This window comes from Brucella sp. HL-2 (assembly GCF_025846885.2).
GTDB lineage: Bacteria > Pseudomonadota > Alphaproteobacteria > Rhizobiales > Rhizobiaceae > Brucella > Brucella quorumnocens.
This window is the reverse complement of record NZ_JAOYTK010000015.1, coordinates 1-55,567: the sequence shown is the minus strand read 5'-3', so window position 1 is coordinate 55,567 and position 55,567 is coordinate 1. Positions and strand designations below refer to the sequence as shown.

The following is a 55,567-nucleotide window of genomic DNA, read 5'->3' as shown; positions in this document are numbered from 1 at the left end:
TCCGATGATGGAGGTGCCAGTTCACCAGACGCCGAAAGGAGTTGGAACGGTGGCAGCGAAATGGATTGCTGATTATCTTGTGAGCCCATGCGCTGCGACAGCGTTACGATGCGGCGCAACATATCGACAAACGACCCGGAAATCGGCAGGCTCGACCATGTTGCATCAGGTGAAATGTGGAAGAGCACGACATTGCCGCGACCGCGACTCTCGCCGGTAACAAGTGGTGTTCCGTCTGCCAGCGTCGCATAGGCCTTGTCGTTGAGATCGAAAGACGGTTCAGCGAGAACCTGCCGGTTGACCGTCACATCATCAGGAACAGAAAGGCCAGAAAAGGGGCCTTTCTCGGAAAATGAACGTAGTTTCTGAGGCTCTGACCATGACAAGGTACCACCGAGTGCGCGTTCTCCCTTGCGAAGACGGACAGGCAGTAACGGATCATTTTCGCTGGCACCTGCCAAGCGAGGTCCGGCAAAGCGGACCAGCGTACCACCATCCTCGATCCAGCTTGCAAGCTGTTCTTCAACGGGCTTAGGCAAAGTGCCGATGTCGGCCATGATCAGAATGGACGGCTTGGCATCCAGCAATTCCGGTATCGTCTTCATCAGATCCGCGGAACGCGGTTCGATCAGATTGGCAAAGGGTGACAGCGCACGCGAAATATAATGAAGCGGAGACAGTAGCGGTTGCGCGAGATCCCCATCACCGCTGGCCAGAAGGCCAATGGTTCGGCGTTCTGAACCGGCATCAATAAGGCGCACGGCAGCTGCCTGTTGAACTCCATCGACACGGATCAAGCGGAAATCGTTGCGCAGTTCCACCGGCAGGCTAAAGCGGGCGGTGCCCGCCTTGCTACCCACCGCGAAGGATAACGGGGCTTCCGCGATACGTCGGCCTTTGTCGTCGTACGCTGAAGCCGTGAGCGTGCGAGGTATGGCTATGCCGTCGGGACGAATGGCTATGGCTTCAAGACTGTCGGCCTTATTCTCAATGCCGGTCAATGCAAAAACGTGATTCAGATCAGCGGCATACCAAAGGACAGAAGCGAGGCGATCATTCTCATCGAGCTTTGTGAAAGCGTCTTTATCGGTGGCCTGCGCCAAGCCATCATTCATGAAAGCCAGGCGGATTTTCTCTCCCTGTGGCACAGTCAACGCAAGGCGGTCCAGTGTGGCTTTACGATCAACGGGGATGGGGCGCGGCTGCAAGGCTTGCAGGCGCTCGGTTGCGCGATTGCCGTCATAAGGGCCGATCTCAGCATTTGCAGGTTCTGCGGTTCCAAGCACATAAATTTGCGTATTGGTGGTCCCGGCATCTGCAATCAGCTTTTCCGCAGCTGTTACACGCTGTGTCCATTCTTCGGCTGATGCCCAACCATTATCAATAACGATTGCCAGCGGTTCTTTGCCGGAAAGCGCGATAGGGCGCGGGTTCCAGACCGGCGAAGCAAGGGCGAGAATAACTGTTGCTGCGATCAGAAGACGCAGAAGCGTCATCCACCATGGGCTTTTGGACGGCACTTCTTCACGTTTGAAGACCTGTGCAAGAATTCGCAGCGGCGGGAATGTTTCTTCCTGTGGGCGTGGTGGCGTCATGCGCAGCAACCACCAGATAACCGGCAGTGCGATAAGGCCAGCCAGAATTAACGGCGATCCGAATGCGAGCGGAAGAAAATTCATGTGCGCGAGCCTCCCCAAGAGGGGCCTTGTGAGGACGCGCTTAGAGCATCATGCAGTCTCGACAGTGCCTGTGTGGCGGGTGTGTCGGTACGATGCACTGTAAAGCTCCAACCAAGACGTCTGCAAAAATCTGCCAGCGTATCCCGGCGGGCTGTATAAAGGCGACGATAGTCTTCAGCATAGGTTTCGGCGCGGCCTGCGACCAGAGTGGTACCCGTTTCAGGATCGCGAAACTCGGTGCGACCGGAATAAGGGAAAGTTTCCTCTGCGGGGTCTGCAACTTCCATCAAATGCGCGCGCACGCCACGGCGCGCCAAATTATCGAGCAGTTCCGTCAACTCATCCAATGGGTGCAGGAAATCGGAAATGAGAACCACTTCGGAAAAGCGGCGTATCTGATCAATGTCGGGTAAAGGTCGAATGGAACTATCATGCATCAGGGCGCCCGCCAGACGTTCCGCACCATTGCGCGCCGAAAAGGGTTGCAACAAGGATGGAAACGCGATGCGTTCGCCGGAGCGGGAGAGTAGTTCTGCCAGAGCCAAGGTGAGTACAAGCGAACGCGCTTCTTTTGAAACAGGCGAGAGCTGCGAGCGATAAAGCATGGAGGGTGAGAAATCGCACCACAGCCAGACGGTATGTGCCGACTCCCATTCGCGGTCACGCACATAGGTATGATCGTCTCGCGCTGAACGTCGCCAGTCGATGTGCGCGAGCGATTCGCCCTGTACATAGGGTCGGAACTGCCAGAAGTTTTCGCCGGGACCGCGCTTGCGGCGGCCATGCCAGCCGTTCATCACAGTGTTGACGACACGCTGCGCTTCAACCAGCAGATCAGGAATACTGGATGCCCGCGCACGTGCACGAGCCAGCGTATCCTTGCGATCTGACGATGAAACTTCCGCGCCGATCACCATTAGGCAGCAGCCTTCACCAGATTGGCAATGACATCGCGAACATGCATACCATCGGCGCGCGCCGCAAAATTCAGCGCCATACGATGCTGCAGAACGGGCTCGGCCAATGCTTTCACATCATCGATGGATGGCGCGAGACGACCCTCGTAAAGTGCACGTGCACGGGCGCAGAGCATCAGTGCCTGGCTGGCGCGTGGTCCCGGTCCCCATGCGATGTGCTTTTGAGCATGATCATTGTCTGCATCGGGCCGTGCTGAGCGTACGAGTTTCAGGATAGCATCGACGACGCTTTCGGAAACCGGCATGCGACGCACAAGCGCCTGCATCTGACGTAGACGGTCCGCATCGAGAATTGAATAAGCCTTCGCCTCAGTTACGCCTGTGGTTTCAAGCAGGATACGACGTTCAGCGTCCAGTTCAGGATAGAGAATATCGATCTGCATCAGAAAGCGATCAAGCTGAGCTTCGGGCAGAGGATAGGTACCTTCCTGCTCCAGAGGGTTCTGCGTGGCAAGCACGTGGAACGGGGCTGGCAGGTCATAACGCTGACCGGCAACGGTCACGTGATATTCCTGCATGGCCTGCAAAAGGGCGGACTGGGTGCGCGGCGAGGCACGGTTGATTTCGTCAGCCATCAGAAGCTGGGTGAAGATCGGCCCCTTGAGATAACGGAAGGAACGGCGACCGTCTGGGTCCTGCTCCATCACTTCGGAACCGATAATGTCGGAGGGCATCAGGTCGGGCGTGAACTGGATGCGCTGGCCCGACAGGCCAAGAACAGTTCCCAGAGTTTCGACAAGTTTCGTCTTCGCAAGGCCGGGCACGCCAACGAGCAGCGCATGACCACCCGCGAGAATGGCTACGAGTGCGCGTTCGATGACGCTTTCCTGCCCGAAGATAACCGTGCCGATATTTTCCTTGATGCGAGCGATGTCAGCGAGGGCGCGTTCGGCTTCGGCAATAATTTCATTGGAAGCGGTTGGTGGGGTAGCGGCTTCGGGCGTAACAACAACGCTCATAGGGACCTCGCAATATTTCCGCTTATGATTTGGCGGAGAACCGGACTTAAGGCGACTGCCTCTGAAATTTAAATCGCACTATAATGCTGACAAGCCGTGAAACGGTGACTATTTCATGACTCTAAGCATTTTAATCACATTCGAGCAGGAATAACCGAGTCGGATGACAAAAAGCACCCCTAACGGCAAACAAGAGCCGCAAAGTTCAATGAAGGCGGCTGCAAGTACCAGCGGACTGGAAGCTCTGATTGCGCGCGCCCACGCTGATGCGCATAGCGGCCCAGCGACGAATGAACGGGGAATTCCGCCTGTGGAACGCTGGAACCCTGAGTTTTGCGGCGATCTGGATATGGAAATTCGCGCAGATGGCACCTGGTTCTATATGGGAACACCCATTGGACGCCCTCAGCTTGTGCGACTGTTTTCGACCGTCTTACGCAAGGACGAAGACGGAAAAACTTATCTTGTAACGCCGGTGGAAAAAGTCGGAATCCGGGTGGAAGATGCGCATTTCCTCGCTGTTGAAATGCAGGTTTCGGGCGAGGGAGAGGGGCAGAAGCTGATTTTGCGGACCAATGTCGGAGATGTGATCGAAGTGGGTGATGAGCATCCACTACGCTTTATCCTCGAAAAGGAAAGCGGTGGTCTCAAACCTTATGTGCTTGTTCGCGGTCGATTGGAAGCATTGCTGACTCGGGCTGTGATGTATGATCTCGTAGCGCTTGGCGAAGAGATCGAAGTCGATGGCGTGACGATGTTTGCGGTGCGTTCAAACGGCGTGGTTTTTCCAATCATGCCTGTCGATGCACTGGAGGCCGCACTGCAATGAATAACCGTGCATCTCATCTGTTTCCGGCGTTTTCAGCGGGTGATTTTGCCGAGCGCGTGCGCAACTGGCAGCCGGATCATGATGATCTGACTGGCGATCATTTGCTGAATCCAGAATTCACGCAGGCCATGGTCACGTCGAAAATGCGTGATGCCGCCGTGCTCGTGCCGGTGGTGGATCGTGGACCAGAAGCGACATTGTTGCTGACGCGACGCACTGAAAAATTGCGCAAGCATTCTGGTCAGATTGCTTTTCCGGGTGGTGCGATCGACCCTGAAGACGGTACGGCTGAAAATGCAGCGCTACGAGAGGCCAATGAGGAAATCGGTCTTATCTCCGAACGGGCAGAAATCATCGGACATATGCCGCGCTATCTGACCGGCAGCGGGTTTTCGATCACCCCTGTTCTGGCGGTCGTTAACACGCCATTCGATGTTTATCCCAATCCAGACGAGGTCGCGGACATCTTTGAAGTACCGCTTTCATTTCTCATGAACCCTGCCAACCATCGGCGCGAAAGCCGACTGTTCAACGGTGAGGAACGTTTTTATTACGCAATGCCATATCACGAACGATTCATCTGGGGCGCGACCGCAGGGATCATTCGCGGACTTTATGAAAGGCTCTACGCTTGAGCGAGACACTCATTCATTCCATCAATATTTCTAGCCGTGCCGACTGGCTGAAGGCGAAGCCACTTCAGGCGCTTTTTGCAGCATTGAACCGTGATGGTGGCGAGGCGCGCGTGGTCGGCGGAGCTGTGCGCAACACGCTGCTGGGTACAAAAGTCAGTGATATCGATTTGGCCACCACGCATCTGCCGCAGGATACTGTACGACTTGCTAAGGAAGCAGGCTTCAAGCCCGTACCGACTGGTATTGAGCATGGCACGGTGACGGTTGTCGTTCAGGGACAGCCGTTTGAAGTGACAACATTGCGTAAGGATATCGAAACCGATGGTCGCCATGCAAAAGTGGCTTTCGGTACCGACTGGAAGACGGACGCCGAACGACGTGATTTTACGATCAACGCGCTTTATGCAACGGTTGATGGCGAGGTCATCGATTTTGTCGGTGGGCTGGCTGATATCGAAACGCGGACGCTGCGTTTCATTGGTGATGCTGAAGCGCGCATCCGGGAAGATTATTTACGTATCCTGCGCTTTTTCCGTTTCTTTGCATGGTATGGTTCGGGTCGTCCCGAAACCGATGGTCTGCGCGCCAGTGCGCGTCTCAAGGATGGCCTTAATCAACTTTCTGCCGAGCGGGTCTGGTCGGAGCTTAAAAAGCTTCTTGCTGCTCCCGATCCTTCGCGTGCGCTTTTGTGGATGCGGCAGGCTGGTGTCCTCACCGCCATTCTGCCTGAAAGTGAAAAATGGGGCATCGATTCAATCCATGGCCTGGTGCGCACGGAAGGCGATCTTGGCTGGCCTATAGATGCCTTGTTACGGCTTGAAAGTATGATCCCGCCCGATACGGCACGCGTCAATGCTATGGGCAAACGACTGAAAATGTCGAACGCAGAACGGGCGCGGCTCGAAGCATGGGCACGCACTGAAATTATCAAGCCGGAAATGTCTGAACAGGCGCTGAAAAAGCTCGTTTATCGTGGCAGCAAGCAGGCGGTCCTGGATCGCATTCAGCTCAGCTATGCTCAAGCACGCAATGAAGCGATCGGCAGTGATGAGGCCATGATCCGTGCGGGCGGTTTTGCCCGCCTGCTTGACGCTGTTCAAAGCTATGAAGCGCCGGTGTTCCCGGTTACGGGTGTCGATCTTCTTCGCCTTGGCTTCGAGAAAGGCCCCGTTTTGGGCGAAAAGCTGCGCGAGTTGGAAACTCTCTGGATTGACTCAGGTTTTAGTCTTGACCATGAAGCGCTTCTGGACAAACTTGATCGCAATAAAATGAACGATTGACGGTTGATTATACAAAATCATGCCGCGATTTTCTGAGTTTATATCGTACGTTCGGTTTTAAGCGCCTGATTTGAAAGAGCAATGAATGTCCACTTCCGATACATCGACTTCGCAGAATACGGCCACTGACCCCAAGCAGAATTTTGGCACGGACGGTATCGCACCTATGGAGCGTCCGGGTGCGGTTACACGTTTCTTCATGGGAATTGTTGCATGGGCGGAGCGGCTTAATCTCAAATACGCAAAGCTTGGCAATCCGCCAGTATATGACAATGCTATTTTCCCATGGGTGGCAGAAGTCGAGAAGGCATATCCGGCTATCCGTGCGGAGCTGGAAAAGGTTCTGCTGCGCCAGAGTGAATTGCCGTCCTTTCAGGATATTTCCTCAGACGTGAAGACAATCTCGACGGATAATCATTGGAAGACGTTCTTCCTGCTTGGTTTTGGCGTGAAGTCGGAACAGAACGTTCGCGCGTGTCCCAACACATGGAATGCCGTGCAGAAAATTCCGGGCCTGACCACTGCTATGTTCTCGATCTTTGAACCGGGCAAGCATCTGCCGCCGCACCGAGGCCCTTACAATGGCGTGTTGCGTTTGCATATGGGCATGATTGTACCGGAGCCTGCCGACAAGCTCGCGATCCGGGTCGATAAACAGGTCTGCCATTGGCAGGAAGGCAAGGTTCTTATTTTCGATGATGCCTATGAACATGAGGCATGGAACCATGCCGACCATACGCGTGTGGTGTTGTTTGTCGATTTCGTAAAGCCGCTGAAGTTTCCAGCCCGTTTCGTAAATTGGGCTTTGATGAATCTTGCAATCTTTACGCCCTTCATCAAGGAGGGGTTGGACAACCACAATGAGTGGGAAAAGAAGTTTTATGCGGAGGCTGAAAAGCTCCGCAACCAGCCAAAAGCCTGAACGATTTGACTTCAAGCTACAGCACTCTTAAATAATCTTCGGGAGGGCTCTTGAGCCCTCCCGTCATATGTACCCACGGTCAAATCTGGGTCTGCGTTAAGAGGAATTGTTGATGCTGGAGATTGTCGGAAGCCTCTGATCGTTCCGAATAACTGCGCGGTTTAATCCACGCAGATGTTCAGGGACGGAAAATGGCATTGGCCGTGGGCAAATCTTTGTTTGTCCGCGCAGGCCGGTGCTTGTCATGGTTTCCATCCAGGCATTAACGACAATGAATATCTCACGCATTGAACAGCGCGTGCTACACGTGCTGGCGCAGGGCGGTTACATCCGCCATTTGCGCGAAGACCGACGTATCTGCGAAATCGAATGTTATACCCGCGAAGGTTATCTACTTTCCGATTGTACAATGGTTGTTTTCCAGCAATTGCGACGGAAGCGGCTGATCGAATCTCGGGCTGGCGACGCGTATCGCATTTCGCTCAAAGGACGCATCAACGTCCGCGCACAAGCCAATAATCGATGAAGGAGAGCATGATGCTTATCCGCAAGGAGCAACCAGAGGACACCGCTGCAATCCGTCGCCTGACTGAAGAGGCGTTCCGTTCGGTGCCGTATAGTAACCAGAAAGAGGCGGCCATTATTGATGGGCTTCGTTCGGCATCGGCGCTGACCTTGTCACTGGTGGCAGAGGAGGAAGGGGCTCTTCTCGGTCACGTGGCTTTTTCGCCCGTACTTATCGATGGTGCCGATTGTGGCTGGTACGGGCTTGGCCCCGTCTCGGTCCAGCCGGGCAGGCAAGGTGAGGGGATTGGTAGCGCACTCATTCGAGAAGGTCTTTTGCGACTGAAGGAGGCAGGAGCCAAGGGCTGTGTCTTGCTCGAAGATCCCGGCTATTATCAGCGTTTTGGTTTCAAAGCTGATGATAGGCTCAGGCTTGAAGGTGTACCAGCGGAGTATTTCCAATGCCTCGTTATCGAGGGGGAAATACCACGAGGCAACGTGACCTATCACGCAGCATTCGACGCATAAAGAAAGGGCGGGAAATTCCCGCCCTTTTTAAATTCCCAGAACCTGTTACGGCCATTTCACCACAGGCGGCATGGACGACAGAATGGAATTCACATTGCCGCCGGTCTTGAGACCGAAGATCGTGCCACGATCATAGAGCAGGTTGAATTCGACATAGCGCCCGCGGCGGATGAGTTGCTCTTCGCGATCTTCAGGTGTCCAGTCCTTGTTGAAGTTCTGGCGAACCAGATGCGGATAGACGACCGAGAAACCACGGCCTACGTCGCGTGTGAATGCGAAGTCCTTGTCCCAGCCGCCCTGTTCTTCAGATGAATGCAGCCAGTCATAGAAGATACCGCCAATGCCGCGCGCCTCGTCGCGGTGAGGCAGGAAGAAATATTCGTCGCACCATTCTTTGACTCGCTGGTAATCGACGATGTCTTTGTGCTTTTCGCAGATGAAGCGGAATGCTTTATGGAAAGCGAGTGTATCCGGGTCTTCCTGCGTGCGACGACGGTCGAGCACCGGCGTCAGGTCTGCACCACCGCCGAACCACTGGCGCGTGGTAACGACCATGCGCGTGTTCATGTGGACTGCCGGAACATTCGGATTTTGTGGATGCGCGATCAGCGAAATTCCACTGGCCCAATAGCGTGGGTCTTCTTCGGCGCCAGGTATCTGCTTGCGAAACTCTGGCGAGAACTCGCCATGAACAGTGGAGACATGCACGCCGACTTTTTCAAAGACACGACCATGCATGATGGACATGACGCCGCCACCACCATTGCCATCATCCTTCTGCCAGGGTGTGCGAACAAAGCGGCCCGGCTCCTGATCGGAAAGCTGTCCCTGCAAGTCGTCTTCGAGTTGCTCGAAGCTTGCACAGATACGATCGCGCAGCTCTTCAAACCAGTCCCGGGCGGCTTGCTTTTTTTCTTCGATATCTTGCGGGATGATTGCCGGAATTTCGTCGCGCTGCATTTTTGTATCCTCTCACGCAATGTACCGTGCGACTGGATAAGTCGCGAAAATTCAAACTTCTATGTTTCTGACTTAGCAAAGTCCTGCAGTCTGGCAAAGCACGAAGACGTTGCACGTCGCGCGCATGATTTCCTCTCCCCAAGAAAAGACTCGTCATCAAGTCGTTGCTTCCCTATCTTATGCCACCTAGGGATTGGATATTCCTTGTTTCGGGAGGCTCCTGCATGACCGCATCACCGCCCCGCCCACCGCTTGAAGGACTGCGCAAGCAGCTTGAAAAAGGCCGCGCGAACAAGAGCCGGCTTCCGCGCGATGGTTTCATCCGGGAAACATTTGCATTGCCGCGACAGGCTGCGCGTGAAAAGGCGCGTGAATGGTTTGAGACATTTCCCAAAGCTGCATACTGGACAGAAATAGAAAGCTGGTGCGAACGTCCCGACGATGTCATCGAATTTACGATGCGCCGTTTGCCGACATCGGATTAGCTTCGCGATCTGATTCAAAGCGCGGACTTAAGTCGTTGAAACGAGATTCAGATTAGCCATTTGTAAAAACCGCCCTCCGGCATTGCCGAAGGGCGGTTTCGTTTTTGAGTCGTTATAGCATTACGACCTATTTTGCTTCCGTCTGAGGAGCTTGCTCCCACGACTTCCAATCCTTGATGATGCTGTCGGCGTAGACTTTGCCAACGCGATAGGCATTGGTTGTCGCCAGCGGGAAGCCGCCTGACTTTGCCGCAAGCGATTGCGCCGCAGTCTGGTCTTTGCCCTGACGGTCAAAGTTAGAGGCAGTGCGCAATAGCGCAATACGGTCGTAATCTAGCTTGCCTGCGTCTGCAGCACGCTTGAGCGAAGTGAGTGTCGCATTGTCTTCCATTTGAGACGTGCAGTATTCGGCCTTGCCGTCGGTCAAAAGCTTCGACCACTGTTCCATGGCTTCGCCCAGCTTGGTGCCGTGCCAGTAAGTATCGCCCGATGCTGTATCGCAGATCGTGACCATTGGTGCGCTGGTCGCAGCTTTTTCCGTATAGTGCTTGCGATATTCCTTGGCATCGTCACCGTCGAGCAGCTCAACGCCCTTGGTTGTTGCCAGCGCGTAATCGGCGAGTTTGCCGTTGAGCTCGAAGACTTCCGTTCCTGCGGCCCATTTTGGCTTTTCGCCCGGCTTTTCCGCACCAAGGCCGAAGAAGTCAGTCGCCCAGCCTTCAGGCGCTTCGCGAATATCAATGCGATGGTTGAGGTTGGCATCAACTGCGTATTTCGCCCAATGCGCTGACCCCAGTGTGCCGTGCTTTGGATCAACGCCTGCAATACCTGCGATGAGGAAATAGGTGTGCGTGAGATCAAGCTTGTCGCTGAGCGCCATTGCGGTGACCGCGCTTGCTGCATTGGCGAAGCCCATGGCCGTCGTCATATGGCAGAGGCCTTCGGCTGTGCAATCGACCTCAGGATATTCAGGGCTCAGGCCCGGCAGTTTCAGCTTCTGCGTGAACTTCTCGCCTTCCAGCCATGGCTTGGCTTCTTCGCCAAACATGGTGATGACCATGACCTTTGGCGAAATGGTTTCGGCACCTTGAGCGAATGCAGGTGCTGCTGCGAGCATAGACAGCGCGGACGCAGCAAAGGTGAGATTGCGGAGCGATGACTGCATCGAATGATAGCCTTTCAGACCGGAGATTAAAGAAGGGGCGCCCGGCACAACCGGCATTGTGCAAAGCTTATTGAACATGCTTCGGGAACTGATTCCGCTTGCCCGTCTAAGCGTTTGAAACGGAATCGAGTTCCAGTTTTTGCTGGCGCATAGCTTCGCCTGCGGTTAGCGCTACGGAAACCGCAAGATTTAGGGATCGTGCGCCCGGTACCATGGGTATAATCAGCCGTGCATCAGCGAGATCCTGAATGCTGTCCGGTACACCGGCAGATTCACGCCCAAAGAGCAGGATGTCATTTTTCTGAAACTGATAATCCGTATAGCCAACCGCAGCTTTGGTTGAAAGCAACACAAGGCGTTTGCCTGCCTGCAGGCGCCAGTCATTGAAATGTTGCCAGTCGGCATGGCGGGTGAGGGCAGCCTGTTCCAGATAATCCATACCGGCGCGCTTTAGCGATCTGTCGGAAACGTCAAAACCCGCAGGCTCGATCAGGTCCACCGCGAAGCCAAGGCATGCGGCCATGCGCAGGATGGTTCCCGTATTGCCGGGAATGTCAGGCTGGTAAAGAGCGATACGCAGTTCCATATGAGGCGGGTAACTCACAAACTCTGTTGCTGCAAGTACAGAGAACGAATGTTCCCATGACGTCAACACATCAATCGTGCGCGATAACGCTGCGGTGAGCAAAACTGTCCTCTAATCACAAAAATATTCCCTTTTTGTTCCTATTCCGCCTTGGCAATTTTTGCTGAGGCACATAAAAGGATCGCCATGTTTAGATGGTTTGAAAAACGACTCGAAGCCTATCCCGAAGAACCTCCGCGTGAACCTCCGCGCGGGCTGGTGGCCTTCTGCCTTTACTATACCCGTGGCGCATGGCCATGGATTATCGGCATGGCAATTTTCACAACACTGATCGCGATCATCGAAGTGTCGCTCTTTGCCTTCATGGGCAATATCGTCGACTGGCTTTCACATCAGTCGCGCGAAACGTTCCTGAGCAACGAAGGCTGGCGGCTTGCGATGATCGCAGGCGTTGTACTTGTCGGCTTGCCTGGTGTGGTGCTGGTCCATTCGCTGCTCATTCACCAGACGTTGCTTGGCAACTATCCGATGCGCGTGCGCTGGCTGATGCATCGCTATCTGATCCGTCAGTCCATGTCGTTCTTCCAGGACGAGTTTGCCGGGCGTATCTCGACCAAGCTGATGCAGACCGCGCTCGCGGTGCGCGAAACGGTTATGAAACTGCTCGACGTGCTGAACTATGTCATCGTCTATTTTGCGGGTACGCTGTTCATTGCAGCGTCCGCAGACATTGTTCTGATGATCCCGTTTGCGGTCTGGCTAATCGTCTACATGATCTTGCTGCGCTTCTTCATTCCGCGTCTGCGTGTGATTTCCGAAGAGCAGGCCGATGCGCGTTCGTCGATGACCGGGCGTATCGTCGACAGCTATACCAATATTGCGACGGTCAAACTGTTCTCGCATTCAAGCCGCGAAGAGTCTTACGTCAAGGAAAGCCTCGATGGCTTCCTTGGTACAGTGCATCGCCAGATGCGGCTCATCACGATGTTCCATTTCACACTCTATATGGCTAACTGTATTTTGCTGTTTGCCGTGGGTGCGATTGGCATCAAGCTCTGGATGAATGAAGCGATCTCCGTTGGTGCGGTGGCTGTTGGTATCGGCCTTGTGCTGCGTCTCAACGGCATGTCGCAGTGGATCATGTGGGAAATGTCTGCACTGTTCGAGAATATCGGAACAGTAGAAGACGGTATCACAACGATTGCTCGTGCTCACGAGGTGGTGGACGTGCCGAATGCGCCTGCGCTGCATGTCAGCAAGGGTGCGCTGGATTTCGACAAGATCGGGTTTCACTACGGCAAGGGCAAGGGCGTTATCGAAGGTTTGTCACTCGACATCCAGGCTGGGCAGAAGATTGGCCTCGTCGGTCGTTCGGGTGCGGGTAAATCCACGCTGGTCAATCTGCTGCTGCGCTTCTACGATCTCGAAAAGGGCCGCATTCTGATTGACGGCCAGGACATTTCCAAGGTCACGCAGGACTCGCTTCGCGCAAGCATCGGCATGGTCACACAGGACACATCGCTTCTTCATCGTTCCGTACGTGAGAACATCATGTATGGCCGACCTGATGCCACCGAAGAAATGGTCGAGCGCGCAATCCGTCTGGCACAGGCTGATCAGTTCATTCCGCTGCTGACTGACGCGAAAGGTCGGCGTGGGCTTGATGCCCATGTCGGTGAACGCGGCGTGAAGCTTTCCGGCGGACAGCGTCAACGTATCGCGATTGCGCGTGTGATGTTGAAGGATGCGCCGATCCTCATTCTGGACGAGGCAACCTCTGCGCTCGACTCGGAGGTGGAAGCGGCCATTCAGGACAGCCTCAACACGCTGATGGAAGGCAAGACGGTTATTGCGATCGCGCACCGTCTTTCGACCATTGCGGCGCTTGATCGTCTGGTCGTGATGGACAAGGGCCAGATTGTTGAAGATGGGACGCATGAGGAACTTGTTGCGCTCGGCGGCATTTATGCCGGACTATGGGCACGACAGTCGGGCGGCTTCCTCGGATTTGACGAACAGGCCGAAGCAGAGATGGCAAAGTAAGGATTAGGCATTTGATGAAAGCGGTTTATAGCCTGTTCGAGCGCTGGGTTGATCCCTTCCGCGAACCGGACAAGCTTAGGCCGCCTTCAACTACGCTCGCATTTCTCTGGCATTATGCCCGTCAGGCCAAATGGCCGCTTGCAGCCTCGCTGGTTGTTGGCGGTCTTTTGCCTTTGGTCGAGGCGGGACTGTTTTATTTTACCGGCAGACTGGTCGATATTCTCGATCAGGCAGGTCGGGCTGGTGTTGAACGTAGCTGGTCTGCACTGTTTCAGGCAGCAGGTCCCGAGCTGTTGTTCATGGGCATTACCGTCCTTGTCATCCGGTTTGTCGTGACCGGCATAAATACGCTGCTCGAAGGTCAGACACTGTCGCCGGGCTTCTACAACATGATCCGCTGGCAGGCCAATTCTTATGTCCAGCGCCAATCCTATGCTTTTTTTCAGAATGATTTTGCCGGTCGTATTGCCACAAAAGTATGGCAGGCGGGACAGGCTGCCGGTGATCTGATTGAAAGCCTCATTCAAGTCGTCTGGTTCATGGCGATCTACAGCATCACAACGCTGTTTCTGGTTGGTCGTCTCGACTGGCGGCTGGCGGCAGCCGTTATCTTATGGATATTGGCATTTGGTTTGATCGCCCGCCATTATCTGCCACGTATTCGCAAAAGCGCTGAAGCGTCCGCAGAAGCCGGTTCGATGATCAATGGCCGCATCGTCGACAGCTATTCCAACATTCAGACGATCAAGCTTAATACCGCTGATGATGATGAACGCTACATGCGTGAAGGCTTCATGCGGTATCTCGCTGCGATCTTGCCTTTCATGCGCTCACTGACCGGCGTGCGCCTTGCTATGACCGCGCTTTCTGGTGTGATGATCGTTACCGTTGCTGCGATTACCATCGATTTGTGGACACGCGATGCGATCACTGTCGGGCAGGTGTCCTTCACGCTTGGCCTGGTTTTGCGGTTGAACATGCTGCTTGGTCGATTGATGATGCAGCTCAATGGAATGCTGCGTCAGCTGGGACTGATCGAGAATTCGATGAAGCTTGTTTCCGCCCCTCTTGGTCTTGAAGACAAGCGCGATGCAAAAACATTGCAGATCACCGAAGCTCGCATCGATATTAACAATGTCACTTTCCATTATGGCAAAGCAGCGGGTGTCCTTGATGGTATCAATTTCACCGTTAAGGGCGGTGAGCGCATTGGCCTGGTAGGGCATTCGGGCGCGGGTAAATCGACTCTCGTCAATCTGATCCTGCGCCTTTATGACATCGAGAAAGGTGCGATCCTTGTGGATGGGCAGGATGTTCGCGATGTGACGCAAGCCTCACTGCGCCGCGCTTTTGCAGTGGTCAGTCAGGAGACAGCGCTCCTGCATCGCTCATTGCGCGAGAATATCATGCTGGCGCGCGACAATGCGAGTGATGAAGAACTGCTTCAGGCAGCGCGGCAGGCGGAAGCTGATGAGTTTATCGCCAAGCTTGAAGACTTAAATGGCCGCAAGTCTTTCGACGCGTTTGTTGGTGAACGTGGCGTGAAACTTTCAGGTGGCCAGCGACAGCGCATCGCAATCGCGCGCGCTATCCTGAAAGATGCGCCTATTCTTATTCTGGATGAGGCGACTTCCGCGCTCGACTCAGAGGTGGAAGCTTCGATTCAGGAAAACCTCCGTCAGCTCATGGAAGGCAAGACGGTGATCGCTATTGCGCATCGGCTTTCGACTATTGCGGCGCTAGATCGTCTCATTGTCATGGACAAAGGCCGGATTGTCGAGGAGGGAACCCATGAAGAACTTATTGCGCGAGGTGGAATTTACGCCGGTCTCTGGGCGCGTCAATCGGGCGGGTTTCTCGGCATAAACGGCTAATTCCAGCCAATTTTGCAAAATGTTCGACGCACCGCTCAAAGCGCGATTTGAGCGGTGCGGTTCGCCTGGTCGCTTTTAAAACATCCCAGTAAAGCAGCCTGCGACATGGTGCCGTCCTATGAGGTTGGCGTCTGGACAAGGCTTTTCAACCTGCCTAAACCTCAATGTTGAGATGGAGGGAATTTCGTTCTGCAAGCAATTGTGGAACTGCTTTTTGCGTGAGCGCAAAAGGCTGGACTGCTTTTGCGCAATTGCAAAGGAACGAGGGGAGATTTCAATTGGATATCCAGGTTAAAAAGGAATTGGCACGTGAGCGCACACGACACGGCTGAGCCGACACGGCGTGATTTTTTGTATATTGCGACGGGAATGGCCGGTGTCGTCGGTATCGGCGGACTGGCATGGCCGTTTATCGACCAGATGCGCCCCGACGCTTCGACGCTTGCTGCAGCGTCTATTGAGGTTGATGTGTCTTCTCTAGCAGAAGGCGCATCACTCACCGTTAAATGGCGCGGAAAGCCAGTTTTCATCCGTAACCGTACGGCCAAAGAAATTGAAGATGCCAAGACGACTGCTCTTGGTGATCTGAAAGATATCGCGGCCCGCAATGCGAACCTTCCTGCTGATGCGCAGGCGACCGATGTCGCGCGTTCTGCAGGTGAAGGTAAGGAAAACTGGATCATCATGATCGGCGTTTGTACCCACCTTGGTTGCGTACCGCTCGGTGAGTCAGGTTCTTTCGGTGGCTGGTTCTGCCCATGCCATGGTTCGACCTATGACACCGCAGGCCGTATCCGCAGCGGTCCAGCGCCGGAAAACATGCACATTCCGGCATACGCATTTGCTTCCGATACGGTCATCAGGATCGGCTAAAACAGATCTTGGGGAGAGAAAACATGAGTGGTGGACACTCCACATATACGCCCTCGACCGGCATCGAAAAATGGGTCGACGAACGACTGCCTTTACCGCGTCTTGTCTATGATTCCTTTGTTGCTTATCCGACGCCACGTAACCTGAACTACATGTATACGTTCGGCGGCATTTTGGCATTTATGCTGATTGCGCAGATCATTACCGGCATTGTGCTGGCCATGCATTATGCTGCGGATACGGGAATTGCTTTCAATTCCGTTGAAAAGATCATGCGTGACGTCAATTCCGGCTGGCTGCTGCGCTACATGCACGCCAACGGCGCGTCATTCTTCTTCATTGCGGTTTATCTGCATATTGCTCGCGGTCTGTATTATGGCTCCTACAAGGCGCCGCGCGAGCTTCTGTGGATCCTTGGTGTGGTGATTTTCCTTCTCATGATGGCAACCGCTTTCATGGGGTACGTGCTGCCATGGGGACAAATGTCCTTCTGGGGTGCGACGGTTATCACGGGCTTCTTCACCGCGTTTCCGGTGATAGGCGAACCGATCCAGCAATTGTTGCTTGGTGGCTTTGCCGTCGATAATCCGACGCTGAATCGCTTCTTCTCGCTGCATTATCTGCTGCCGTTCATGATTGCAGGCGTTGTTATCCTGCACGTCTGGGCGCTGCACGTAACCGGCCAGACCAACCCGACAGGGATTGAAGTTAAGTCGGAGACTGATACGCTGCCGTTCACGCCTTATGCGACCATCAAGGACGCTTTTGGCGCGCTCGTCTTCTTCATCTTCTTCGCTTATTTCGTCTTCTATATGCCGAACTTCCTCGGTCATCCGGATAACTACATCCCGGCAGACTCGCTGAAGACGCCAGCTCACATCGTCCCTGAATGGTACTTCCTGCCGTTTTACGCGATGCTGCGCGCCATCACTTTCAACATCGGACCGATCGACTCGAAGCTCGGTGGCGTTCTGACCATGTTCGGTTCGATCGCAATCCTCTTCGTTGTTCCCTGGCTCGATACGTCGAAGGTTCGTTCGGCAGTCTATCGCCCTTGGTTCAAGCTGTTCTTCTGGCTGTTCGTCATCAATGCCATCTTCCTTGGCTGGCTTGGTTCGCGTCCTGCTGAAGGCACTTATACGCTGCTGGCGCAGTTCGGTACGCTCTACTACTTCGCATTTTTCATCGTCATCATGCCGGTTCTTGGCCTGATCGAGACGCCAAAGCGTCTGCCGAACTCGATTACCGAGGCGGTACTGGAAAAGAATGCAGGCAAGGCCGAGATTGCCCCAGTGGACATCAAGGCTTGAAGCAGCGAAAGATGAAGGACGTATCAATGAAAAACATCCTCAAGAGTTTCGCTGCCTTCGGTATCGCTCCGCTGGTAGCACTGGGTGTGACAATGGGTGGTGCCTTTGCCGCCGGTGGTGGCGAGGGGGAGCCGGAGCATTTTCCGATCCACCATCCAAAGCAGGAAAAGTGGACCTTCTCAGGTCCATTTGGAACCTATGACAAGGGACAGCTTCAGCGCGGTCTCAAGGTCTATAAGGAAGTCTGCTCGGCCTGCCATTCGATGAACCTGGTGGCTTTCCGTACACTGGAAGATCTTGGTTATTCGCCTGAACAGGTAAAGGCATTCGCTGCGGAATATGAAGTGCAGGATGGCCCGAATGCGGATGGTGAAATGTTCACCCGCAAGGCAATCCCGACGGATCATTTTCCGTCGCCATTTGCGAACACGAATGCAGCCGCTGCCGCTAACAATGGCGCAGCTCCGCCAGACTTTTCGCTAATCGCCAAGGCGCGTGCGGTTGAGCGTGGTTTCCCGACTTTTGTCTTCGATATATTCACGCAATATGCCGAAGCAGGTCCCGACTACATTCACTCGCTTCTGACTGGCTATGATGAACAGCCGCCAGCAGGCATGCATGTCCCGGAAGGCACGCATTACAACCCGTATTTCATCGCGGGAAAATCGCTTGCCATGGCTAAGCCGCTGAGCGACGATCAGGTGACATATGACGACGGTTCGCCGCAGACGGTGGATCAGTATGCGCGTGACGTTTCTGCATTCCTGATGTGGGCCGCTGAACCGCATCTGGAAGACCGCAAGAAAACAGGTTTCCGGGTTATTATTTTCCTGATCCTGTTCGCTGGTCTTGTTTACATCGCCAAGCGTTCGGTCTGGGCGAATGTGAAGCATTGATTCTTTAATCAAGCAGATGTGTTGAAAGGGCGCCTCGAGGCGCCCTTTTTGTTTGGGAACAGCAGAAGCCGTTCAAAAAAGTGCGAACGCGCTTGGCGTGATGCGCATATCGTGATTGAAGAGAGTTCAATATAATTGCGTCAGCAAACACGCCCTTATGACAGCGCGTGAGCTTACCCTCTGAAAGGACTGAAAATGGAATCCGGACTCAAAGCGACGCTGAAGGACGCGATCAGAACGATTCCTGATTACCCGAAACCCGGTGTTCAGTTCCGTGATGTGACAACGCTCATGGGTGATGCGCAAGCTTTCCGCCGTGCAGTGGATGAGCTCGTCTATCCTTATGCAGGCAACAAGGTGGACAAGGTTGCGGGCATTGAAGCACGCGGCTTCATTCTTGGCGGCGCGATTGCTCATCAGCTTTCGGCTGGGTTCGTGCCGATCCGTAAGAAGGGCAAACTGCCGCGCGATACAGTGCGCATTGCCTACAGCCTTGAATATGGCATCGACGAAATGGAAATGCACCGCGATGCTATCGTCCCAGGTGAGCGCATCATGCTGGTTGACGATCTGATTGCAACCGGTGGCACAGCCGAAGCTGCAGCGAAGCTGCTTCTTCAGATGGGTGCAGAAATCGTTGCAGCTTGCTTTATTATCGACCTGCCAGACCTTGGGGGTCGCAAGAAGCTCGAAGCTCTTGGTGTGCCGGTGCGCACGCTTGTCGAGTTTGAAGGCGATTGAATGGCATAAAACGCCCGGATTTAAAGCATTTCCAGCAAAAAGTGCGAAGCGGTTTTGCGTTGGATAATGCGTAAAAACAAACAGTTACAGCGGTTCCAACGATTAATTCTTAACTGGAACCGCTGTAATCTGGGCGTTTTAGTATTATGACGGCAGTTTCACCATCGCAGCATTGTCGAAGGACAGAACCTGCTCGCCGTCCTGATTAAAGGCACTGGTACTCATGTTCAGCATCGACCAGCCCGGCCGCGAGGTGAGAGGGCGTACCGCATGCACGGTCCGCTTATAGGTGATTGTATCACCAGCATAGACTGGTCTCATCCATTTCAGATTTTCAAAGCCGGGTGAGGGGCCAAAAGTCGGCGGAACTTCACCACGTTTCATTGCGTCTTTTGTTGCTTCTACGATCGAGGCAACGTTCAGCTTCATAAAGACCGCGGTGGTGTGCCAGCCGGAGGCACAGAGGTCGCCGAAGACGCTTTTTTTTGCCGCTTCCGCATCAAGGTGAAATGGCTGTGGGTCATACTTTCTTGCGAAGTCGACAATTTCTTCGGCGGAGAAAGTATAGCTTCCGATGACAAGATTTTGCCCGAGGTTTTCTTCAAGGAAACTCATGCCGCACCTTCCGAGATTGCATCATGACCGCGTCGCACCATCATGCATGGGTGCTGCATCTCACAGACGCTTTCGCCACGTTGATTGAACAGTTCATGATGGAACGTAATCAAACCGATTGTCGGGCGCGATTTCGAGATACGTTTGTCCTTGACCGTCGTTATGCCATTAAGCGTATCGCCCGCGAGCACGGGACGTTTCCACCGCGTGAACTCGACACCGGGCCCACCTTGCGAGGTGGAGTTTGTGAGAAAGGCATCGCAAACCATTCGCATGATTAAGGAAGCTGTCTGCCAGCCCGACGCGGCAAGCCCACCTAGCACGCTTGCCTTGCCCGCTTCTTCATCAAGATGAAAAGGCTGTGGGTCGAATTCGCGGGCGAACTCGATGATTTCTTCTTTGGTGATGGTGCGCGGTCCGAAGGGGAGCTTCAGTCCTTGCGTGAAATCTTCATAGGCATATTTAGGCGTCTTATCAGTCAATCCGGTCTCCTCCCAACCAAAGCGGCACTCGCCACTCTGGTTCTTTGCTGAGGCATGTCTTTACCCCCAAACCGGCTCCCGCTTTTGAGAGACATGCGTAGAAAAAAGGCCACCGTTTTCACGGTGGTCTGATCGTATCAGGTATTGAAGCGGAACAGCATCACATCGCCGTCATGGACGATGTATTCCTTACCTTCGTCCCGCGCTTTGCCTGCTTCCTTGGCACCGACTTCACCGTTGAACTTGATATAGTCTTCGTAGGCGATGGTCTGTGCGCGAATGAAGCCGCGCTCGAAATCGGTATGAATGACGCCTGCCGCACCCGGAGCCTTGGTTCCGCGCTTGATAGTCCAGGCACGCGTTTCTTTGGGGCCTGCCGTGAAGTAGGTGATGAGGTCGAGAAGCTTGTAGCCAGCGCGAATGAGACGGTCTAGGCCGGGTTCTTCGAGGCCCATGGCGTCGAGATATTCCTTGGCTTCTTCGTCGGCAAGCTGGGCTACTTCTGCTTCAATAGCAGCCGAGATGATGACGCTCTCTGCGCCTTGTTCCGCAGCCATTTCAGCAACGGCTTCGCTATACTCGTTGCCCTTGGCAGCATCACCTTCGGCGACATTGCATACATAAAGCACTGGCTTGGAGGTAAGCAGGTTCAGACCCTTGAGGATCAGTAGATCGTCTGGTGCAATGTCTTTCAGCATCAGGCGAACAGGCTTGCCATTCTGCAACAGCTCGAGCGCCTGCTCCATGATAGGCAAGACCGTGGTTGCTTCCTTGTCCTTGCTGCTGGCGCGCTTGCGGATCTGCACGATGCGGCGCTCGATGCTTTCAAGGTCCGACAGCATCAGTTCCGTTTCAACGGTTTCTGCGTCAGACACTGGATCGATACGGCCTTCAACATGGGTGATGTCATCGTCTTCAAAGCAGCGCAGAACATGCACAATGGCGTCGACTTCGCGGATATTGGCAAGGAACTGGTTGCCCAGGCCTTCACCTTTGGAAGCTCCGCGCACCAGACCTGCAATATCAACGAAGTTGATGCGGGTAGGGATGATTTCCTTCGAGCCTGCGATTTTCGCAATGCCATTCTGACGTGGATCGGGAACCGCCACTTCGCCAGTGTTTGGTTCGATGGTGCAGAACGGATAGTTTGCAGCCTGTGCTGCGGCCGTCTTGGTCAGCGCGTTGAAGAGCGTGGACTTGCCGACGTTAGGCAGGCCGACGATGCCGCATTTGAAACCCATGATATTCGTCCCTTATCGCTTGACGCGGTAAATTGAGCGCACGGCGCCATTATGAAGCGCATTGGCGGATTGCAAATCCAGCCAGTGGCGTGATGAATTTTTGAAAGCCGGTTTGCCGCTTCCCAGAATGATCGGAATAGTTCCTATATCGATGATGTCAAGCAGACCGGCATCGAGAAATTGCCGCGCCAGATCGCCGCCACCCAAAAGCCAGATGCGCCCACTTGCGCCGAGAGCTTTGAGTTTCGCAAGCAGCTCGTCTGGTTTGCCAGCCATTGCGGCAGTGTTTGCGGGCAGATTGTCGAATTTCTGATGCGTTGCAACAACGACTGGCAGCGAGCCATAAGGCCACTCTGGAATGGAACACATGACATCATAGGTTTGGCGCCCCATGACAATGCCGGTAATGCCAGCCATGAACTCATCGAAGCCAAAGCCATCATCTGGCGGAAATTGTTCGAGCCAGTCAAAGCTACCGTCATCATTGGCGATGAAGCCATCAAGACTCATGGCAAACATATAAACGACTTCGCTCATGACTAGTCCTTCTTGCCAAGAAGTTTCTTGAGCATTTCTGCCATCGGGCCACTCGCCGGAATGCTTGATTTTGCGGCACTCTGGCGCGCCTGACGAATGTGGCTCTGTGCCTTGGGGGGAGCCTTAGCTGCCTGCTCTGGATCTGCTTTGAATCCACTCGGGCGCTGACTACCGTCACCCATGGCGATGGCCACGCGGTTCATGAAGCTGTTGTCTTCCTTCTTGGCAAGCAGGCTGACATTATCTGCGATAGCGCCAAAAAGTATATCAAGCCATTCGCTATCGACTTTTGCAAAATCGCCGAGAACGTAATTGTGAACCAGCTCCTTTGCGCCGGGATGGCCGATGCCGAGACGCATACGGCGATAATCTTTTCCGCCCGGAAAGGCCTGCACATGGGCGTCGATGGATTTGATTCCATTGTGGCCACCAGAACCGCCGCCGGTCTTGATGCGCAACTTTGCAGGCGCAAGGTCAAGTTCGTCGTAGATCACGACGAGGTCGGCAGGGGTCAGCTTGTAGAAGCGCATGGCTTCTCCAATCGACTGGCCAGAAAGGTTCATGAAAGTCATTGGCTTGATGAGAAGCACTTTTTCGCCGTCGATCACGCCATCGGCGATGTCCGCTTTGAACTTCTTCTGCCAATTTGAAAATCTATGGCGGCGGAATATTTCATCCACCGCCATAAAACCGATATTGTGTCGGTTATGCGCATATTGGGGCCCCGGATTGCCAAGCCCTGCGATGAGCAGCATGGTTCTGAGCCCCCCTATATGCGGAAAGCGATTATTCGCCGTCCTTGGCTTCTTCAGCGCCTTCTGCATTTTCTTCCGACTTCAGGCCGGCAGGTGCAGCAATAGTAGCGATCGTGAAGTCACGGTCCTGAATGGCAGCAGTTGCACCCTTCGGCAGCTTGATAGCCGAAATGTGAACCGAGTCACCGATTTCGAGACCGGTCAGGTCGAATTCGAGAGCTTCCGGAATTGCGTTCGCTGGAACGATCAGTTCAACATCGTGACGAACGATGTTGAGAACGCCGCCGCGCTTGATGCCCGGTGCAGCTTCTTCGTTCTTGAAGTGAACTGGAACGTTGACGTGAACAACCGACTTCGCGGAAACGCGAAGGAAGTCGACGTGCTGTGGGAAGTCACGAACCGGATCAAGCTGGTAGTCCTTCGGGAGGACCTGAATTTTCTTGCCGTCTACTTCGATCGTAGCGATCGTGGTTTTGAAACCACCGCCGTGGATCTTGTAGTAAACTTCCTTATAAGGAACGGCGATTGCGAGGGGCTCCTGCTTGTCGCCATAGATGACTGCAGGAATCTGGCCGTTGCGGCGAAGTTCGCGGGAGGACCCCTTACCAACCCGGCTGCGCAGATCGGCCTTGAGCACGTAAGTATCGCTCATGGCATTACCTTTCAAAGTTACTGGAGTGTTGGTCGCAGTTTTTTATCTAAGCATGATCTTGTCCGAAAACCGGTTTCCACTTTTCGGGATCATGCTCCAGCGAACAACATGAAACAGCCCGTAATGTCTTCCACAGTGTGAAAGACCGGACCGCCCCATTCCGCGTTGCCTCCAAGGGTGTCTACGCGGATGGCAGGCCTATAGCCCATAGGCTTTTCAAGCGCAAGTTTTTTGGGTTCGAAACACGCCTTCTGTGGGCTTTTCCTTTAACGGGTGGCATTAGCCGCGTCAAAAATGTTAAGCGGGTGCCTGATTGATCGCGGGTTCTCCTGTCGAGTCGTCCCAACATTCACAGAACAAAAGGAAACGAGATGCAGGTCGGTATCGACATGGGTTCTGTTGCTGGAAGCGGTACTGCTGCGGCAGGTGCGCTTGGTGGTGGCAAGCAGGCCATGCTTGATCTTGAAGAGCTTCTCGCAACCCGCCTGCTGGTTCAGGGAAATTCCGGATCAGGCAAATCGCATCTCCTTCGCCGCCTGCTTGAGCAGAGCGCCCAATGGGTGCAGCAATGCATTATCGATCCTGAAGGCGATTTCGTTACGCTGGCCGATATTCATGGCCATGTCGTCGTTGATGCTGCACGCACCGAAGCCGAACTGACGCGCATTGCCGGACGTATCCGTCAGCATCGGGTTTCCGTCGTACTCAATCTCGAAGGTCTCGACGTCGAACAGCAGATGCGTGCGGCTGCCGCTTTCCTCGGCGGCCTGTTCGATGCTGAACGAGATTACTGGTATCCAATGCTGGTTGTGGTCGATGAAGCGCAGCTTTTCGCACCGGCTGCTGCCGGCGAAGTATCGGATGAAGCCCGCAAGCTTTCCCTGGGTGCTATGACCAATCTTATGTGTCGCGGTCGTAAGCGCGGCCTCGCGGGGGTGATTGCCACACAACGTCTGGCCAAGCTTGCCAAGAATGTCGCTGCAGAAGCTTCCAACTTTCTGATGGGGCGTACTTTCCTTGATATTGATATGGCGCGCGCCGCCGATCTTCTCGGTATGGAGCGACGTCAGGCCGAAATGTTCCGAGACCTGCAACGCGGTCACTTTGTGGCGCTTGGACCGGCATTGTCACGCCGTCCGCTGCCCATCAAAATCGGCAAGGTTGAAACTTCCGCGCGTTCATCGTCACCGAAGTTAATGCCATTGCCGGATGCGCCAGAAGATGCACGCGATCTCATCTTCACGCCTGCACCACAGGAAATCCGTACGGTTGTTCGACGAACCCCGCCGCCACCGCCGCCGCCATCAACAGCGGAAATTCTGGCGCAGGTCGCCAAACCCAAGCTTGAAGCGGAGCCCGTCGAAGCACCGTTGTTTCCTGGCATTGTGGAAGCAGAGCGCGAAGAACTGCTTGAAAAGGTGATGCGCGAAATTGTCGATGACCCGGAAGCATCGTTCCGTTCGGTCGCCGTGCTTTATCAGGATTTTCTGGTGCGTTGCCGTATTCATCGCGTTCCCGGGGAGCCTTTGGCGCTTCCCGCGTTTCGTCGCCGGTTGGCGGTTGCGCAAGCGAGCATCAAGGGTGATGCCGCGACTGGCGAAACCTGGCAACAGGCTCTCACGCTGTCCGAAAGCCTCACCGATGATGTGCAGGGTGTGTTCCTGATTGTCGCGCAGGCGGCTGTGACGGGTGCGCCATGTCCTTCGGATGCGGCCCTCGCGCGCGCCTATGGCACGCATTCATTGAGCCGTGCTCGACGTCTCCTGACCTATTTTGAAGAGCGCGGTCTTCTTGTATTGCGTAATGACTTCAAAGGACTTCGCATCGTTAACTTCCCCGATCTTGGCTGTGAGACGGCGCCCGGTGATCCCAACGCGCCTGATGATCACATCGACGAAAGCACTGCTGCCGAGTAACGGACCTTCTGTGCAAATTGTCATCAACCTGTAATGATCCTCAGCAACTGCTTGGGGGATTATGCAGAGAGTGATCATGACAACAGAGCCGCAACCGGATTTCAGGGAATTATTCGCCACTTTTGGCAAGATCGGGTTGCTGTCGTTTGGTGGGCCTGCTGCGCAGATTGCCATGATGCAGCGAGTGATCGTTGACGAAAAGAAGTGGATGGATCAGGAGCGACTGATCCATGCTCTGAACTTCTGCATGCTTTTGCCCGGACCCGAAGCCATGCAACTTGCCACCTATTGCGGCTGGGCCGCCAAGGGTTGGCGTGGCGGGCTGCTTGCTGGGTTGCTCTTTGTTCTTCCCGGCGCTGCGGTCATGTTGGCGCTATCGGCACTCTATGTGATCTTCGGTCATGTAGATGTGGTTGCCGGTCTCTTGTTTGGGCTGAAAGCGGCAGTTTTGGCGATTGTCTTTGAGGCTCTTTATCGAATGGCCAGGCGCACACTGACGTCTGGGTTTTCCTATGTAATAGCATTGCTGGCATTTATGTCAGTAGCGTTCCTCAAACTGCCATTTCCTTTGGTGGTGGCGCTAGCGGCGCTGGCAGGAGGAATGCGTTACTGGCTGCAGCGCGATGGGCATGGGTCGGCACATGGTGCGGTTGGTCCGAACGCAATGCGTGTAGCGACACAGCAGGCGCTCATCTGGGGCTCTCTCTGGGTTCTTCCTCTCATAGCGCTTTATCTGGCGTTTGGCGGACGTCATGTGTTCACGACAGAGGCTGTCTTTTTCTCAAAGCTTGCAGCTGTGACATTTGGCGGTGCCTACGCCGCGCTCTCCTATACTGCACAGCAGGCAGTCGAGCATTTTGGCTGGATGAAGCCCGGTGAGATGCTGACAGGACTTGGGGTTGCCGAAACCACGCCGGGCCCGCTGATCCTTGTACTGGTTTTTGTCGGCTTTATCGGGGCGTCCAATCTGTCGGGCCTCCCGCCGCTCGTGGGTGGTTTTTTCGGCGGCTTGATTGCGCTGTGGTTTACTTTCGTGCCGTGTTTTTTATGGATTTTTGTTGGCGCACCATTTCTGGAGCGGTTGCGCAAGGTACGTTGGCTATCCGCCATGCTGGCTGGGATAACAGCTGCAGTCGTCGGCGTGATTGCCAATCTTGCCCTGTGGTTTTCACTGCATGTGCTGTTTGGAACAGTAGTCGACCACCCAATAGGGGCTTTAACCCTGCCTCTGCCAGTGGTGAGCACAATAGACAATGCCGCCGTCCTGATTGCAGGCGCGGCGGCATTTTTACTTATTGTTCTGAAGCTCAACATGCCGCTCGTGCTTCTGCTCGCGGCATGTTTTGGTATCGCTATTCGCTTGATAGCGAATTAGTCGAACAGGCTCGAAACCGACTCTTCGGCCGCAGTGCGCGCGACCGCTTCACCGATGAGGCTGGAGATCGACAGAACGCGAATATTTGGAGCGTCATTGATTGCAGTGGTTGGCTGGATGGAGTCGGTAATGACCAGCTCTTTCAGCTTTGACGAAGCGATACGGGCAACAGCGCCGCCGGAAAGAACACCATGTGTGATGTAAGCGGTAACGCTCTTTGCGCCCTTGGCGAGCAGTGCTTCAGCTGCATTGCAGAGCGTGCCGCCAGAATCCACGATATCGTCGAACAGCAGGCAATCTTTGCCGGTCACGTCACCGATAACATTCATGACTTCCGATTCACCCGGACGTTCACGACGCTTGTCAACGATGGCCAGCTGCGCATCGATGCGCTTTGCAAGCGAGCGAGCGCGAACCACACCGCCAACGTCGGGCGAAACGACCATGCAATTGCCGGTCGCGTAGTTGGCCTTCACATCGCGTGCGATAACTGGAACGGCATAGAGATTGTCGGTCGGGATATCGAAGAAACCCTGAATCTGACCCGCATGAAGATCAAGCGTCAGAACGCGGTTAGCACCTGCTTCGGTGATAAGGTTTGCGACAAGCTTTGCGGAGATTGGTGTGCGTGGGCCAGGCTTACGATCCTGACGCGCATAGCCGAAATAAGGAAGAACGGCTGTGATGCGGCGTGCCGATGAACGACGGAACGCATCAATCATGATGAGCAGTTCCATCAGATTGTCGTTTGCCGGGTAGGATGTCGATTGCAGTACGAATACGTCTTCGCCGCGTACGTTTTCCTGAATCTCTACGAAGATTTCCTGATCGGCGAAACGGCGTACAGTTGCCTTGCCAAGCGGGACGTTGAGATATTGAGCAACGGATTCGGCAAGAACCCGGTTGGAGTTGCCTGCGAAAAGTTTCATTCTTTTTGCCTCTGAAGCCGGAGCAGTTTCGTTCTGTCGCAAAAAGTCCGTGAAACGGACGTAATCTCTGGTTCGAGCGAAACCCAACACAAATCCGGGTGCGCTCTGTCATTCTTAAAAAGCTTTAAAGCCGCGGGTTCTATGACGATTGGTCAAGTGCCGCAGCTTGCAAGGTTTTCTCGAATGTGCGGCCTATTGCAAAGAGTCACCGCCATTGCAAGGCCTGAGGGAAAACAATTGCAGTAAAAAGCGATAGCAAAGTGCTTTCCCACAGGGCTGACACGCGATTCAGCAAAAGATTTCAGTCTTTTGCTGAATCAGCTCGTTTTCATGCGCGATTTGCCGCAAGCCAGGTGGAATACTCCTGCATGGTCTTATCGGCGATGGATTGCATGGCAGAGGGCGGAACGATGCTCCATGAGTCTGCGGAGGCGCCCGGAACTTTTTCCTGCCCCTGTATGCGGTGAAGGCGGTTTCCGGAAGCATCCATCACATCCCAGACGTATAGGATCGTTGTCTGGTTATCTTCAGACAAAACCGAGAAATAGCCCTTCATCACATAAGCGGCGTCGGTGCCATTATTGCCTGCAAGCTCGACACCCTTGGCGCGTGCATCATCATTGATGCGATGAGTGAGCGGGGTCACGACATTGACGGGCGCGCCAATGATGGGAGCTATGTAAAGCTTGCCCGGTTTGAGTGAGGCCGTACGCGCGGGCGGTGTCGCCGGTGTTGTTGTAACTGCCGGGGGTGAGGTTGGGGCAGTAGTCTGACCTGTAGAAGCTTGGCCCGTGGCCGGTGTTGTGGTTTGTCCAGATTGCTGGTTAGTTCCCTGCACGTTCAATGCAGACTCGGTGCTGTTGCAGGCGGCAAGCAGTCCAGCAAGCAACAACATCATAGAAAGATGTGCCTTGTTCATGTTCGGCTTCATGCTCCTGAAAGCGCAGACCACTCCTGCGCTATGAACGGAGTTTATCGCTTATCCTGCGTCACTTGACAATAATGTCTAGCGAATGGCGGGACAGCGGTACGGCAGCGCCATTGGTCGTCAAGTAAGTCTGGCCAAGCGTCATCGCGGTTTCGGTGTCAGAATCCATGATGATCATGTGCGCAAACAGCGTCATGTCGGGCTGGATGCTTTCCGGGTTACCGGAATAGAACATCTGCGGGTCCATCCATGATGGTGTAAAGCGCGCACCGACAGAATAGCCGCAAGCATTCAGGCGATGACGGGTAAGGCCATGCGCTTCCATCGTGCGGGAATGCGCATCGAACACGTCGCCAAAGGTTGAGGCCGGTGTCATGGCTGTCTCGACAGCTTCCAGCGCTTCTCGTGCGGCATTGTAGAGCTTTAGATGCTCTGCCTTTGGCTGGCCGATGATGACGGTTCGCATCATCGGTGCATGGTAGTGTCGGAAGACGCCTGACCATTCCAGTGTGAGCTGATCATTCGCAGAAAGTTTGCGACGGCCTGCTTTGTAGCGGCATAAAAGTGCATCAGCGCCGGAGCCGATAATATATTCATTGGCCGGATAATCGCCATCGCCGGCAAAGTTCGCGCTCATCATGGCCGCCAGAATGTCGGCTTCGCTTGCGCCTGCCTTGGTGAGTTTCAGTGCAGCATCCAGCGCATCATCACTCAGTTCGGCGGCACGCTTGGCATAGGCGATTTCTGCGGGGCTCTTGAGAAGACGCAACCGGTCAACCATACCGGAGGCGTCAAAAAGCTTGGCAAAGCTTTGCAATTGTTCATCGAGCTTTCGTGCGTTGGCCCCGGTCAGCCCGTGGGTCTGGTATTCAATGCCGATGCGCGTGCCGAGCAGATCAAGCTCAGTCAGGATATTGCGCAGATCGATGGCCGGATTGGCATTGTCGCGATCGGTCCAGACGGTAATATTTTCGATATTGGAGGTGTGACGCGCCTGTCTCAGATCGGCAGAGCGGGTCATCAACACTGTCGATCCGTCAGCCTTCACCACGAGGCACTGGAAGAAGCAAAAGCCGAACGTGTCATAGCCGGTCAGCCAGTACATGCTTTCCTGTGCGAACAGCAGCAGAGCATCAAGCTTCTCTTCCTCCATCTTCAAGATCAGACGGTCGCGACGTGCAGCGAATTCTTCCGGCTCGAAGTGAAGGGCCATGTGGTTCTCCTAATCGTTTACGATAGCGATGGCGGCAATTTGACGACCGTAATCAGGCTCGTTGCGGTGCGTCGTGCGCCGGTAGGAATAGAACTGATCTTCATTGGCATAAGTGCACTGGCGCAGTGCTTCGGCTTTCACATTGGCCTTGGTCAGGCGATCTGTGATGAAGGTCCAGAGATCAAAAAGCTTGTGACCTTCCTTGCCTGAAGGTTGGAAATATTTGTCATAGCTTACGTCTTTGCCAGTGAACTCGGCATAGAATTCCGGACCGACCTCGTAATTTTCAGGGCCGATTGTTGGGCCCAGCACTGCAACGATATTCTCACGCTTTGCGCCAAGTTCGATCATGGCTTCAATCGTGTTTTCGAGAACGCCGGTAAATGCACCACGCCAGCCGGCATGGGCTGATCCGATGACACCAGCCTCATGATCGGCAAAAAGAACAGGGCCGCAATCAGCCGATAAAGCGCCCAGAGCAATGCCGGGCACGTTTGTGACCATGGCGTCAGCCTTGGGGCGTGGGCTGCTGAACGGCTCAGTGACGCGGAGCACATCGGGCGAATGAACCTGATGCACGGTCATCAAATGATCGGATGCGACGCCAAGCGTTTCAGCAACACGACGGCGATTCTCCGTCACCAGTTCCGGTACATCATTTGACCCGCTGCCGACATTCAGACCGGCATAGATGCCATCTGAAACGCCGCCTTTTCGGGTGAAAAAGCCATGCGCAATGCGCTTGCCGTTGTGTCCGGCATGGCCATCCAACAGGGCGGAGCGAAGCGGTTGCGGCTTATCGGTCATTGGCTTTCTCTTTTCAAACGGCGGGATGTTGGGGGAGGCAAGTCAGCTTGTCAATCGCAGCTTTTTGACAGCGAGCTAGGCTGAGGGTTGGTGCAGTGCGGTTTCAAACGGGAAGATCGCGGTTGCCGGATCTGCAATCGTAAGCGCCTTAAATAGTGTCCCCATCTGATCAGGTGCTGCGAGTCGCTCAACGTCTTCGCGAATCTTGTTCTGAAATGCCGCATCGCGTCCAGTACCGAGACGGCCTGCGCGGTCAATAAGACCCATAGCCAGGAGAAAATCGCCCTGCGTCATGGTTCCCGTCTTGCATCCGCAATTGCGTGCAGTTCTTTCCAACATGTCGAAATCGACGTGGCTGGTGAGGTCTGCCTCGCCGGGATGCGCGAAAACATCGTCATAGGCATGTTTCAGCATCGCTTGCAGCGTATCGCCAAGGCCCGATTGAAGGTGTCCATAATCGATTGTGAGTGCGGCTCCACGCGTTGCCGCAATTCGCTGTGCAATCTCCTGCATCAAAGCCGTGCGGGCAGGGGCGGCTTCAAAGATTGTCCCTTCGGGAGCGGTCTGATGGCCGGGTGGTAACAAAGCTTCGTCAATGCCACCAGCCCCGCTCACAAACTGGAATTCGTCCTGCTCATCAAGTGCAATCAGCCTTTCGACAAAGCGGCCATTGGCTTTAACGAATTGTCGAAACGGTATTGCATCGAACAGCTCGTTGGATACGAGAATCAACGGGCCGTCTGGAATGCTCGAAAAGTTCTCGAACCATTCGATTGAATGGCCCAGACCAGAGAGCTTTTCTTTTTGCTTTTCAATCAGTCGTGGACTGGTTTCGACCATTGCAACGCGCGTGGCTGCGAACATCTGAGGCGCAAGCTGTTTGATCGTGCGCAGCATGTCGCTCAATAGTGTCCCGCGACCGGGTCCAATTTCGCACAGGACCGCGTTGTCAGGGCGTCCGAGCGCATCCCATATGCCGACGCACCATATGCCGATCAGTTCGCCAAACATCTGACTGACCTCGGGCGCGGTAATAAAGTCACCGCCACGTCCGAATGGTTCGCGTGTTGTATAGTAGCCTGATTCACGGTCGCCGAGGCATGCAGCCATATAATCGGCGACGCTGATCGGTCCCGTGGTTCCGATCAGCCGCTTCAAACGATCTTTGAGTGTTACCTCAGGCATTCTTTGCTACAGCCCGGTTTGCACGCAACATTGCCCAAAGCCCAATCAAGACCATCGGCACCGACAGCACCATGCCCATGGTGAGCCAACCGCCGAAAAGATAGCCAAGCTGTGCGTCTGGTTCACGGAAGAACTCGACGATAATGCGGCTGAGGCCGTAGCCTGCAACAAAGGTGCCGGCGATGAAGCCGGGTGCTTTGAGTTTTTTGCCCACCCAGATGAGCAGGAACAGAACGAAAAACAGCACGAAACCTTCAAGGAAGGCTTCATAGAGCTGGCTCGGGTGACGCGGCAGTGGGCCACCATTGGGGAAATAGACAGCCCAAGGCACATCGCTGACGCGGCCCCAGAGTTCCTGATTAATGAAATTGGCGATACGCACGACGCCAAGGCCTATGGGGACGCCTGCTGCAATCGTATCAAACATGCTCCAGACTTTGATGCCGCGTGAGCGCGCGAACAGGATCATGGCAACCGTGGTACCAAGAATGCCGCCATGGAATGACATGCCGCCATCCCAAACGGCCGGAATAGCCAGTGGATTGGAGAGATAGTAGGAGAAGTTATAGAACAGGACGTAGCCGATACGGCCACCGAGCACCACGCCGAGTGCCGCCCAGATGACAAAGTCGTCGAGCGCTTCGGGCTGCATGGGCGGCTGATTATTGCCCCAAAGGCGATGATTGCGCAAAAGCTTCTTGCCGTACCACCACGCAAACATGATGCCGACAACATAACCAAGACCGTACCAATGAACGGCAAGCGGGCCGATGGAGAAAATCACCGGATCGATATTCGGAAAAGCCAGAGCCGAAACCGGCAGCAACGTCTCTATCATATAAGAACTCCATTTTCCGGCTGACCATGCGCGACGATATCTGAGTGGTCAAGTGATCACGATTATACAGCTTCACTTGCATCAGAACCGAGACAGCCCTATTTCCAATTTATGTTTTCAACAAGCCTGTATCGAAGATAGGGAAGAATGCCATGACCAGCGGACAAAACCGGGTTCTCGATGAACTCGCCAAGCTTGTGACCGATGCGGCAGGCGCTGCGCAAGGCGTGCGCCGCGAGGTGGAGACAGCTTTGCGATCGCAGAGCGAGCGCGTGCTCAACACGCTTGACGTGGTGCAGCGCGAGGACTTTGAAGCCGTGCGTGAAATGGCAATCAAAGCGCGTGCTGAAAACAGTGCTTTGCTTGTTAAAATTGAAGCTTTGGAAGCGCGTCTTGCCAAACTTGAAGTTGATTCGAGTGCCAAAACGACGAAAACCTCTGCTCAGGCGTCTAAATCCAAAGATAATTCATAATTTTTTATTAACAGGCCGCAAGTGGCAAAAACCCTTGTCTTAGAGTCGGTTAAGGCAAGGGTTGCGGCCCGCCCCAATCATATTTCCACATGCTTTAATGCCTCTTTTTAGAAAAGGGGCTGGCGTTCAGATTCAGCATCAATAGACTGAAAACACTACATGATTCGTAACGCAGTCATGTGGGCAGCGGCGAGGGGCTGTAGTTCTAGTTTTCGCGTCTTTCAGGCTGCTTTCCAGTATCAGTTGCGTATGTGCGTGTGCCATTGAGGCGTTGCATGCTTTTCAAGCATGTCGGTTCCTCAACCGATCAATTCGTGCCTGTTTTTCTGCGCTCAGTCTTGCGTGGTGATGGGTGCGGGCGAGCAATAACTTGCGCGCCGGGAATTTGGAGGTGTCTTTCGAGGCGCTTCCCAGAACAGGAAACGGACATGAGCCTTCTTGAGCTTGAATTTGCACGCGAAGCGCATCCTGTGGATGTGATCGAGCACGTTGCGAATTCAAACGACTGGACGTTCGAGCGGACTGGCGACGATGAAATTGCAATTTCGGTAGCGGGTAACTGGACCGACTACCACATCTCGTTCTCCTGGATGGAGGACTTTGAAGCGTTGCACCTGGCTTGCGCCTTTGACATCAAGGTTGCGGAGCCGCGCGTCAATGAAGTGATGCGGTTGCTTTCGCTGATCAATGAAAAACTTCTGATGGGTCATTTTGATCTCTGGCAGCAGGAAGGTGCGATCATGTATCGCCAGTCGTTGCTGCTGGCCGGTGGTGCAGAGCCAACCAGCCGTCAGGTTGAAGTGCTGTTGTCGGCGGCACTTGAAGCTTGTGAAACCTATTTCCAGGCATTTCAGTTTGTTGTCTGGTCGGGTGTCAGCGCGCGTGAATCGCTTGAAAGCGTTGTCTTCGAGACAGTTGGGCGCGCATAAGCATTAGAGATCCCGGTAAACTGCCGGGATCTATTTCAGGGGATTTATTATGAGTGCAGCGGAAACGATCAGCTGGGGCGATTTCGAGAAAGTCGATATCCGCACGGGGACCATTGTTGAAGCCGTTCCATTTCCTGAAGCGCGTAAACCTGCTTTTAAACTGAAAATCGATTTTGGTGAAAAGATCGGTGTCAAAAAGTCTTCCGCCCAGATAACGAAGCATTATCAACCGGAAGAGCTGATCGGGCGTCAGGTAATGGCAGTGGTCAACTTCCCACCACGTCAGATTGGCCCCTTTATGTCCGAAGTCCTGACACTTGGCTTTCCAGATGAGAATGGCGAGGTTGTTCTCGCTGCTATCGATAAGAAAGTCCAAAACGGCGTCAAACTGTTCTGATCTTATAGCTGTGATTTGTGCATATCGCATGTTCTGTGCGATTGGTTGTGCAAGCAATGTATAGGAATAAGACAGATGCAGGGAACAATTGCTGTAGCATTGGGCGGTGCGCTGGGAAGCGTTTTGCGCTACTGGTTTGCCATCTGGCTGGCCCCTGTCAGCCGTGATCTGCCTTGGGGCACAATTGTCGTCAATATCATCGGTTCGTTTGCAATCGCCTTTTTTGGTGCACTGACGATGGCCTCGAGCCGCTTCGAAGTGCCTGAAATCTGGCGTCTCGCCTTCATGGTCGGCATTTGCGGCGGCTTCACCACCTTCTCCTCATTCAGCGTACAAACCTTCGAGTTGCTGCGTCTCGGCATGCCGGGACGCGCACTGCTGAATGTTAGCATATCGCTTTTTGCGTGCCTCGCCGCGACAGCACTTGGCTATGTGGCAGCGCAGGCGATCAGTCGGGTTTAAGCCGGAATACGGATAATCGCTCTCAGGCCGCCTGTGGGGGCGTCTTCAAGATCGATATCGCCGCCGTGACTTCTGGCAATGTCACGCGCGATGGCGAGGCCAAGGCCACCAGTGCCGCCGGAATCCTGCGTGCGCGCTTCATCTAGGCGCACAAAAGGTTTGAAGACGTCTTCGCGTCGATCTTCCGGGATGCCGGGGCCATCGTCATCGACGATAATTTTCAGCCAGCCATCGTCATGGGTAATTGACAGCTCGACATTATCCGCATGGCGGAAGGCATTGGAGACAAGATTGCTGACAAGGCGTGAGAAGGCATTCGGACGAACATTGACCTCGCTGTCGCCTTCGATTGAATACTTGAAGCCACGCTCGCGCAGTCGCGCTTCGTTCGCGAGCTTGTCACACAGCAGGCGCACGTCATAGGTCGCAGCTTCTTCCGAGCCTTCGCCACGTGCAAAGGCAAGATAGCCTTCAAGCATCGTCTGCATGTCGGCGATGTCCTGGTTGAGCGGCTCTGTATCGATTGCGTTACCGGTTAGTGCCAGTTGCAGCTTGAAGCGCGTCAGAATCGTGCGCAGATCGTGGCTGACGCCGGAAAGCATGGCGGTGCGCTGTTCAATTTGCCGTTCGATACGTGAGCGCATCTGGATAAATGCAATGCCTGCGCGGCGAACTTCTTCGGCGCCGTGCGGACGGAAGCCTTCGGGCATCGGTCGACCCTTACCAAAACTTTCGGCTGCTTGCGAGAGCTGCTGGATGGGTTTGATCTGGTTGCGCAGGAAGGCGATTGCGATGATCAACAGTACAAGCGCGGTACCGATCATCCATGTGAGGAAGATGCCGGTATTGGACGCATAGGCCTGACTGCGACGTGCGAAGACACGCAGCACCTTGTCGTCGAGCTTAATCCGAATCTCGATCAGATCGGAATCGCCGACTGTATCGACCCAGAAAGGACGATTGATCTGGCGAGTGATCTCTTCGCTCAGGAAGTAATCGAGAATAGCGAAGAAGGGTTTCGGCCCGGGTGGCGGCAGCGGATCGGGTGGCAGGATCGAAATGTTCAGCCCTAGACGCTGCTGCGAAATGCGGATCAGATTGTCGTAGCCGGGTTCTTGCGGATAGGTTTCCAGAATGTCGATTATCGCGGAGATATCGCGCACGACAGCCGTGGAAAGCCGTTCAGTCACCATCTGCCAGTGACGTTCCATGAACACATAGGCAATCACGGACTGAAGCAGAACCATTGGCGCAATGATAATGATAAGCGAACGCGCATAGAGCCCTTTGGGCATACGGCGCGCAAACCAGCGCGTGAGTGTTTTCCAGAGCGATTTCATCGTCTCAGAATACTCCAGACGGTTCTGCAAATTCTATGTCTTCGGTCACGCTCTGAAATTTGCGACGCTCCGCTCTTTCTAGATCCAAAGCGCGTTTCGATCGGATCGGCGCTCCAAATCTTTGATTTAACGCGCATCCCGAAAACCGCTTCGCACTTTCCGGGATGCGCTCTAAACGCTACTCGATGCTCAGCTTATAGCCGATGCCGCGAACGGTTTGCAGCCAGACGGGATTAGCCGGGTCCTGCTCGATCTTGCGACGCAGGCGGTTGATCTGCACATCAATTGTGCGTTCGCCGACATCGCCGTCCTGTCCGGTCAGTTCATGACGCGGAATGGTTTCACCGGCACGCTCGGCGAAAATCGCCATGATATCCTGCTCGCGATCCGTGAGCTTGATTGTCTCGGTGCCCTTCTTCAATTCGCGACGCGGAATGAAGAAAGTGTAAGGTCCAAAAACGATCTGTTCGATTTTCAGCTGGGACGGTGACGCACCACGGCGGAGGATATTGTTGATACGCAATATCAGTTCGCGTGGATCAAAAGGCTTTGGCAGATAGTCATCTGCGCCTGCTGACAGACCATCGATCCTGCTGTCGGTTTCTGACAAAGCGGTCAGCATCAGGATCGGCACGCTTTTCTGCTCACGCAGTGAACGGGTCAGCGAGACACCGGTTTCGCCGGGCATCATCACGTCGAGGATTAGCAGGTCGAAATCGATGCCTTCGAGCTTGCGGCGCGCTTCTGCTGCGCTGCCAGCCATGGTCACTCGAAAACCGCTGGTCGTCAGATATTGCGAAAGCAGGCTGCGAATTCGCGTGTCATCATCGACAACAAGAAGATGTGGCGCGTCGTCGGAAAGGTTGTTTTCATCTACAGCCATGGCGTCGTTCGATCCCATCCTGTTTATATATTGCCGTCAGCGGAGGCTGTGCGGCCCTGGGCTTTTATTATAGGCATGCCGCAGAAAGCTGGTCTCATAGTTTCTACGGCGAGCTGCATCTTAGCCACTGCAAGACAGCGCGTCTATCTGAGGCTTGCGCTGTAGGCGATTAGCCCCCAGCCTTATCGAGCCTGGGTTCAGATGCTGCGCCAGCCGTTTCAGTTGCCGCGAAATCGTCAATCTGGGCACGGCGTTCAGGATTGACCATATTATAAAGAAACCGCTCAATGACTTCGCGTTCTGCAGCACCGGATTCTTCCAATGCCCGCGCGATGCGGCGCGACTGTGGCAAAGCAAGTGCAAGCGTGAGTTGTCGCCCACTTTTTGTGGGATAAAGTTTGCGGTGACGGCGATCGTGTAAACCAGTGGCCTGTACAACATGGCCGGTATCGATCAGTTGCTTGAGAACGCGCGACAGGCTCTGTTTGGTAATGCGCAGCACTTCCAGAAGCTCGGCCACCGTCATGCCGGGCTTGCGATTGATGAAATAAAGCACACGGTGATGGGCGCGGCCAAATCCGATCTTCTCGAGGATCAGGTCCGGGTCGGCGGTGAAATCGCGATAAGAGAAGAACAGCAGTTCAATGACGTTGAGATCGTCAGCCTCCAGACACGTCAGAGGATTGCTGATATAGTTAACGTCGTTCGTCGAATTCACATCGAAGCTCCATCCTGTTGCGATAAATATGTCAGCATTGTTGACATAACTCAATCGCCAAGATAATTTTTGGTAAGTGCGGGCTGCTTTTTTTGGAATAAAGTTTGCACTGATGCATGTTGGAGGAGAGATAATTACGCGGCTTGCTGTGTCAGACTGTCCAATAAGGACGGTAAAGCATAATGGCGAGCTTTATTTTCTGTAATTGTCGGAAATATCTTTGTTTTACATGCATTATTTGCCTGATCTCAGCGAGTTGTTCGAGCTGACCTCAGCGCATTTGATTTTAAAATGCCAGTGTTGGCGAAGAAAAACATGTCTTACTTACCAGTTATATCGATTTAACTGGCCAGAAAAGACTAGGGAAAGGCTCATCAGAGCCAAACGGCCTGCAAAAAAGCGGGCAATTTGAGGAAGAGTAAAATGGCTGCGATTCCATTCGATCAACGCGACGGATTTATCTGGCAGGACGGCGAGTTTGTCTCCTGGAAGGATGCGAAGGTACATGTGCTGACGCACGGTCTGCATTATGCGAGCGCCGTATTCGAAGGCGAGCGTGCTTATGGCGGCGAGATTTTCAAGCTGACCGAGCATACTGAGCGCCTGCATGAATCTGCCCGAATTCTTGGCTTCGAGATTCCATATAGCGTCGAAGAGATCGACAATGCCTGTCGCGAACTGCTCAAGAAGCAGGGTTTCGTCGACGCATATGTTCGGCCGATTGCTTGGCGTGGATCAGAGTCGCTTGGCGTTTCGGCTCAGAACAATCGCATTCATCTGGCTATCGCGATCTGGCAGTGGCCAAGCTATTTCTCGCCTGAAGAAAAGATGAAGGGCATTCGTCTCGACGTCGCAGAATATTGCCGTCCTGATCCGCGCACTGCGCCCTCGCGTTCCAAGGCTGCCGGACTTTATATGATTTGCACTATTTCCAAGCATGCAGCCGAAGCAAAAGGCTATGCGGATGCGCTTATGCTTGACTGGCGCGGTCAGGTCGCTGAGGCCACGGGTGCGAATGTGTTCTTTGTCAAAGACGGTGCATTGCACACACCAAAGCCTGATTGCTTCCTTGATGGCATCACACGCCGGACGATTATTGATCTTGCCAAGCGTCGAGGTCTGGAAGTTATTGAACGGGTTATCATGCCGGAAGAAATGGCGACATTCACAGAATGCTTCCTGTGTGGAACAGCGGCAGAAGTGACGCCGGTTTCGGAAATTGGGAAGTACCATTTTACGCCGGGTGAAATCACCAACACGTTGATGAATGATTATGCGGCCGAAGTTCAGCCCAAGCGAATAGCTGCTGAGTAGCAACGTTTTAAACAGAAAAAAGCGGCTTTTAAGCCGCTTTTTTACTATGTGACGGCTTATTGTTTGACATTGGAAAGTTTCGGTCCAAGATTTTCCATGTCGGATTCGCGTTATTCCGGCTTTTAACTCAGATGGGGTGACGATTATGGAATCTCTACTGCCTATCATTCTTCAACTTGTTTCGGGCGCAGTGGGCGGCAATATTGCTGGTGCTGTCAAGAATCTAAGCCTCGGAACTGCTGGCAATACAGTTGCCGGTGGCATCGGTGGCGTTATTCTTGGCCAGCTTCTGCCTATGCTTTCCGGTGGCGGGATGGACTCGGTTCTTAATGGCGTCGTTGGCCAGTTGGCTGGTGGCGGTGTGGGCGGTATCGTCCTCACAGCGATTATCGGACTGATCAAGAACTCAATGGCAAGCAAGGCCTGAGCTTAAGCGAATAGCGCGGTTGTGGGGACAACAACCGGCGATCTCACGGGGTGACATTTTTTCCAAAAGCCGTTCAGACTTTTGGAAACTTGAACAGTTTTCGTGAGAGGGGATACGGGCGGCCTTGTGCCGCCCGTTTTACTATGACCAGACCTTTGCAATCTGAAGTCCGCGCATTATCTGAATATGCAAACAGATCACGGCAGTTCGAGAACCAACGGTTTATCTTTCCAACATACTGACTGAATGGAGTATCCTATATGGGACAATTACAAGCCATCATCGTTCCAGTGACGCCATTTCAGCAGAACTGCACCATCCTTTTCGATGGTGACACTAAGAAGGGTGTTGTGATCGATCCGGGTGGCGATTTTGATCGAATCAAAGAGGCAATTGCGTCTCAGAATGTCGACGTAGAAGCTATTTGGATCACGCATGGCCATATTGATCATGCAGGGGCTGCGCTGGACCTCAAAGAAGATTTGGGCGTTGAGATTATTGGTCCGCACAAGGACGACAAGTTTCTGCTCGATAATCTGGCAACTACTGGCCTTAAATACGGCCTGACTGAGGGTGTACGCAACGTAACACCTGACCGTTGGCTGGAAGAAGGCGATACGGTTTCAGTTGCCGGGCACACTTTCGATGTCTTCCATTGCCCAGGGCATGCACCGGGACATGTGGTGTTCTATAATCCTGAGGCGCGCTTCGCGATTGTTGGAGACGTTTTGTTCAACGGTTCAATCGGTCGTACTGACCTGCCGGGCGGTGATCACGCCGCACTCATTCGCTCGATAAAAGAAAAGCTGCTGCCCCTGGGCGACGATATCGGCTTTCTGTGCGGCCATGGTCCCGGCGGGCGCTTTGGCGAAGAACGCCGCAACAATCCGTTTCTCAACGATATTGGATATGCCTGAACTGAATGCTTCATGAAAAAAGCCGCCTTTCAGGCGGCTTTTTGTATTTAGACGTGCAGCGGGTTTAGTTGGCCGAGCAGAAATGGTCGCGTCCATCATAACCGCGATAGGTTCCGGTATTTGCATTGAACGAACGATAACGGTCCGAACAATATTGATACCAGCCGCGGCTCCATGGCTCATAGCCGACGCGATACTGCACGCTGCGTGCAGGTGGTGCCGGATAATATGCAGGTGGCGGTGGAGGCGGCGCGTAAACGGGCGCAGGCTGGACATATGTCGGCTGAGGCTGGCTCAAAGCGCTGCCGAGCAAAGCGCCTGCCGCAAGGCCGATGACGCCAGCAGCGACCGCATCGCCGCTGCGGTCGCGGTGACGATGATAGGGGCGATCCCAACCGCCGCGGTTCCAGTCGCCGCCGCGATCCCAGCCGCGACGACCCCAAGAGTCAGCCGATGCCGAAGCCAGCGGTGCTGAGACTGCTGCTATGGAGGCAACTGCCAGAATAGCTGTTTTAAGTAGTTTGTTCATTGTCCGCTCCTTCAGAAGCACAACTGCAATTTCGGCGATATGCAGGGCCGAGTTGGCACACCGCATCAATCATGAATGACAAGTTAATAGTCTCGACATGAATGGAGGCTGAACAATGGTGAAGGGGCTGCTGAAACCTTTATTATCCGGTAAAATACATGCAGTGTCGGTAATATTTCGCGCGCTGAGATTTGGAGCGGGTTGCAGCTAAATGGTTTCATTTAGCGTTCTCGAACATGCGTTAATTAAAAGAATCTGGAGCGAGCGCCATGGGTGCGATTAGGCGTGATACGCTCTAGGATTGGCGCTAATCTCAGTACAATAAAAAACCCCGGCGTTAGCCGGGGATCAAATTCTTGTTCTGTAAAGTTTCGGACTTAGTCAGTAACCGAGATATTTACAGCCTTAGGACCTTTGCCGCGACGATCCGGTTCTGTCTCGTAAGAAACCTTCTGATTGTCAGCAAGTCCTGCCAAACCTGAAGCTTGCACAGCAGAAATATGGACAAAAATGTCCGCGCCGCCATCATCAGGCTTGATAAATCCGAAACCTTTTTCGGAGTTGAAGAATTTGACCTGTCCGGTCTGTGCCATGGGATCCGTTCCTTTTCCTTGGCGCCACTGCTTTATTAAGAGACAGTGGAATTACAACTTCCGCCGAACGCACCACACACCCGGCAGAGGGTCATGCAGGCAGTTATCGACATAGGAGAGGAACCGATCATTGCCAGAGACTAATCTCCGACCCGGAACTTCTAGCGGTTCCGGCGCGCCGTTCTTCCAGTCTTCCGTTTGTACTCAAATTGCCCGGACAATCGAAGACTGATCTATGATGCATAATTTGGCAAGCAAATTCTTCATAGAATATGAGATTGGTTATCTTCGTAACGGTATCGTCTCGAATCTTTACAAAAATTACGAGAATATCACTCATTCAATACCAAAATAGCACAGGCCAACGGCAATATATCGATTCATACTAAGGTATAGCATGATCATTTGCTTACCGATTGCGTAAAACTATGCATGCACCGCCTGCCGCGCGAAGTTTAGTGCATATGTTGTCCGCTTCACCTCGACTATCAGCTCCGATACGTACTGCATAAATGCCACGCCGGGCCATTGGTGTACGTACGCGGCTAATGACCGGATTGTGGCCTGCGAGCACTGAGGAGAATTGCTTGCGTAACCTGCTCCACTGATTGGCGGCAACGCTACGTCGAAAATTGCCCGCGACCTGAATGCCCCAGGGCTTAGGCTTGATGCGGGACATGGGTATCGTGGCTGTGCGAATGATCGGCAGACGCTGGCAAGCTTCTGCAAAACTGAGTTTTGCGTCGAGCGGCTTGTTGGTGATCTCGCTGCCGGATGCAAAATTATCAGCGGGAGCGCCTGTGAGATCAAGAACGTAGTCTTCTGTCTCAAGTGGAAGAAATCCGCCTGAGCGCATCCAGTTGGAAACGCGGGTCGGCCCTGCATTATAAGCGGCGGCTGCCAGCCCCCAATTTCCGAAAGCGCGTTTGAGTTCGCTTAGAAAGCCTGCAGATGCGGGGATCGCCTGTTCAATATCGAATGGATCGGCGAGGCCACGCTCTTTTGCAGTATAAGGCATGAATTGTGCGATACCTTGAGCGCCAACCGGGCTTACTGCGCGATGATCGAAGCGGCTTTCTTTCCAGATGAGCCGCGCAAAGAAGTCTTTCGGGATACCTTTCGCTTCGGCGTTGATTTCTATGAGCTCACAAATGCGACTGACAGTCGGCGTGATCTTCTCGGGCGGCATGGGCGGACCATAGGTCAGAGATTCGGGATTGACCGTTGTCTGGGCTGCCGCGTTGATGCTTTCAGGCCAGCTAAAGAGCTGCATAAATGCAAATGTCGCTATCGTTATATGCAGACGACTCATACTGTTGATTCCGCCCTTTATCCCGCTCTTGGAATGTAGAGTAATGCATGTTTACGACTTGTCGATATGAGGTTTTTGAGAACGTTGCCGATTATCTTTTAATCGATCCTTGTTCTCGGAGGCTGCTGTGCCATCTTAGATCGCACCCGAAAGTGTGAAACGGATGTCGAAAAAATGGGCTTGAAAACAAAGTATTTAGACGCGCCGATCTGATTCAATCAGATCGAAATGCGTTCTAACATGCGGATTAGGAGAGGGAGAGAGCTATGTTGTTCAATAAAGTCAGTCGATTGGGCTTGCTCGCGGGTGCCATGTTTCTGGCGGGGTGTGTTGCCGAAGGTGGCCCGGATTATCGGCCTCCAGTACGGCCCGGTCCATCGCAACCGCAGATGTGTCCGATGATTTATGCGCCAGTTTGTGGCGAACGCGGTCATTCACGCAAGACTTTTGGCAATGCCTGTCAGGCCCGTGCCGATGGCTATCGGATTGTCGGCAATGGCCAGTGCAGCTCACGGCCCGGCCAGGGATCGGGACCGGGCGCAGGTTGGGGAGGAGAACGGCCGGGTCGCCCGCCACATCAAGGCAACAGACCAGGACGCCCAAGTGCTGGTGCTTGCACACGGGAATATATGCCGGTTTGCGCGCGTCGCGGTAATGACAGGCAGACATTCTCAAATCGCTGTGAAGCAGAACGTGCCGGTTATCGCATTACCGGCGGTGGTCAGTGCCGGTAAGTTAGCCAACAATAAAAAGGACGGTTTCAACCGTCCTTTTTTCTATCATGCAGCCTTTTGAACAGAGGGTTGCCCCCGCAACGGCTTGCCGAAGCGGTCGATATTGGTATCCCCCCAATCCTTCAGTGCCAGCAGGATTGGTTCGATGCTGCGGCCAAGCGGAGACAGGCTATATTCGACCTTGGGAGGAACCTGTGCATAGACCTTTCGCTCGATCAGACCGTCTTCTTCCAGCTCACGCAACTGATTGGTCAGCATACGCTGGGTCACACCCGGTATTTGCCGCCTGAGTTCATTAAACCGCATCGTGCCGTCGAGAAGATGAAACAGCACAACGCTTTTCCATTTGCCATCGATGAGACTGATGGCGGCTTCAACCGCACAGCCGGGACTGCAATCGAAGCGCGAGTGCTTGGCCTTGGTCATTTAAGTATCCTTTATATACTAAGTACAAAAAACAACACTATTGGCGATTTTTGTGCGTATTCACACTCTGTGATAGTAGTCTAATATTTGGTCCATAGCAAATGGAGCAGAACGATGAAAGCAGTTGCCTATCAAGTTGCGGGTCCGCTGGACCGTGCAGAATCTCTGGTCGACGTAACATTGGAAAAGCCGAAAGCGGCGGGCCGTGATCTGTTGGTTCGGGTTGAGGCGATTTCAGTTAATCCAGTCGATTACAAGATCCGCAGCGGCGTGTCGCCAGAAGCTGGCCAGTGGAAAGTGCTCGGCTGGGACGCGGTCGGGACAGTCGTTGAGACGGGTAACGACGTGCGTAACTTCAAACCGGGCGATGAGGTCTGGTATGCAGGATCTTTGATCCGGCCAGGTGCCAATTGCGAGTTTCATCTGGTCGATGAACGCATTGTTGGCCATATGCCCGCGTCGCTTGCCAAAAGTGAAGCTGCTGCCCTGCCACTCACATCGATCACCGACTGGGAAATGCTGTTTGACCGGCTGGATGTGCGCAAGCCAGTGCCAGGCGCTGCAAACGCCATTCTTATTATTGGTGGTGCAGGCGGGGTTGGTTCAATCGCCATCCAGCTGGCGCGGGCTTTGACTGATTTGACGGTGATTGCTACCGCATCGCGACCGGAAACGCAGGAATGGGTTAAGCAACTCGGCGCGCATTATGTCATCGATCATAGCAAGCCACTGGCAAAGCAGATTGAAGCTCTGGGGATAGGCGCGCCAGCTTTTGTCTTTTCAACCACGCAAACGCAGAATCATGTTGATGAGATTGTCTTGTTGATTGCACCGCAAGGGCGGTTTGGCCTTATCGATGATCCGGAAACGCTCAATGCCATGCCGTTTAAGCGCAAGTCCGTATCGGTGCACTGGGAACTGATGTTTACGCGTTCGATCTTTGAAACTGCCGACATGGATGAGCAAGGCAAACTTCTGAATGAAGTCGCCCAACTGATCGATGCGGGCAAGATCAAAACAACAGTTACGGAAGTGCTTTCGCCAATCAACGCTACCAACCTGAAATCGGCCCATGGCTTGTTGGAAACTGGCAAGGCTAAAGGCAAGATAGTTTTGGAAGGCTGGTAAGCAGCCCTCCAAAAATACCTGAATTGAGCGGTTCCAATTAAGATTGAAACGCTGAAACCGCTCTATTTCTTTCTACGCATTTCCGAACGCAAAACCGGTTTCCACTTTTGCTGGAAATGCTTTAACGCCCCGGTCGGCCAGTCTTGCCGGGGCGACGCTTTTTGCGTGCGGCCTCAGCCGGATCTTCGTAAGAGCCGATGCCAGCACGTTCGCGGCGGATAATTGCGTCGTCAGCGCCTGCCGGTTTTTCTGTCCGCTTAACGGTCATTTCATCCAGCGTATTCTTGCGGAACAGCGGCTTTGCCACATCGGTTCCTGGTCCCATATTGTCGAGCGAAGGCTTGGCGAATAGCGATTTTTTCGGCTCTGCATCCACTGTGCGATGGACCTTACGGCCCGCATTGTGGCGCCCCTTAGTACGGCCAGTCACAGGGCTTTCAAGTTCCACTTCACGCGCGAGCGGATCGTCGGCAATCGCCAGTTCCATTTCGCGCAAGCGTTTGATCTCGTCGCGCATGCGCGCGGCCTTTTCAAAGTCGAGATCGGCTGCGGCGTCGCGCATCTGCTTTTCCAGATGTTCGAGATGGGAGGCGAGATTGTTGCCCATCATCGCGCCCTGTTCGGCGAAGCCGGAAATATCGGCGCGGACGTGATCCTGTTCGTAAACCGAATTCAGGATGTCCGAGATATTCTTCTTCACCGAAGCAGGCGTGATACCATGCTCAGTATTATAGGCTTCCTGTTTTTCGCGGCGGCGGCTGGTTTCGTCCATCGCGCGTTGCATGGAGCCGGTTATATTGTCAGCGTACAGAATGACCTTACCGTCGACGTTACGCGCCGCACGACCGATGGTCTGAACGAGCGAGGTTTCTGAACGCAGGAAACCTTCCTTGTCCGCATCGAGAATGGCGACGAAGCCGCATTCTGGAATATCCAGACCTTCGCGCAGCAGGTTGATACCCACAAGCACGTCGAATGCGCCAAGGCGCAGATCGCGGATGATTTCTATACGTTCCAGCGTGTCGATATCCGAGTGCATATAGCGCACGCGAACGCCCTGTTCGTGCAGATATTCGGTCAGGTCTTCGGCCATGCGCTTGGTCAGCACGGTGCAGAGCGTGCGATAGCCCTTGCGCGCTGTTTCGCGGATTTCGCCAAGCACATCATCGACCTGATTTTTTGCAGGCCGTACTTCAACAGGCGGATCGATCAGGCCGGTTGGGCGAATAACCTGTTCGGCAAACACGCCGCCAGCTTCTTCGATTTCCCACTTGCCGGGCGTTGCAGACACAGCGATGGTTTGTGGACGCATCGCATCCCACTCCTCGAACCGCAGTGGACGATTGTCCATGCAGGAGGGCAGGCGGAAGCCATATTCGGCCAGCGTCGCCTTCCGACGGAAGTCGCCGCGATACATGCCGCCAATCTGCGGAACTGTGACATGGCTTTCGTCGAGGAAAACGAGGGCATTGTCTGGAATATATTCAAACAACGTCGGCGGCGGCTCGCCCGGCTGACGTCCGGTCAGATAGCGCGAATAGTTTTCGATACCGTTGCAGACGCCGGTTGCTTCCAGCATTTCGAGGTCGAAATTGGTGCGTTGCTCCAACCGTTGCGCTTCAAGCAAGCGGCCGGCGCGCGTGAGTTCGGCCAGACGATGCTGCAATTCTTCCTGTATCGACTTGATGGCCTGATTGAGCGTCGGGCGTGGCGTCACATAGTGGGAGTTTGCGTAAATCTTGACCGATTGCAGATCGCCGGTCTTCTGAGCGGTCAGCGGATCAAATTCCACGATGGTTTCGATCTCGTCGCCAAACAGCGAAATGCGCCATGCGCGATCTTCCAAGTGGGCCGGGAAAATTTCAATTGTATCGCCACGCACGCGGAATGAGCCGCGCACAAAGTTGATGTCTTGCCGCTTATATTGCTGTGCCACGAGATCGGCGAGAAGCTGGCGCTGGTCGAGCCGGTCGCCGATCTTCATTTCGAAAGTCATGGCGGTATAGGTTTCGACCGAACCGATACCGTAAATGCATGAAACAGACGCAACGATAATGACGTCGTCGCGCTCAATCAAAGCACGAGTGGCTGCGTGACGCATCCGGTCGATCTGTTCGTTTACGGTCGATTCCTTTTCGATATACGTATCGGACCGCGCCACATAGGCTTCGGGCTGGTAGTAATCGTAATAGGAAACGAAATATTCGACAGCATTGTTCGGAAAGAAGCTCTTGAACTCGCCATATAGCTGCGCCGCCAGGGTCTTGTTGGGAGCGAGAATAAGCGCGGGACGCTGCGTTTCCTGAATGACCTTTGCCATGGTGAAGGTCTTGCCGGAGCCGGTAACGCCAAGCAGAACCTGCGTTCGGTCGTTCTCTTGCAGCCCGCTGACCAGATCACGAATTGCTGTCGGCTGATCGCCAGATGGTTCGAAACTCGATTCCATCTGGATCGCAATGCCGCCTTCAGATTTGTCCGGGCGGGTAGGACGATGCGGGGTCCAGAGTTCGCCGTTCTTGAACAGTGGATTGCCGGATTCAATCAGATCGGAAAGTGCCTGAACGGTCGCGGTCGCGCCTGAGGGATTAAACTCGGCTGCGTCTTCAAGGCTGATGTCCAGTCCTGCTACTGGATTGAGACCTGCGGCAGCGCGTTCCTTAGCAGACGCAGCGCCCCCCATCGAAGTGCCGCGCGCGCTGCGCGAGGATTCCTTGCTGCGTTCAGGCACCTTTTTGGGAGACTTTGCGGCTTTGGCAGGCTTTGCCTTGGCCTGAGGCTTGACGGCCTCATCGCTGATCTCTTTTGCCCAATCGGAAATGGACCCGGACAGCGGCGCGCCCGAAAATTCGGACTGCGGTGCTTCACCGAAGCCGCCAGTCTGATTCTGCGAATCCTGAGTGTATTTATCTTTTGAGGAAGCCATGCACCCAATATGGAATTTCACAACTCAAATGAAAAGGGTGCACGGATCAAATCCCATGCACCCGGTCCGGAATCTATACGGCTCCTGACATCAAGCTGTCAGGAGGAAGTGCTCGAAGAGGCTCCAGTGGGGATTGAATCGTAGGAACTGCACCGCACTATTTGTTCTTACGCATTATCCAACGCAAAACCGGTTCCCGCTTTTGGTTCAAACGCTTTATCTGCGGCCGTGTGGGCGCCAGCGGTCGCCCGGTCCGTAAACGTTTGGATGGTAACCGGGATGATCCCTCCAACCGGGACGATCGCCCCAATGTGGACGGGGCTCGCCCCACTGGTTTGGCCCACGCCAACCCGGACCCGGACGGTATGGACCCGGACCCCATCCAGAACGATAGGGGCGAGGCCCCCAGCCTGGACCCCAGTTAGGGCCATCATCCCATCGATTGTTGTTGATTGCTGAACCGATTACCAATCCAGCTATGAGCGGTATGCCAACAGCTGCTGCGGTTGATCCAAAATTGTCATTGGTGGTGTAACCGCCGCCGCCAGTCTGAACCGCGATGTAATTTGACGACGCCCAGCCATCAAGGCCGCGATAATTGACGCGGCACCAGCCGTACCCACTTGTGCAGCCTGCAACATCCAGAACAACCCCATTGGGGATGCTACCCATTGATGGATACTGTGTACCAGGACCGGTGCGGAGATTAATATTTGCAGTTGCAAGCCCGGCCGAAGCTTCTGCATTTGTTGCAAATAAAAGAGCTAATGTAGCAATTGAAGATGTAATAATTAATCTCATACTATCCCCCGATCTATATATCATAGATCCATATATAGCAGATGATTGTTATTTTTACTTTAAAGTCTGTATGAATATTTCTATTGTGATTAATAATTAAGATTTTAATCTTCCTGGTGTTGCCTCATGTTTGATTTGCATGGCTGCGGTGCGGATGTCGCACTTTTCCTCGATCAAGGGTTACAGCATACTCGCAGCTGAACACCGCTTTATACCAAGGTGCTAAGAAGCTGACGCATCACGCCTTGAAAATGTTCAGTCGCCACACGGGCTTAACCAAAGTCCGATGAGTCTTACTCAATGAACTTTGGTATTACGCTATTCGGAATGCATTCAGGCAATCAAAGGACTTATTGATGAACGATATTAATGCGCCCAAGGGCATGCTGACGGTACGTACACAGGCAATGCCAAAAGATACCAACTCAGCTGGGGATATTTTCGGTGGTTGGGTTATGGCGCAGATGGATACGGCCAGCGGCATCCGTGCTGCAGAGCGTGCCAAGGGGCGCGTTGTTACAGCGGCAGTGCGTGAAATGTCCTTCGCCAAACCGGTCAAAATCGGCGACGTTCTTTGTGTTTATACTGAGATCACGCGCGTTGGCCGCACGTCGATTACGCTTCGTGTGGAAGCCTGGGCCCAGCGCTATCTTGCGGATGAGATGGATCTCGTGACGCATGGTGAGTTTGTGATGGTAGCGCTCGACAAGAGCGGTCAGCCGACGCCAGTCCCTGCTGAATAATTATGGAAAGCCCGGTTGATCCGGGCTTTTTGTTATTTGCAGGCCCGATAGCCGCTCCGACGCTGCATCAGATCGAAGTGAAAATGGTCGGCATGTTCGCGGTTATAGCCGGGGCCAAGTACCGTGGTGAAGTAATCGCAGGCATCGGAACGAACGCTGTTGAGCAGGCCTTTTTCGCGAAAGGCGAAGAAGCTGGGTTTGCGAACGGTTATGCTTTTACCGTTGTTCAGCACAATTTTGGTCACGTCGATGGCATTGCCACGCGAATGCTCGGACATCTTTGCGCCACGGCGGTGATTCATCGTCCGGCATGAATAGCCACCGGCATTGTGAATCGTATTGACGCCGGAAAGATATCGCAGGCGTGCCGATGGTTGCAGATCGCCTTTGATCCAGCGCGCAAAGGCTTCCGTTACCTGACAATTCAGTGTTGCGGCAGGTTTGAAAGCAATTGAACCGCTGTTAAAGCCGCTGACTTCGATAGGATTATCGATGCGGCAGCTGCCGCTCTGATTGATGGGTGATTTCTCTGTGAAAACAACACCCAGGCGCTTCAGACGCGTCCGGCAGGCCGCATCCGAATTAGACATTGCATAAATGTTTTCGGCTGTGCTGACCGGGTTTTGAACAGGAGCTGCGAAGCCATAATCGCCGGTATAATGCGGCTGGCTCTGCGTCGTCATCTCATTGGCATTGTTTTCGATTTCTTCCGCCAACCCAACAACACGCTCTTCTCGCGGAGCATTGGCGGATGCAACAGGAGCGGGCGGCAGCGCTATGTCAGCATTGCCGATTTCGGCTTGCGGACGCGGCGGACGTTCTCCTGAGCAACCGGCAGCCAGAGCGAACAGCGCCAGAGATGCCGGTATTAGATAGCGATGAAAGCGATTGGACAACGCAATACTCATGTCCCTGCCTTTCATTGTGGAACCGGGCTTAGGCTCATATTAGTCGATAAGCGTAAACGAACAGTCAGTGAGTGCGTTAAGGGCTATGGCGCAAATAAGGTCATTTCTCGCCAAATCAGTGGTCATAACTTTGGCGAAATCTTCATGCCTTTTTGCTATTTGTTTGCAGCGGTTTCGGGCCAAGCCGCGACAATGTCCTTCCGGTCCCTAAAGTTCTTTCCATGTCAGCACTGATGTCGCCGAGTATTCTGCCGATCCTGCTTTTGATCGGCTCTAATGTTTTTATGACCTTTGCCTGGTACGGGCACCTGAAATTCACCAGCACGCCGCTGGTGACGGTTATTTTCATCAGCTGGGGGATCGCGCTGATCGAATATTGTCTGGCTGTGCCAGCAAACCGCATCGGTCATGAGGTCTATTCCGCTGCGCAGCTGAAAACGATGCAGGAAGTCATCACACTTGTGATCTTCAGCCTGTTCTCGATCTTTTATCTAAAAGAAGCCTTCACTTGGAATCATCTGCTTGGATTTGCGTTGATCGCAGGCGGTGCGGCGCTGATATTTAAAGGCTAAGCTGTTCAGTGGCCGGGATTGGTTCCGCCTTGCGTTTCCAGTACATGGGAACCAATTCCACGGCGAGCATCGCAGCAAACAACAAGCCACAGCCGATAAAGCCGATGAATGTCAGGCGTTCACCCAGGAACATCGCACCGAACAGAGCCGCAAATAAAGCTTCAGATGATAGGAAAATAGCTGCCTGTGCTGATGTGGTATAGCGCTGGCCGATGGCTTGCAGGGTGAACGCAACGCCAGATGAAAAGACGCCTGTAAACAGCAGTTCTTTCCATGTGAGCGCAATGACGTTCCAGTTGATGTCTTCGACGGCTGCGGCAATCATCAGGCCGGCAGCGGCTGCGGTCGCAAACTGCACGCAGCTAAGTGTGATAGGGCGTCCGGCACGATTGGCGCGGGTGATCAGCAGAACCTGCATGGCCCAGAAAACTGCGCCGCAAATGACCAGCCAATCGCCCTGCTTGAGTGCGCTTAATGTTCCACCTGACAAAAGAAAGATACCTGCAAGACATGCAGCCGCACTTGGCCATACCACTGGATGAGGCCAGCTGCGGAAAAGGATGACACCCAATACCGGCACCATCACGACATAAAGGCCAGTGAGAAAGCCAGCATTGGTGACTGATGTTGTGATCAGCCCAATCTGCTGCAGGGCGAGACCTGTAAAAAGAGTAGCTCCTACAAGCATGAAAAAGAGATAATTCTGGTTTTGGAGCTTGTGCGGTGAGCGTCTGCCTTCAGCAATAGAGAACGGCAAAACGGTGAGCGCTGCAATTGCGGAACGCACGCCGATAAACAGGAAGGGGCCAATACTTGCCATGGCCGTGGATTGCGCCACAAAGCCCATGCCCCAAATGACACCCGCCAGAAGGAGGAGTAAATTTGCCTGTACGCGCGTCATTGTTGCTTCATCCCCACGAAAAACGCCCGCAATGATTTGGATCATTTTTCCGGGGTGGCCATGCTATAGAAAATATCACGTGGGATCGGCAAGACAGTATTTTAGAGCGCCGATCTGATGAAATCAGATCGGCGCTCTAAACTCTTTTATTTGAAGCATAATCTTATCGATCCTCGTTTCACTCCGGTCGGATCATGCTCTAAATGCGACGTGTTAGTCCGTTGATATTTTAAATCTTATGGGGTTGGTTATGTTTTTTCTGAAACTTGGGCTTAAAGCAATTCTGCTGGCGGGAGTGGCAACCACATCGCTGCTTTCAGACGTTGGCATATCGCAGGCTGCCTATAAACTGATCCGAGATACCTCTGTTCAATGTGATTTTGCGCAGAACTGCACATTGAGCTTCACTCCGGTCGCGAGTGAAGGCGGGCCTGCACTTGGTCTATATCGCAGCAGCGCAGTCGGTTCCAAGCCGGAGGTGCAGCTTTCATATATTGATCCATCCAAGGTTTCAGGCCAATTGGAGCTGTCTGTCGATGGCTCGTTGGTGCTGACGACTGAAGCGTCGGTGGCCTCGCTCAAGAGTGACCGGCTCAATTATGGCGATGCGGTTGCGGTTACCAAACTGATCAATGCCATGAAGAATGGTCAGAAACTACAACTCAAATTCGCAGGCAAAACCTCGAACTACTCACTTTCAGGATTAATCGGGGGCTTGATCTACGCTGATGAGCAGCAATCGCGCGCCGGTACTGTCGATGCATTGCAGGCAAAAGGTGGGCACCCTGCGCCGCCACCGCCGGAGGTGAAAATCATCGCTTCAATCGAGCAGGTGCCCGAGCAGATTCGCAAGGACTTCACCGATGAAAACGGTGTGTGCGGGACTTCAAGCGGAAATTCTTTCAGCACTGGCGGGGGCTTTGAAACGAAGATCGCAGATGGGCTCAACCTGATCGGAATGCCATGCGGTTCGCCCGGCGCTTATAATCAGCCTTATGTATTCTACAGCCAGTACGAGAATCAGGTGGTGCCGATTTCGTTGCCAACGATTTCCGACGATGGCCCAACCGTCACCGATCAGGCATGGAACATTGACTGGTCGCAGCAGAGCAAGACGCTGACAGCTTTCTTCAAGGGCAGGGGCTTAGGCGATTGTGGCATCTATGATGTCTGGAAAGCCACAGACACAGGCGAAGGACACGTGCGGTTTGTGCTTTTGCAGGAGCGCTCCAAAGGCGACTGCGATGGCAATTACGATGGTGGTCCTGAGAAATGGCCTGCAAGCTGGCCCATTCAAGCCAAATAGGAACGCCAGAGCACATCCCGAAAAGCGGGAACCCGTTTTCGGAACAAGATGTGCGTAAAAACAAATAGTGAGACGCATTTCCGACGATACCTCTTAAACTGGAAATGCATTAGCTTTGTAGAATTAACAGGCATAAATTTTTCTTCGTGAAATGACCGATGAAAATGGTATAGTTACAGTAACATCACTTTGAACGGTTCCGAAGCATGTGTTTCGGCGACCGTTTTCTTTTTGTGTACCGGCAGGCGATTAAACCTTCCGGACGGGTGTCCTGAGCCAGTCATGGAGCAGGATCAGGCGGGCAATCAAACTGCCGTCGCGCTCATCCTGGAGGGAAGCGCGGCGGGCGATGGAAAGGACTGGACTGGGTATGGAAAAGTTCCCTATGACCCCTCGCGGTTTCGAAAACCTCAAGGAAGAACTCCGCACGCGTCAGCAAAGTGAACGTCCGCGGATCATTGAGGCAATTGCTGAAGCGCGTGCGCACGGCGATCTTTCGGAAAACGCCGAATATCACGCTGCCAAGGAAGCCCAGAGCTTGAATGAAGGCCGTATCAATGAGCTGGAAGAGCTGGTTGGTCGTGCCGAAGTCATTGATGTAACAAAGCTTTCCGGTGACAAGATCAAGTTTGGCGCAACCGTCACATTGATCGATGAAGATACTGAGGAAGAGAAAGTCTATCAGATCGTCGGCGATCAGGAGGCCGATGTGAAGGAAGGCCGAATTTCGATTTCTTCGCCAATCGCGCGTGCACTGATCGGCAAAGGTGAAGGCGATACCATTGAGGTCAATGCACCCGGTGGTTCGCGTTCATACGAGATTCTCGGTCTCAAGTTCATTTGAGATCGTAATGCCAGATAAGAGGCCCAATAACGGGTTTATTCCGGTTCAAGAGGTCGAAGTCGTAGCGCCCAACTTCAAGCGCCGCCTTTCTGGTGTGACTTCGACTATTGTTCAGCTAATCCCTTTGCAGCGTGCAAAGGGATTAGGAATTGCAACGATGGGTCCCGGGCTGCCTGAAACTCTGCCGCATCTCGGCTGGGGCGCTCTTTTTTCGTTCTGGAAAAAACCTGCCAAACGGCGTTTCCGCATCTGGCATGCACGCCGGAATATCGAAATGCTTGCAGGTATTTTCATGCGCGATGTCCTGCGTATGAAGTTGCGGCTGGTGTTTACTTCAGCCGCGCAACGTCATCACAAACCCTTCACCAAGTGGCTGATCCGCCGCATGAATGCGGTGATCGCGACCAGCGGCCGTTCGGGCAGTTTTCTCGAAGTACCGCATCAGGTCATCATGCATGGCGTTGACCTTGAGCGGTTTCATCCGCCCGTTGGTAAAGAAGACCAGTTCAGCGCATCAGGTCTGCCCGGAAAATATGCCATTGGCTGTTTTGGGCGTGTGCGTCACTCCAAGGGCACGGACCTGTTTGTTGATGCGATGATTGCGCTTTTGCCGAAATATCCGGAATGGACGGCAATCATCACAGGTCGGACGACTGCCGAACATCAGCCATTTGAAGATGGTTTAAAGGCACGTATTGCTGCAGCCGGATTGCAGCATCGCATCCACATTCTCGGCGAAGTGCCGGATGTGCGCATCTGGTATCGACGTCTCACGCTCTATGTCGCGCCGTCCCGAAATGAAGGTTTCGGTCTCACCCCGTTGGAAGCCATGGCTTCAAAAACAGCCGTGGTTGCGAGCGATGCCGGTGCTTATGCCGAGATGATCGTGGAAGGTACGGGCAGTTTTGTTTCAGCTGGCGACGGTGATGCGCTGCGCGATGCAATCGAACCTTATCTGGCCGCACCTGCCTTGGCTCAACGCGATGGCGAAAATGCGCTCGCCTATGTTCGCGAAGCTTTCCCGCTTGAAAAAGAGGCTGACGCCATCAGCGCAGTCTATGAACAGGTTTTTAGTAGTTAGAATTACGTCCAAAGAAAAAGAGCGACTGCGCATGAACGCAATCGCTCTCTCATTCAATAATATTTGAGTTAGAGCGTGGGGCGATTATTTTGAATCGTTAAAGAGGGTGATATTTGTTGGCATTTCGCGCTTTTTAGATTGATGATTCATTGGGTCAGGAGGAAAGGCTATGTTCCAGCAAGCTTAT

The 55,567-nt window shown here is 53.7% G+C and carries 58 protein-coding genes (1 of these 58 cut by a window edge); 29 read left to right on the top strand and 29 right to left on the bottom strand.

What is annotated here, in order from left to right; all coding sequences use genetic code 11:
- The 3 genes in view from OIV19_RS16065 to OIV19_RS16055 are tightly spaced (each overlapping or abutting the next) and all read right to left on the bottom strand, a layout consistent with a single transcriptional unit that may run on beyond the window.
- Positions 1-1,679: the 5' portion of a DUF4159 domain-containing protein gene (locus OIV19_RS16065; RefSeq protein ID WP_264232245.1), read on the bottom strand. The gene continues 1,174 nt to the left of window position 1, outside the view; 1,679 of the gene's 2,853 nt are visible here — the first part of the coding sequence; it begins with the start codon at positions 1,677-1,679; its stop codon lies off the left edge, out of view.
- Positions 1,676-2,596: a DUF58 domain-containing protein gene (locus tag OIV19_RS16060; protein ID WP_264232244.1), complete on the bottom strand. Its 921-nt coding sequence runs from the start codon at positions 2,594-2,596 to the stop codon at positions 1,676-1,678. The genes OIV19_RS16065 and OIV19_RS16060 overlap by 4 nt, the downstream gene beginning before the upstream one ends.
- Positions 2,596-3,615 carry an AAA family ATPase gene (locus OIV19_RS16055; protein ID WP_264232243.1) on the bottom strand — a complete coding sequence of 340 codons (1,020 nt, stop codon included), beginning with the start codon at positions 3,613-3,615 and terminating at the stop codon, positions 2,596-2,598. The genes OIV19_RS16060 and OIV19_RS16055 overlap by 1 nt, the downstream gene beginning before the upstream one ends.
- A 163-nt stretch (positions 3,616-3,778) precedes the next feature.
- On the opposite strand from OIV19_RS16055, the gene OIV19_RS16050 reads away from it, so the two are divergent.
- From OIV19_RS16050 to OIV19_RS16025, 6 genes are all read left to right on the top strand, one after another.
- Positions 3,779-4,444: a DUF1285 domain-containing protein gene (locus OIV19_RS16050; protein WP_095447117.1), complete on the top strand. Its 666-nt coding sequence runs from the start codon at positions 3,779-3,781 to the stop codon at positions 4,442-4,444.
- Positions 4,441-5,079, top strand: a complete 639-nt coding sequence (locus OIV19_RS16045) for a CoA pyrophosphatase (RefSeq protein WP_264232242.1) — start codon at positions 4,441-4,443, stop codon at positions 5,077-5,079. The genes OIV19_RS16050 and OIV19_RS16045 overlap by 4 nt, the downstream gene beginning before the upstream one ends.
- Before the next feature lie 11 nt (positions 5,080-5,090).
- Entirely contained in the window at positions 5,091-6,359 is a 1,269-nt protein-coding gene (locus OIV19_RS16040) for a CCA tRNA nucleotidyltransferase (RefSeq protein WP_498831055.1), read from the top strand.
- An 85-nt stretch (positions 6,360-6,444) separates the two neighbouring features.
- A complete protein-coding gene (olsC, locus tag OIV19_RS16035; protein ID WP_264232240.1) occupies positions 6,445-7,281 on the top strand; it encodes an ornithine lipid ester-linked acyl 2-hydroxylase OlsC in 837 nt (278 codons plus the stop codon).
- A gap of 271 nt (positions 7,282-7,552) precedes the next feature.
- Entirely contained in the window at positions 7,553-7,807 is a 255-nt protein-coding gene (locus OIV19_RS16030) for a YjhX family toxin (RefSeq protein ID WP_095447945.1), read from the top strand.
- An 11-nt stretch (positions 7,808-7,818) separates the two neighbouring features.
- The gene (locus OIV19_RS16025; protein ID WP_264232256.1) at positions 7,819-8,313 is read left to right on the top strand and encodes a GNAT family N-acetyltransferase; all 495 of its coding nucleotides are present in this window, start codon (positions 7,819-7,821) and stop codon (positions 8,311-8,313) included.
- A 45-nt stretch (positions 8,314-8,358) separates the two neighbouring features.
- Here the strand turns inward: OIV19_RS16025 and hemF are convergent, their stop codons facing one another.
- The gene (hemF, locus tag OIV19_RS16020) at positions 8,359-9,273 is read right to left on the bottom strand and encodes an oxygen-dependent coproporphyrinogen oxidase (RefSeq protein WP_095447113.1); all 915 of its coding nucleotides are present in this window, start codon (positions 9,271-9,273) and stop codon (positions 8,359-8,361) included.
- A gap of 224 nt (positions 9,274-9,497) precedes the next feature.
- Here hemF and OIV19_RS16015 point away from each other — a divergent pair, with 224 nt between their 5' ends.
- Positions 9,498-9,758, top strand: coding sequence for a hypothetical protein (locus OIV19_RS16015; protein ID WP_095447112.1), 261 nt, complete (start codon positions 9,498-9,500; stop codon positions 9,756-9,758).
- 127 nt (positions 9,759-9,885) lie between these two features.
- On the opposite strand, the gene OIV19_RS16010 is transcribed toward OIV19_RS16015, so the two are convergent.
- Both OIV19_RS16010 and OIV19_RS16005 read right to left on the bottom strand, forming a co-directional pair.
- Entirely contained in the window at positions 9,886-10,923 is a 1,038-nt protein-coding gene (locus OIV19_RS16010) for a purine nucleoside permease (protein WP_264232239.1), read from the bottom strand.
- A gap of 106 nt (positions 10,924-11,029) precedes the next feature.
- Positions 11,030-11,509: a tRNA (cytidine(34)-2'-O)-methyltransferase gene (locus OIV19_RS16005; RefSeq protein WP_095447943.1), complete on the bottom strand. Its 480-nt coding sequence runs from the start codon at positions 11,507-11,509 to the stop codon at positions 11,030-11,032.
- Positions 11,510-11,695: 186 nt separating this feature from the next.
- On the opposite strand from OIV19_RS16005, the gene OIV19_RS16000 reads away from it, so the two are divergent.
- The 6 genes from OIV19_RS16000 to OIV19_RS15975 all read left to right on the top strand — a co-directional run bounded on the left by OIV19_RS16000 (position 11,696) and on the right by OIV19_RS15975 (position 19,246).
- Positions 11,696-13,552, top strand: coding sequence for an ABC transporter ATP-binding protein (locus OIV19_RS16000; protein ID WP_095447111.1), 1,857 nt, complete (start codon positions 11,696-11,698; stop codon positions 13,550-13,552).
- Positions 13,553-13,566: 14 nt separating this feature from the next.
- Positions 13,567-15,426, top strand: a complete 1,860-nt coding sequence (locus OIV19_RS15995; protein ID WP_264232238.1) for an ABC transporter ATP-binding protein — start codon at positions 13,567-13,569, stop codon at positions 15,424-15,426.
- 309 nt (positions 15,427-15,735) lie between these two features.
- Positions 15,736-16,299 (top strand): ubiquinol-cytochrome c reductase iron-sulfur subunit, encoded by a 564-nt coding sequence (gene petA / locus OIV19_RS15990; protein WP_095447109.1) that lies wholly within the window; start codon positions 15,736-15,738, stop codon positions 16,297-16,299.
- Positions 16,300-16,322: 23 nt separating this feature from the next.
- Positions 16,323-17,609, top strand: a complete 1,287-nt coding sequence (locus tag OIV19_RS15985; protein ID WP_095447108.1) for a cytochrome b — start codon at positions 16,323-16,325, stop codon at positions 17,607-17,609.
- Between the two features lie 26 nt (positions 17,610-17,635).
- On the top strand, positions 17,636-18,505 hold the full coding sequence (locus OIV19_RS15980) for a cytochrome c1 (protein WP_191793940.1): 870 nt from the start codon (positions 17,636-17,638) through the stop codon (positions 18,503-18,505).
- A gap of 195 nt (positions 18,506-18,700) precedes the next feature.
- Positions 18,701-19,246: an adenine phosphoribosyltransferase gene (locus OIV19_RS15975; protein ID WP_024899419.1), complete on the top strand. Its 546-nt coding sequence runs from the start codon at positions 18,701-18,703 to the stop codon at positions 19,244-19,246.
- A 144-nt stretch (positions 19,247-19,390) separates the two neighbouring features.
- On the opposite strand, the gene OIV19_RS15970 is transcribed toward OIV19_RS15975, so the two are convergent.
- The 6 genes from OIV19_RS15970 to OIV19_RS15945 form a co-directional block, all read right to left on the bottom strand.
- On the bottom strand, positions 19,391-19,861 hold the full coding sequence (locus OIV19_RS15970) for a MaoC family dehydratase (RefSeq protein WP_264232237.1): 471 nt from the start codon (positions 19,859-19,861) through the stop codon (positions 19,391-19,393).
- The gene (locus OIV19_RS15965) at positions 19,858-20,343 is read right to left on the bottom strand and encodes a MaoC family dehydratase (RefSeq protein ID WP_095447105.1); all 486 of its coding nucleotides are present in this window, start codon (positions 20,341-20,343) and stop codon (positions 19,858-19,860) included. The genes OIV19_RS15970 and OIV19_RS15965 overlap by 4 nt, the downstream gene beginning before the upstream one ends.
- A gap of 137 nt (positions 20,344-20,480) precedes the next feature.
- Complete coding sequence (ychF, locus tag OIV19_RS15960; RefSeq protein WP_264232236.1) at positions 20,481-21,584, bottom strand: redox-regulated ATPase YchF; 1,104 nt, start codon at positions 21,582-21,584, stop codon at positions 20,481-20,483.
- Between the two features lie 12 nt (positions 21,585-21,596).
- Complete coding sequence (locus OIV19_RS15955; RefSeq protein WP_264232235.1) at positions 21,597-22,121, bottom strand: dihydrofolate reductase family protein; 525 nt, start codon at positions 22,119-22,121, stop codon at positions 21,597-21,599.
- 2 nt (positions 22,122-22,123) lie between these two features.
- Complete coding sequence (gene pth / locus OIV19_RS15950; protein ID WP_095447102.1) at positions 22,124-22,876, bottom strand: aminoacyl-tRNA hydrolase; 753 nt, start codon at positions 22,874-22,876, stop codon at positions 22,124-22,126.
- Between the two features lie 31 nt (positions 22,877-22,907).
- Entirely contained in the window at positions 22,908-23,528 is a 621-nt protein-coding gene (locus tag OIV19_RS15945) for a 50S ribosomal protein L25/general stress protein Ctc (protein WP_095447101.1), read from the bottom strand.
- Positions 23,529-23,899: 371 nt separating this feature from the next.
- Here OIV19_RS15945 and OIV19_RS15940 point away from each other — a divergent pair, with 371 nt between their 5' ends.
- Both OIV19_RS15940 and chrA read left to right on the top strand, forming a co-directional pair.
- Positions 23,900-25,444, top strand: a complete 1,545-nt coding sequence (locus OIV19_RS15940; protein WP_264232234.1) for a helicase HerA domain-containing protein — start codon at positions 23,900-23,902, stop codon at positions 25,442-25,444.
- A 76-nt stretch (positions 25,445-25,520) separates the two neighbouring features.
- Positions 25,521-26,819, top strand: a complete 1,299-nt coding sequence (chrA, locus tag OIV19_RS15935; RefSeq protein ID WP_264232233.1) for a chromate efflux transporter — start codon at positions 25,521-25,523, stop codon at positions 26,817-26,819.
- On the opposite strand, the gene OIV19_RS15930 is transcribed toward chrA, so the two are convergent.
- The 6 genes from OIV19_RS15930 to lgt all read right to left on the bottom strand — a co-directional run bounded on the left by OIV19_RS15930 (position 26,816) and on the right by lgt (position 32,719).
- The gene (locus OIV19_RS15930; protein WP_095447098.1) at positions 26,816-27,748 is read right to left on the bottom strand and encodes a ribose-phosphate pyrophosphokinase; all 933 of its coding nucleotides are present in this window, start codon (positions 27,746-27,748) and stop codon (positions 26,816-26,818) included. The genes chrA and OIV19_RS15930 overlap by 4 nt on opposite strands.
- A gap of 328 nt (positions 27,749-28,076) precedes the next feature.
- The gene (locus OIV19_RS15925) at positions 28,077-28,679 is read right to left on the bottom strand and encodes a hypothetical protein (protein WP_264232232.1); all 603 of its coding nucleotides are present in this window, start codon (positions 28,677-28,679) and stop codon (positions 28,077-28,079) included.
- A gap of 58 nt (positions 28,680-28,737) precedes the next feature.
- Positions 28,738-29,889, bottom strand: coding sequence for a M24 family metallopeptidase (locus tag OIV19_RS15920; RefSeq protein ID WP_095447096.1), 1,152 nt, complete (start codon positions 29,887-29,889; stop codon positions 28,738-28,740).
- A gap of 9 nt (positions 29,890-29,898) precedes the next feature.
- Positions 29,899-30,696 (bottom strand): peptidoglycan editing factor PgeF, encoded by a 798-nt coding sequence (gene pgeF / locus OIV19_RS15915; RefSeq protein WP_264232231.1) that lies wholly within the window; start codon positions 30,694-30,696, stop codon positions 29,899-29,901.
- 75 nt (positions 30,697-30,771) lie between these two features.
- A complete protein-coding gene (locus OIV19_RS15910; protein WP_264232230.1) occupies positions 30,772-31,881 on the bottom strand; it encodes a class I SAM-dependent methyltransferase in 1,110 nt (369 codons plus the stop codon).
- Positions 31,874-32,719: a prolipoprotein diacylglyceryl transferase gene (gene lgt / locus OIV19_RS15905; protein WP_264232229.1), complete on the bottom strand. Its 846-nt coding sequence runs from the start codon at positions 32,717-32,719 to the stop codon at positions 31,874-31,876. Before lgt ends, OIV19_RS15910 begins: the two co-directional genes overlap by 8 nt.
- Before the next feature lie 152 nt (positions 32,720-32,871).
- Here lgt and OIV19_RS15900 point away from each other — a divergent pair, with 152 nt between their 5' ends.
- The 4 genes from OIV19_RS15900 (at position 32,872) to crcB (ending at position 34,980) form a co-directional block, all read left to right on the top strand.
- Positions 32,872-33,192 (top strand): accessory factor UbiK family protein, encoded by a 321-nt coding sequence (locus tag OIV19_RS15900; protein WP_095447092.1) that lies wholly within the window; start codon positions 32,872-32,874, stop codon positions 33,190-33,192.
- Positions 33,193-33,620: 428 nt separating this feature from the next.
- Entirely contained in the window at positions 33,621-34,121 is a 501-nt protein-coding gene (locus tag OIV19_RS15895; protein ID WP_024899435.1) for a type III secretion system chaperone family protein, read from the top strand.
- Positions 34,122-34,170: 49 nt separating this feature from the next.
- The gene (locus OIV19_RS15890) at positions 34,171-34,518 is read left to right on the top strand and encodes a tRNA-binding protein (RefSeq protein WP_264232228.1); all 348 of its coding nucleotides are present in this window, start codon (positions 34,171-34,173) and stop codon (positions 34,516-34,518) included.
- A 75-nt stretch (positions 34,519-34,593) separates the two neighbouring features.
- Entirely contained in the window at positions 34,594-34,980 is a 387-nt protein-coding gene (gene crcB / locus OIV19_RS15885) for a fluoride efflux transporter CrcB (RefSeq protein WP_095447089.1), read from the top strand.
- Here the strand turns inward: crcB and OIV19_RS15880 are convergent.
- From OIV19_RS15880 to OIV19_RS15870, 3 genes are all read right to left on the bottom strand, one after another.
- Positions 34,977-36,320 carry an ATP-binding protein gene (locus tag OIV19_RS15880; protein WP_095447088.1) on the bottom strand — a complete coding sequence of 448 codons (1,344 nt, stop codon included), beginning with the start codon at positions 36,318-36,320 and terminating at the stop codon, positions 34,977-34,979. The two genes, crcB and OIV19_RS15880, sit on opposite strands and share 4 nt — an antisense overlap.
- Before the next feature lie 178 nt (positions 36,321-36,498).
- Positions 36,499-37,221, bottom strand: a complete 723-nt coding sequence (locus tag OIV19_RS15875; protein WP_095447087.1) for a response regulator — start codon at positions 37,219-37,221, stop codon at positions 36,499-36,501.
- A gap of 151 nt (positions 37,222-37,372) precedes the next feature.
- Positions 37,373-37,921 (bottom strand): MarR family winged helix-turn-helix transcriptional regulator, encoded by a 549-nt coding sequence (locus OIV19_RS15870; protein ID WP_095447942.1) that lies wholly within the window; start codon positions 37,919-37,921, stop codon positions 37,373-37,375.
- A 423-nt stretch (positions 37,922-38,344) separates the two neighbouring features.
- Between OIV19_RS15870 and OIV19_RS15865 the strand changes: the two genes are divergently transcribed.
- From OIV19_RS15865 to OIV19_RS15855, 3 genes are all read left to right on the top strand, one after another.
- A complete protein-coding gene (locus OIV19_RS15865) occupies positions 38,345-39,235 on the top strand; it encodes a branched-chain amino acid aminotransferase (protein ID WP_264232227.1) in 891 nt (296 codons plus the stop codon).
- 145 nt (positions 39,236-39,380) lie between these two features.
- Positions 39,381-39,662, top strand: coding sequence for a hypothetical protein (locus OIV19_RS15860; RefSeq protein ID WP_095447085.1), 282 nt, complete (start codon positions 39,381-39,383; stop codon positions 39,660-39,662).
- A gap of 260 nt (positions 39,663-39,922) precedes the next feature.
- Complete coding sequence (locus OIV19_RS15855) at positions 39,923-40,579, top strand: MBL fold metallo-hydrolase (protein WP_094540034.1); 657 nt, start codon at positions 39,923-39,925, stop codon at positions 40,577-40,579.
- Between the two features lie 64 nt (positions 40,580-40,643).
- Here OIV19_RS15855 and OIV19_RS15850 read toward each other — a convergent pair whose 3' ends face one another.
- The 3 genes from OIV19_RS15850 to OIV19_RS15840 form a co-directional block, all read right to left on the bottom strand.
- Entirely contained in the window at positions 40,644-41,108 is a 465-nt protein-coding gene (locus OIV19_RS15850) for a BA14K family protein (RefSeq protein ID WP_095447941.1), read from the bottom strand.
- A 377-nt stretch (positions 41,109-41,485) separates the two neighbouring features.
- Positions 41,486-41,701: a cold-shock protein gene (locus tag OIV19_RS15845; RefSeq protein WP_024899445.1), complete on the bottom strand. Its 216-nt coding sequence runs from the start codon at positions 41,699-41,701 to the stop codon at positions 41,486-41,488.
- A gap of 409 nt (positions 41,702-42,110) precedes the next feature.
- On the bottom strand, positions 42,111-43,013 hold the full coding sequence (locus OIV19_RS15840) for a lytic transglycosylase domain-containing protein (RefSeq protein WP_264232226.1): 903 nt from the start codon (positions 43,011-43,013) through the stop codon (positions 42,111-42,113).
- 266 nt (positions 43,014-43,279) lie between these two features.
- On the opposite strand from OIV19_RS15840, the gene OIV19_RS15835 reads away from it, so the two are divergent.
- Entirely contained in the window at positions 43,280-43,747 is a 468-nt protein-coding gene (locus OIV19_RS15835) for a Kazal-type serine protease inhibitor family protein (protein ID WP_095447084.1), read from the top strand.
- Between the two features lie 45 nt (positions 43,748-43,792).
- Here OIV19_RS15835 and OIV19_RS15830 read toward each other — a convergent pair whose 3' ends face one another.
- Positions 43,793-44,173 carry a winged helix-turn-helix transcriptional regulator gene (locus OIV19_RS15830; protein WP_264232225.1) on the bottom strand — a complete coding sequence of 127 codons (381 nt, stop codon included), beginning with the start codon at positions 44,171-44,173 and terminating at the stop codon, positions 43,793-43,795.
- A 114-nt stretch (positions 44,174-44,287) separates the two neighbouring features.
- On the opposite strand from OIV19_RS15830, the gene OIV19_RS15825 reads away from it, so the two are divergent.
- The gene (locus OIV19_RS15825; RefSeq protein ID WP_264232224.1) at positions 44,288-45,301 is read left to right on the top strand and encodes a zinc-binding alcohol dehydrogenase family protein; all 1,014 of its coding nucleotides are present in this window, start codon (positions 44,288-44,290) and stop codon (positions 45,299-45,301) included.
- A 121-nt stretch (positions 45,302-45,422) separates the two neighbouring features.
- On the opposite strand, the gene uvrB is transcribed toward OIV19_RS15825, so the two are convergent.
- Both uvrB and OIV19_RS15815 read right to left on the bottom strand, forming a co-directional pair.
- Positions 45,423-48,224: an excinuclease ABC subunit UvrB gene (uvrB, locus tag OIV19_RS15820; protein WP_264232223.1), complete on the bottom strand. Its 2,802-nt coding sequence runs from the start codon at positions 48,222-48,224 to the stop codon at positions 45,423-45,425.
- A 216-nt stretch (positions 48,225-48,440) separates the two neighbouring features.
- A complete protein-coding gene (locus tag OIV19_RS15815) occupies positions 48,441-49,025 on the bottom strand; it encodes an SH3 domain-containing protein (RefSeq protein ID WP_095447080.1) in 585 nt (194 codons plus the stop codon).
- A 356-nt stretch (positions 49,026-49,381) separates the two neighbouring features.
- On the opposite strand from OIV19_RS15815, the gene OIV19_RS15810 reads away from it, so the two are divergent.
- Positions 49,382-49,768 (top strand): acyl-CoA thioesterase, encoded by a 387-nt coding sequence (locus tag OIV19_RS15810; RefSeq protein ID WP_007875958.1) that lies wholly within the window; start codon positions 49,382-49,384, stop codon positions 49,766-49,768.
- A 32-nt stretch (positions 49,769-49,800) separates the two neighbouring features.
- On the opposite strand, the gene OIV19_RS15805 is transcribed toward OIV19_RS15810, so the two are convergent.
- Complete coding sequence (locus OIV19_RS15805; RefSeq protein WP_235901990.1) at positions 49,801-50,676, bottom strand: extensin-like domain-containing protein; 876 nt, start codon at positions 50,674-50,676, stop codon at positions 49,801-49,803.
- Between the two features lie 221 nt (positions 50,677-50,897).
- On the opposite strand from OIV19_RS15805, the gene OIV19_RS15800 reads away from it, so the two are divergent.
- On the top strand, positions 50,898-51,248 hold the full coding sequence (locus tag OIV19_RS15800; RefSeq protein WP_095447940.1) for a DMT family protein: 351 nt from the start codon (positions 50,898-50,900) through the stop codon (positions 51,246-51,248).
- Here the strand turns inward: OIV19_RS15800 and OIV19_RS15795 are convergent.
- Complete coding sequence (locus tag OIV19_RS15795) at positions 51,238-52,149, bottom strand: DMT family transporter (protein ID WP_095447939.1); 912 nt, start codon at positions 52,147-52,149, stop codon at positions 51,238-51,240. The genes OIV19_RS15800 and OIV19_RS15795 overlap by 11 nt on opposite strands.
- Positions 52,150-52,399: 250 nt before the next feature.
- Here OIV19_RS15795 and OIV19_RS15790 point away from each other — a divergent pair, with 250 nt between their 5' ends.
- From OIV19_RS15790 to OIV19_RS15780, 3 genes are all read left to right on the top strand, one after another.
- A complete protein-coding gene (locus OIV19_RS15790; protein WP_264232222.1) occupies positions 52,400-53,455 on the top strand; it encodes a DUF1176 domain-containing protein in 1,056 nt (351 codons plus the stop codon).
- Positions 53,456-53,825: 370 nt separating this feature from the next.
- Positions 53,826-54,299: a transcription elongation factor GreA gene (gene greA / locus OIV19_RS15785; RefSeq protein WP_095447078.1), complete on the top strand. Its 474-nt coding sequence runs from the start codon at positions 53,826-53,828 to the stop codon at positions 54,297-54,299.
- Positions 54,300-54,306: 7 nt separating this feature from the next.
- Entirely contained in the window at positions 54,307-55,380 is a 1,074-nt protein-coding gene (locus OIV19_RS15780; protein WP_264232221.1) for a glycosyltransferase family 4 protein, read from the top strand.
- Positions 55,381-55,567: the final 187 nt, after the last annotated feature.

Bases quoted from the DNA above. Each gene is read 5' to 3' on its own strand.
- OIV19_RS16060 (WP_264232244.1), bottom strand. From the start codon at position 2,596: ATGGTGATCGGCGCGGAAGTTTCATCGTCAGATCGCAAGGATACGCTG.
- OIV19_RS16055 (WP_264232243.1), bottom strand. From the start codon at position 3,615: ATGAGCGTTGTTGTTACGCCCGAAGCCGCTACCCCACCAACCGCTTCC.
- OIV19_RS16050 (WP_095447117.1), top strand. From the start codon at position 3,779: ATGACAAAAAGCACCCCTAACGGCAAACAAGAGCCGCAAAGTTCAATG.
- OIV19_RS16045 (WP_264232242.1), top strand. From the start codon at position 4,441: ATGAATAACCGTGCATCTCATCTGTTTCCGGCGTTTTCAGCGGGTGAT.
- olsC (WP_264232240.1), top strand. From the start codon at position 6,445: ATGTCCACTTCCGATACATCGACTTCGCAGAATACGGCCACTGACCCC.
- OIV19_RS16030 (WP_095447945.1), top strand. From the start codon at position 7,553: ATGAATATCTCACGCATTGAACAGCGCGTGCTACACGTGCTGGCGCAG.
- OIV19_RS16025 (WP_264232256.1), top strand. From the start codon at position 7,819: ATGCTTATCCGCAAGGAGCAACCAGAGGACACCGCTGCAATCCGTCGC.
- hemF (WP_095447113.1), bottom strand. From the start codon at position 9,273: ATGCAGCGCGACGAAATTCCGGCAATCATCCCGCAAGATATCGAAGAA.
- OIV19_RS16015 (WP_095447112.1), top strand. From the start codon at position 9,498: ATGACCGCATCACCGCCCCGCCCACCGCTTGAAGGACTGCGCAAGCAG.
- OIV19_RS16010 (WP_264232239.1), bottom strand. From the start codon at position 10,923: ATGCAGTCATCGCTCCGCAATCTCACCTTTGCTGCGTCCGCGCTGTCT.
- OIV19_RS16005 (WP_095447943.1), bottom strand. From the start codon at position 11,509: ATGGAACTGCGTATCGCTCTTTACCAGCCTGACATTCCCGGCAATACG.
- OIV19_RS16000 (WP_095447111.1), top strand. From the start codon at position 11,696: ATGTTTAGATGGTTTGAAAAACGACTCGAAGCCTATCCCGAAGAACCT.
- OIV19_RS15995 (WP_264232238.1), top strand. From the start codon at position 13,567: ATGAAAGCGGTTTATAGCCTGTTCGAGCGCTGGGTTGATCCCTTCCGC.
- OIV19_RS15985 (WP_095447108.1), top strand. From the start codon at position 16,323: ATGAGTGGTGGACACTCCACATATACGCCCTCGACCGGCATCGAAAAA.
- OIV19_RS15980 (WP_191793940.1), top strand. From the start codon at position 17,636: ATGAAAAACATCCTCAAGAGTTTCGCTGCCTTCGGTATCGCTCCGCTG.
- OIV19_RS15975 (WP_024899419.1), top strand. From the start codon at position 18,701: ATGGAATCCGGACTCAAAGCGACGCTGAAGGACGCGATCAGAACGATT.
- OIV19_RS15970 (WP_264232237.1), bottom strand. From the start codon at position 19,861: ATGAGTTTCCTTGAAGAAAACCTCGGGCAAAATCTTGTCATCGGAAGC.
- ychF (WP_264232236.1), bottom strand. From the start codon at position 21,584: ATGGGTTTCAAATGCGGCATCGTCGGCCTGCCTAACGTCGGCAAGTCC.
- OIV19_RS15955 (WP_264232235.1), bottom strand. From the start codon at position 22,121: ATGAGCGAAGTCGTTTATATGTTTGCCATGAGTCTTGATGGCTTCATC.
- pth (WP_095447102.1), bottom strand. From the start codon at position 22,876: ATGCTGCTCATCGCAGGGCTTGGCAATCCGGGGCCCCAATATGCGCAT.
- OIV19_RS15945 (WP_095447101.1), bottom strand. From the start codon at position 23,528: ATGAGCGATACTTACGTGCTCAAGGCCGATCTGCGCAGCCGGGTTGGT.
- OIV19_RS15940 (WP_264232234.1), top strand. From the start codon at position 23,900: ATGCAGGTCGGTATCGACATGGGTTCTGTTGCTGGAAGCGGTACTGCT.
- chrA (WP_264232233.1), top strand. From the start codon at position 25,521: ATGACAACAGAGCCGCAACCGGATTTCAGGGAATTATTCGCCACTTTT.
- OIV19_RS15930 (WP_095447098.1), bottom strand. From the start codon at position 27,748: ATGAAACTTTTCGCAGGCAACTCCAACCGGGTTCTTGCCGAATCCGTT.
- OIV19_RS15925 (WP_264232232.1), bottom strand. From the start codon at position 28,679: ATGAAGCCGAACATGAACAAGGCACATCTTTCTATGATGTTGTTGCTT.
- OIV19_RS15920 (WP_095447096.1), bottom strand. From the start codon at position 29,889: ATGGCCCTTCACTTCGAGCCGGAAGAATTCGCTGCACGTCGCGACCGT.
- pgeF (WP_264232231.1), bottom strand. From the start codon at position 30,696: ATGACCGATAAGCCGCAACCGCTTCGCTCCGCCCTGTTGGATGGCCAT.
- OIV19_RS15910 (WP_264232230.1), bottom strand. From the start codon at position 31,881: ATGCCTGAGGTAACACTCAAAGATCGTTTGAAGCGGCTGATCGGAACC.
- lgt (WP_264232229.1), bottom strand. From the start codon at position 32,719: ATGATAGAGACGTTGCTGCCGGTTTCGGCTCTGGCTTTTCCGAATATC.
- OIV19_RS15900 (WP_095447092.1), top strand. From the start codon at position 32,872: ATGACCAGCGGACAAAACCGGGTTCTCGATGAACTCGCCAAGCTTGTG.
- OIV19_RS15895 (WP_024899435.1), top strand. From the start codon at position 33,621: ATGAGCCTTCTTGAGCTTGAATTTGCACGCGAAGCGCATCCTGTGGAT.
- OIV19_RS15890 (WP_264232228.1), top strand. From the start codon at position 34,171: ATGAGTGCAGCGGAAACGATCAGCTGGGGCGATTTCGAGAAAGTCGAT.
- crcB (WP_095447089.1), top strand. From the start codon at position 34,594: ATGCAGGGAACAATTGCTGTAGCATTGGGCGGTGCGCTGGGAAGCGTT.
- OIV19_RS15880 (WP_095447088.1), bottom strand. From the start codon at position 36,320: ATGAAATCGCTCTGGAAAACACTCACGCGCTGGTTTGCGCGCCGTATG.
- OIV19_RS15875 (WP_095447087.1), bottom strand. From the start codon at position 37,221: ATGGGATCGAACGACGCCATGGCTGTAGATGAAAACAACCTTTCCGAC.
- OIV19_RS15865 (WP_264232227.1), top strand. From the start codon at position 38,345: ATGGCTGCGATTCCATTCGATCAACGCGACGGATTTATCTGGCAGGAC.
- OIV19_RS15860 (WP_095447085.1), top strand. From the start codon at position 39,381: ATGGAATCTCTACTGCCTATCATTCTTCAACTTGTTTCGGGCGCAGTG.
- OIV19_RS15855 (WP_094540034.1), top strand. From the start codon at position 39,923: ATGGGACAATTACAAGCCATCATCGTTCCAGTGACGCCATTTCAGCAG.
- OIV19_RS15850 (WP_095447941.1), bottom strand. From the start codon at position 41,108: ATGAACAAACTACTTAAAACAGCTATTCTGGCAGTTGCCTCCATAGCA.
- OIV19_RS15845 (WP_024899445.1), bottom strand. From the start codon at position 41,701: ATGGCACAGACCGGACAGGTCAAATTCTTCAACTCCGAAAAAGGTTTC.
- OIV19_RS15840 (WP_264232226.1), bottom strand. From the start codon at position 43,013: ATGAGTCGTCTGCATATAACGATAGCGACATTTGCATTTATGCAGCTC.
- OIV19_RS15835 (WP_095447084.1), top strand. From the start codon at position 43,280: ATGTTGTTCAATAAAGTCAGTCGATTGGGCTTGCTCGCGGGTGCCATG.
- OIV19_RS15830 (WP_264232225.1), bottom strand. From the start codon at position 44,173: ATGACCAAGGCCAAGCACTCGCGCTTCGATTGCAGTCCCGGCTGTGCG.
- OIV19_RS15825 (WP_264232224.1), top strand. From the start codon at position 44,288: ATGAAAGCAGTTGCCTATCAAGTTGCGGGTCCGCTGGACCGTGCAGAA.
- uvrB (WP_264232223.1), bottom strand. From the start codon at position 48,224: ATGGCTTCCTCAAAAGATAAATACACTCAGGATTCGCAGAATCAGACT.
- OIV19_RS15815 (WP_095447080.1), bottom strand. From the start codon at position 49,025: ATGAGATTAATTATTACATCTTCAATTGCTACATTAGCTCTTTTATTT.
- OIV19_RS15810 (WP_007875958.1), top strand. From the start codon at position 49,382: ATGAACGATATTAATGCGCCCAAGGGCATGCTGACGGTACGTACACAG.
- OIV19_RS15805 (WP_235901990.1), bottom strand. From the start codon at position 50,676: ATGAGTATTGCGTTGTCCAATCGCTTTCATCGCTATCTAATACCGGCA.
- OIV19_RS15800 (WP_095447940.1), top strand. From the start codon at position 50,898: ATGTCAGCACTGATGTCGCCGAGTATTCTGCCGATCCTGCTTTTGATC.
- OIV19_RS15795 (WP_095447939.1), bottom strand. From the start codon at position 52,149: ATGACGCGCGTACAGGCAAATTTACTCCTCCTTCTGGCGGGTGTCATT.
- OIV19_RS15790 (WP_264232222.1), top strand. From the start codon at position 52,400: ATGTTTTTTCTGAAACTTGGGCTTAAAGCAATTCTGCTGGCGGGAGTG.
- greA (WP_095447078.1), top strand. From the start codon at position 53,826: ATGGAAAAGTTCCCTATGACCCCTCGCGGTTTCGAAAACCTCAAGGAA.
- OIV19_RS15780 (WP_264232221.1), top strand. From the start codon at position 54,307: ATGCCAGATAAGAGGCCCAATAACGGGTTTATTCCGGTTCAAGAGGTC.